Genomic DNA, 55,098 nt, shown 5'->3' with positions numbered 1-55,098 from the left:
ATATTCAACATTTAAAGATGATGTAGACCAGATTACAACAAAATTAGCAAGATTTTAATGCACAAATCTTTTAGCCTATTAGAATTGTTAATTGTAATTGCAACAATTTCAATAATATTAACATTTGCAATTCCAAAATTTGATATGATAACAAGTACTTCAAAAATCACAGAACTTAAGTCAAATATTGCACTTATTAGAAATGGAATTAATAAGTTTAAAACTAATCAAATATTATTAGCACAGTCTTCTGATATCACTAGTTTAGATTCAGCAATAGTTGAGAAAAATAATGAATCTTTATTTAACAATGTAATAGAATTTTCAATAGTTTCAACAACTTCAAGTATAAATGAAATTGGTAAATGGATAAAAACTTCACAATCTTCTTATGAATATTTATTAAGTTCAAGTAAAAAAGTATTATTTTCTTTGGAAGATAACAATTTTATATGTAAAAGCAGTTTTGAAATATGTAAGGAAATTGAATAATGTTTTATTATGAAGTAGCACTATTAAAATCTCCTTTAAATAATCTTACATACCAAAGCGAAGAAGAAATAAAAATAGGTTCAAAAGTATTAGTAAAATTGCAAAGACGAAAAGTTTTAAATGATGCAGTTGTTATACAAAAAGTTGAAAAGCCAGAATTTAAGTGTGTTAGGATAGAAGAGATTACTGAAGAATACTATGATAAGCAAATGCTTGAAACAGCAAAGTTTGTATCTCAGTACTATGTTTGCTCACTTGGTGAAGCTTTAAGTGTCTATATCCCTTTTAATAAAGAATTTAAAGATAAAGATGACAAATATTCTTTTGATTGTAATATTGAACTTTCAAGTGAACAAACAAAAGCTTATGCCTTTTTAAATAAGAAAAAACAAGCACTACTTTTTGCAAATACAGGTTCAGGAAAAACAGAGATTTATATAAAGATTATAGAAAATCATCTAAACGAAAATAAACAAGCAATTTTATTAATGCCTGAAATCTCTCTAACTCCTCAAATGCAAAAAAGATTAGAAAAAGTTTTTGATAAAAGTGTTGCTATTTGGCATTCAAAAATCACAAAAAAGAAAAAACTAGAAATACTTCAAGGTTTGCAAGAAGGAAGTATAAAACTAATAGCAGGGGCAAGATCTGCACTTTTCTTACCATATAAAAACCTTGGTGTAATTGTTGTAGATGAAGAGCATGATGAATCATATAAAAGTGATTCAAAACCTAGATTTAATACTAAAGATTTAGCTATTTATATTGCAAAGAAATTTGATATTCAACTAGTACTTGGAAGTGCGACAGTTTCGACGTCTTCTTTTCATAAAGTACCATTTATAAGACTTACTCAAACTTATCATGATACTAGTAAAAAGTATAAGTTTGATGATAGTGATTCAAGTTTGTCTATTCCTATTTTAAATCAAATTTCAAAAACTTTGGAGTCAAAGAATCAAGTGATTGTATTTTTGCCAACAAGGGCAAACTTTAAGTATCAAATATGTACATCTTGTGGAAAGTCAGTTGAGTGTCCTTATTGCTCGGTTTCTATGAGTTTACATAAAAATGACTTAGCATTAAAGTGTCATTATTGTGGTTATACAGAAAAAATCCCTGAGTTTTGTCCAACTTGTAAAACTGGAGTTATTCATAACTTAAGAGTTGGAACTGCACAAATTGAAGAAGAGCTAAATGAAATCTTTAAAGATAAAGTAATCAAAAGATTTGATAGAGATAAGGTAAAAACAAATACACAATTAAAAACAATATTAAATGAGTTTAATAAAGGTGAAATTGATATTTTAGTTGGAACACAAATGCTTTCAAAAGGTCATGATTATCACAATGTTAAATTAGCAGTTGTTTTAGGAATTGATTCTTTACTTAATATGAACTCGTATAAAGCAAGAGAAAGAGCTTTATCACTGCTTATTCAAATTTCAGGACGAAGTGGAAGAAAAGGTGAGGGGGAAGTTATAATTCAGACAAAAAATGAAGAATTTTTCAACTACTATTTAAATGAATCAAATTATGAAGAATTTCTAGAAACAGAACTAGAATTTAGAGAAGATTTATATCCACCATATTTAAAAATGGCAAAAGTAATATTTGCACATACAAATGGTTTAAAAGTAAAAGATGAACTTGATTTTTATGTAAAAAAATTAAAACAAAACAAAGACATAGAAGTAGTTGGTTTTGGGCAATCTCCTATTTTTAAAATGGCAAATAAATACAGATATGAAATAATCTTGCGATCTTCAAATGTAAAAGCCTTACTTACTTCACTTCATTCTATAACTTCAACTATGGCTTCTATTGATATGGATACAATTTACTAAGGTAACAAGATTATGTTGATATTTGAAAATAGGGTCAGGTCATGAATTGGCACTTTTAAACAAGACCAGCTGTTTTTAATAAAATAATATATAATATTATCAAGAATCCAAAAGGATTTATAATGTCAAGACGAACGAGAATTGAATTAGCAGGTTTTCATCACGTATATAATCGAGCAGTAGAAATAAAATATATATTGCAGAACATATCTGTTTTATGCTTTTATTGATGGATATAAGCAAAGTGAAATAGCAAGATATTTAAAGATTTCTTCTTCGAGTATATCTAAGATTATTAAAAGTGGCAGTTCATGACCTGCCCCCTTATTTTATTATATGAATTCATTTTATTATCACTTCTCATCTTTTATCAAAGTATCACCTTGAAATGCAACACATTTAAATTTAATAAAAGTATTTTGTTTTAAGAATATCTCTGCCGATTTTGTTAATATATTATCATGAGATACAATAAAATGATAAGACACTTTTATCTCCTCTAAGTTAATATTCTGTAGATATAAAAAACAATCTCCTACAAATGCTCTAATGTCTTTCTGATTTATTTTATAACTATTTGACATTGTCCAGTTTTTACATTGAACTAAAATAAGTTTATTATCTTTTCTTGCAATAATATCTAAGCCACCATCATTAAAAGAGTTTTTTATTCCTCTATCTTCTACGTCATAGCCATTATATTTATATTTATCAGCAATAAATCTTTCATAATCATTACCATAAGTTTGTCTTTTATTATGATCTTCTATATTACAACTAATTCTATCAGCTGCGAATTGATGTTCTATTCCACCTTTTATTATATAAACATGATTAAACATAAAAAATTTGGGTAAAAAATCTGGATTTATATCAGATAGTGTATAAAATGAAAGATATTTATTTTTTAAATGAGGAGTAGAATATACAACTTTTACTGGTCTAACTAATTCAAATCTATGTTCATACACATTAAATTTTTTATTACCTAAACTTTCAGTTAAATCTTCTCGTTGTCCATTCTCTTCATTATATAAATATACTTCTATGCTACCTATCATAAAGGATATCAATGTTTTTAAATGTTGTATATTTGTAGGACAATAAATCTTATTTATTTTTACATCTAAATGAGGAAATGATTGCTTTATTAAATAGTATTCTTCTTTAATATTTTATACCTTGTATCTAACTTTATATTTATAATAAAATAATAGCATAATAAATTATTATTTAATATATAGAAGTTTTAGTTTATAAACTTCAAAAACAAAACAAAATATTTGTAGTAAGAAATGAACCTTTTATATCCATCAAAAAGAATAGTAGAATAGGAGAATAGGGGTTAGAATAGGGGTCAGGTCATGAATTGCCACTTTTAAACAAGATCAGCTGTTTTCAATAAAATAAGATATAATATTATTAAAAATCCAAAAGGATTTATAATGTCAAGACGAATGAGAATTAAATTAGCAGGATTTCATCATGTATATAATAGAGCAGTAGAAAAAAAATATATATTGTAGAACACATCTGTTTTATGTTTTTAGTGGTGGATATAAGCAAAGTGAAATAGCAAGATATTTAAAGATTTCTTCTTCGAGTATATCTAAGATTATTAAAAGTGGCAGTTCATGACCTGACCCCTTATTTATTCAATTAATTTATTCCAATCAATATACTGTCCAATATTTCTAAAATTATTTATATCAATAAATCTTTTTTTTAATTCAAATTTACAATTTTCCAAATAATCTAAAATTATGATATATATTTCAGAATTAGTTTTATTATGAATACTTATTTCAGGACTAAGTTTATGTGTTTTGAAAATAAATGATTTAGTTCTAGTTTTTCTAATTCTAGTTGATTTATGTTGGTAGTATTCTCCTCTAACTTGAGTTCCTAATGTGTATAGTTTTATATAACCTATAGTTTCGTTATAATCCCAGATATCATAATATTTTATTGATTTCTCGTAATAGCTTTCAAAAGTAATTAATTTATTTCTTTTTATTCCATCTTTGTTCATAAAAAAATTATTATAATTTCTTCTTATATTCTTGTTAATCTCACTTTTATAATCTTCACGAGATAATCTATAAACAGGTATATCAAAAAAATATATTTTTTCATTTTATATTTAAAGTAATTTTATATTTTTCATACTTGATGAAATATTTATCAATAGTATATTTATATTTAAAATAATCAATTTCTATCAGTTGATTAATTAAATTTTTATATACATCCATACAATCTTTCAAGTATTGAATAGCTTCTTTTGAAGTTAAAACTTCATTTAGATATAATATATCAATATCTTTAAATTTATCAAAACCTTTAAAATAAGTTTGATTAATTGAAATATTAATATCATTTTTTGATATAAGATTCTCAATAAACCTTTTTACTAACTGAATTTGGAATAGTTTCGATAGTTTTGGTCTCAAAGAATCCATAAATTGAATTAAATCTACAATATAATTTTTAAAATGTGGATTATTTAAACTTTCAAAAATCAATGTTCTTACATCCTCTTTGTAAATATATTTTACTTTATATAAATACTCTTGTATTGTTTTAATTTCATATAAAACTTTGTTCAACTTATCATTATCAATTTCATATTTAATAAAATTTATAAAATAATCAGATACTGGATTAAATAAATCTTCTGTTAAAACTATAGATAAATTATTATCTATAATATATTTTCTTACGAAAGTATTTGATGTTGTTGTGTGTGAATTCAAAGAATCTAAATATACATATATTAAATCGCGCATAGATAGTTTAACAAAATATGGCCTTATAACTTTATGTTTAAGACTTGAATTAAACCAATAAAGTTCAAAAAGTTCTTTTTCCAAAATATTTTTAGGTATTGGAATTTCAATATATCTATTTTCATAATCATTTTTTCAATAATTTTATTAATCTTATTATAAAGTATTTTTGTATCTTCATTATTAAAATTAAAATCAACAAGATAATATATTCTTTCAATAAACATATCATATACATACATGGCAGAAATTTTCTTTTTATTGGGTGATATACTTTGAATATCTTTTAATGTTCTAGAAAGCATTTTAGGTATTTTTTTAGAAATTTTATAACTTTTGTAATATTTAAACATTCTATCTAAAATAGTTCTAAATAGTATTTTACATATGACCTGTTTGAAATAGGGGTCAGGTCATGAATTGCCACTTTTAAACAAGAAATAGGGGTCAGGTCATGAATTGCCACTTTTAAACAAGACCAGCTGTTTTTAATAAAATAAGATTTAATATTATTAAAAATCCAAAAGTATTTATTATGCTAACTAAAATAAGAATAGATTTAGTCGTGTATCACCATGGGATATATTTAAAAACAATACCAAATTAAGACTAAATTTAATACAATATATTATCTTAAATTTAAAGGTGGATAAAATGCATTTGAGTGAAGATATAAAACCAATTAGTTATTTAAAAACAAAAACAGCTGATATTATAAATAGTGTAAATGAAAATCAAAGAACTATAATCATAACACAAAATGGTGAGGCTAAAGCAGTTGTTCAAGATATTAAAACTTATGAAAACTTACAAAACTCTTTAAATTTATTAAAATTAATTGTTCAAAGTGAAAATGATATCGAGAACAATAATACCATAAAACAAGAAAAAATGTTTGATAATTTAGAACATAAACTATTTGGATAAAATCATATGAAACAATTTGAAGTGATATGGACAAATAGTGCCCAATTTGATTTAGAATCAATTATTGAATACATTAAAATTGATAGTTTAAGTATTGCAAAGAAAATATTTTTTGAAATTAAAGAAGAATGTAATAGTTTATATACTTTTCCAAAAAGAAAAAGAATTGTACCAGAATTACAGCAAATAGGTATTTTAAAATATAGAGAAATTATATATAAAAGATGGCGAATAATATATAAAGTTGATGATAAAAAAGTATATATTTTATTAGTAGTAGATTCAAGTAGAAATTTAGAAGATGTACTATTTCAAAGATTACTTAAAACAAAATGATAACAAGCCAGAGAAATGGAATAGGAAAATAGTTGGAAATAGGTCTCAGGTCATGAGAATTGCCACTTTTCAAACAAGAACAGTTACTTTCAAAAAAACAATACAGAAGTACCTAAAATAAAGAAATTAATATAATCATCCACTAATAATTTCTAAATTCATAATAAAATCAATAACTTTTTTATCAGTCATTTCACAAGGTTTTAAAAGTCCGTCTTTTATCGTTAAGAAATAGTTACCAGAAACAATATCATTATTAGAAAGATTAAGTGCATATAGTTTTATTATTGAATTATTTACAATCGTATCTTTAGTTACTAGATACTTATTATTTTTATATAAAGTATAAAAACTTTTATTTGGTAAGTTTATAAGTTTTGTTCTAAATTGATTTATCATATTTAATTATATCATATACATTAAATATAGGATTCATGAGATTCAAATTCGATTTACAACTAGCTATTATCGTATTTTCAAAGTGTGTTGTAAAAAATCCGAAAAATCCGGGGACAGTTGCCACCTTATTTCTTATTTCCATTTCCTTATTTTTACAAATAAAAAAGTAGGAAGACCAAAGAAAAATCATTGAAAAATTAATTGGTATACTGTCCCTAGATTAGATTGTTAATTGTGAATATGATATCAATTATATGTAATTAAGTATATTATTATTTAATTGATATGATTGTGTCAATTACAATTAATTTTTAAGGATATGTGTTTTGAACAATGATAATATTAAAAGAATTATGAAATCTGCTAGTCAAAGGATACGTGCTGAACGTATTGCATTAAAACTAACTCAAGAAGAATTTTCTGAATTTATTGGAATTAAATATTCAACATACAAACAATTTGAGCAAATAGGAAAAATATCATTTGAGAACTATATTAAGATTTTAATAAAAATCAATAAAGAAGAGCAATTTCTTAAATTTTTAGATAGTTTTGAATTTAATGAACAAAAAAAAAGAGCTGTCAATAAAAACAAAGATGATTTTTATGATGCTTTAAAACCAATTATTGAAGTTAGTCAAAAACATATAATCTTAGATAAAATAGAAGATTAATGCTTCTTATCAAGTATTTTGGGGAAGAAAGATTGAAATTGCATATCGTTAAATTAAAAGATGTAAAAGTACTAAAATCATTTAATAAACACATAAAATATATGTTAGAAAAAACACAGAAAGTATTAGAGCTTATATCAAATGATGATATATTTAAAAATAGATATTTAGAAAACAATATACAATACAACATCGATGACCTTTATAGAAAAATTCAATCTGTTAGAGAGTTTTATGAAAAGCTTGATGATGAAGGAATCAATACTTTAGTACAAAATCCTAAAACATATGAATGGTATAGATTAAAAATAGAAAACTTTATTCATGAAGAAGTATTAACAAAAGTTTACCAGGATAATTAAAAGCAAGCTCTAAGAGTTAAACTTAGTTTATTTTACTTTATTGTACAATGCCAAAAAATTAATGGAGTTATTATGGCTAATACAAAAGAAGAATTTAAACAATTAATAGAAAATATTCAAGCTCAAAGCTGGTACAAAAACCCAATCGGATTTGGTATTGCAAAAGTAGATAGAGGTCAATTAGACTCATCAAAAATCTTACAAGCAACTTTTCCAATTATTAACTGGAATGAAAATAACGGTAGTGCGGCTGTATTTCTAGATGCTTTAAAAAAATCTGGTCAAGATGTAGATACAAGTAAATCAGAATTAGTATGTAGTATTAATGATGAGTTTTTAACAGCTTGTGTTGAAGCATTTACTCCTTATATTCCAGAAGCTAAAGGTGAAGACCATAAAAATGTTCAAGTTATTTCAACACTTGCTTCTTTACCAATTGATTCAGGTTTAACAGCTGATGATTATAAAGTTGTATTTATTTTTGAAGATACAGATGTTGCTTCTACTGAAGCTGCATACTTAAAATTATATGCATTATCAACTGGAAAAGCAGCTTTAAGATCATTAAACTTAAATGGTGTATTCGGAAAATTACATAATTGTGCATGGGTTGGTAATCAACCAATTGAATTAGACTGGTTAAGAGCTAATGAAATTTCATTAAAATTATCAGGTAAATATCCTGCTATTGATATGGTAGATAAATTCCCAAGATTATTATCACATGTAATCTTAGCAGATAACACAAGAATTTTAGAAACTTCAAAAGTTAGAATGGGTGCACAACTTGCAGCTGGTACTACTGTAATGCCTGGTGCTGCATACATTAACTTTAATGCTGGAACTGAAGGTGCTGTAATGGTTGAAGGAAGAATCTCTTCATCTGCTGTAGTTGGTGCTGGTTCTGATGTTGGTGGTGGAGCTTCTATTTTAGGTGTTCTTTCTGGTACTGATGGTGTTCCTGTTTCTATTGGTGAAAATACTTTACTTGGTGCAAATTCTTGTACTGGTACTGCTATTGGTGATGGTTGTATCTTAGATGCTGGTGTTACTATTTTACCAGGAACTAAAATCACTTTATCTGAAAAAGCTGTTGATGCAATTGCTAAAGCTAATCCAGAAAAAGAAATTAAATCTCTTATGAGAGGTATGGATTTCCTAGGTGTAAATGGAGTTCACTTTAGACAAAACTCAGTAAATGGTCAAATTGTTGCTATGAGATCAACTAGAGAAGTTAAATTAAACGCTGACTTACACTAATAAATACTAAAAATTAATATCCTAATATAATTATATTAGGATATTAATATGCTAACTCATTTCCTTATTTATTAAAAAAATATAAAAAAGTTATATAATAATAGAAAAGGAATTTTTTATGTTAAAAGTTGATTTAAATAAAGAAAAGTCTCTAGTTATTCTTAAACCAAATGGTAAATTAAATAAAGTTGATTTTATTAAGGCTAGTAAAATAATTGACCCCTTTATTCTTGAAAATAAAAAATTAAATGGTCTGATCATTTATGTTGAATCTTTTCCTTCTTGGGATTCCTTCTCTTCTTTATTAGAGCATTTAAAGTTTGTAAATAACCATCATAAAAAAATATCTCATGTTGCATTTGTAACAAATTCTTTACTTGGTAGTTTTGCACAAAATTTTATGGATTATTTTATAAGTGCGAAAATAAAAACTTTTCCATATAAAAAACTAGAAGAAGCAAAAGAGTGGATAAATACTACAAATATCAAAAGACATGGATTATCACTTGGAATGGAAAGAGTTGATAATGAATTTATTTTAACACTTAAAATTTATGGGAAATTAACTCATGAAGATTATGAAAGAATTATGCCACTTGTTGATTCTTCACTTGAAGGAATCATTAACCCTAAACTTAATGTATTAGCTGATATATCTGAACTTGAAGGTTGGGAATTACAAGCTGCTTGGGATGATTTAAAACTTGGATTAAAGTATGGTTCTAATTTTAATAAAATTGCAGTTTATGGCACATCAGCTTGGATTGAATATGGCACTAAAATTTCTTCATGGTTTATAAATGGTGAAATAAAACATTTTGATGATATTAATGAAGCAATTATTTGGATAAATGAAAAATAGGTTTTGTTTTAATTGAGCTATAACTCCTTATTGCGTATAATCCAATTTATAAATAAATAAAAAAGAGTAATATGATCGAACTTATAAATATATCAAAATCTTATGCACAAAAAGAACTATTTTCTAATTTAAATTTTAGATTAAATAAAGGGAACAAGGTTGGTCTTGTTGGACGAAATGGTAGTGGAAAATCTACAATATTCAAGTTAATTCTTGGAGAAGAATTTAGTGATGATGGAATTGTTAGTATTCCAAAAAACTATAAAATTGGTGCCTTAAAACAGCACCTAGTTTTCACTGAAAAAACTGTACGAGAAGAAGCTGCTTTATCTTTAAGTGAAGAAGATATGTATAATGTTTATAAAGTTGAAAAGATTTTATTTGGTTTAGGTTTTACAGATGAAGATTTAGATAAAGATCCCTTATCTTTTTCTGGGGGTTATCAAATTAGAATTAACCTTGCTAAATTACTGGTTACTGAACCAAATTTATTATTACTAGATGAGCCTACAAACTACCTTGATATTTTATCATTAAGATGGCTAAAAGCATTTTTAAAAAGCTTTGAAGGTGAGGTTATAATTATTACCCATGATAGAGATTTTATGGACCATGTTACTACTCATACTATGGGGTTAGTAAGAAGAAACCTAGAAGTAATTCCTGGAGATACACATAAGTTCTATGCACAAATTGCATCAAATGATGAGCATCATGAAAAGCAAAAAGCAACACAAGATAAAAAAAGAAAAGAGCTTTTAGAGTTTATTGCTAAAAACAAAGCAAGAGCTTCAACAGCAGCGCAAGCTCAATCAAAACAAAAAGAGCTTGATAAAATGGATGATTTAAGCTCAATTGTTCATGATAATACTTTAGATTTTGATTTTAACTTCAAAGAGACTCCTGCAAAAGTTTTACTTGATGTAAAAGATGTAAGTTTTGGATACACAAGTGATAATATTCTTTTTAAAGATATATCTTTTACACTTAAAAAAGGTGAAACTTTAGGAATTATTGGAAAAAATGGTAAAGGTAAATCTACACTTTTAAATGTAATTGCTGGTGAGTTAAAGCAATTAAGTGGAAAAGTTGATTATCATGGAACTAGTACTTTTGGACACTTTGGGCAAACAAATATTGACCACTTAAATCCAGCAAATTCTGTTATGGATGAAATTCAAACAGGAAATGTAAAATTAGCAGAATCAAGTGTTAGATCTATTGCTGGTTCTATGATGTTTAGCGGAGATGATAGTAAAAAGAAAGTATCACTACTTTCAGGTGGTGAAAAATCTAGAGTAATGCTTGGAAAAATACTTGCAAAAGATGTAAATATCTTATTTCTAGATGAGCCTACAAATCACCTTGATATGGAATCAATTGATTCTTTAACAACTGCTATTGAAAACTTTGATGGTTCTTGTATTGTTGTAACACATAGTGAAGAATTACTAAGACGTGTATGTGATAGGTTGATTATATTCTCAAAAGGTGGTGCTGATTATTTTGATGGAAGATATGATGATTTCTTAGAAAAAATTGGTTGGGAAGAAGAAGAGGGTGAAGTAAAAGTAAAAGCTAAACCAAAAGTTAATAAAAAAGAGAATAAAAAGAAAAGAACAGCACTTCTTACAGAGCGAAATAAATTAACTTCTTCATTAAAGAAAAAAGTTGAAAAATATGAAAATGAAATCATTGAAATAGAAGACTTAATAGAAACAGAACAACATGAATTAGTTCAAGCTTCAAACTCAGGAGATAATACAAGAGTTATGGAACTTTCAAAAAATGTAAAAGCTAATCAAAGTAAAATTGATAAAATTTTTGCAGCTTTGGAAGTTGAACAATTAAAAATGGATGAGATTTTAGATGAGTATAATGCTAAAATAGAGAAACTACAATAAAAGGGAATAAAATGGTTATAAGAAAACAAGTAAATGAAAGAATGAGTAGAGTAGTTGTACATAATAACACAGTATATTTAGCAGGAATAGTATCAGATGATAAAACACTTGATATTAAAGGTCAAGCGGCAAGAGTTCTAGCAATTGCTGAAGAAAAATTAGAACTTGCAGAAGTTACAAAACATGATATATTAAGAGTTGAAATATTTGTAAAAGATATTGCAAGAGACTTTGCAGGTTTTAATAGCGTTTGGGATGAATGGGTTTCAAAAGAAAATCCACCAGTACGTGCTTGCGTTGAAGCAAATATGGCAAGTGTAGAAACTTTAGTTGAAATTATAGTTACTGCTGCTAAAAACTAGTTTTATTTATGAAGAAGTGAAATTTTCACTTCTTTTATTTAATTTACTTTTTATAATAAATAAGGAAAATTATAATGAGTTATATAAAAATAACAATACTTTTACTTATAATATTTACATCTTCATTGGCTAATGATATAGATTTAGAAAAGATTTTTAAAGAATCTAAAATTAATGGAACATTAGTTGTCTCAGAATTAACTTCTAATAAAAGATACATTTACAATAAAACAAGAACTGAAAAACGTTTTTTACCTGCATCAACATTTAAAATACCTAACACTCTTATTTCACTAGAAAAAGAAGTAATTAAAGATGAATATGAAATAATTAAATGGGATGGCAAGGTTAGAGCTTATGAACCTTGGAATAAGGACCAAAATTTACAAAGTGCAATATCAATATCTTGTGTATGGTGTTATCAAATATTTGCTAAGAAAATAGGAAATGAGAGCTATCTAGAATATCTAAAAAAAATGAATTATGGGAATAAATTAACAGGTTCTGATATTTCTACATTTTGGTTAGAAGGTAATCTTAAAATATCAGCTAATGAACAAATAGATTTTTTAAAAAAGTTATATCAAAATGACCTGCCTTTTTCTCAAAGAAATATTGATATTACAAAAAAGATATTAATTACTGATTCAACTACTGAATATATAATAAGAGCTAAAAGTGGATGGACAGGAAAACTTGGCTGGTATGTAGGATATGTAGAAATTAAAGATAAAGTGTGGTTTTTCGCCTTAAATGCTGATATTCAAAAAGAGCAGTTAAAATATAGAAAAGAAATTGTAATGGATGCTTTAAAGATTAAGAATATATTATAAATTGATTTTATATAAAAGAAGTGAATATATCACTTCTTTTTAGCCATAAATATTGTAATAGGATATGAAAAAAATATCTTCTTATCTTTATAATGACTATTTATTCCTAAGGTATTTTCTTTGATATCATTTTTAAATATTTTACGTAGTACATCATCATCACCTTTATTTGGAAAAGAAGCTTTTAGTTGATCTTCTAATTCTAAATCAACTTTATATGAACTTTTACTATGGTTTGATAAAAACTTAGAAGAAAAAAGATCCTCAAATTCTTTAAATGTTAAAGCTTTTGTATGCGAAGGATCACGTAATTTTTCCATATGATTATATGCTTTTTCATATTTATCTTCAAGTGCTACATCTACAACAATAACTTTACCCTTTGATTTACAAACTCTTATCATTTCTTCAAATACTTGCTTTTTATCTAGAAAATGATGAAAACTATATCTAGTAAAAACAATGTCAAAAGTATTATCTTTATAAGGTAGCTTGTGAACATTTCCTAATTCAAATTTTATATTTGTTAAATTATTTTCATTTTGAACTTCTATTGCTTGATTTATCATTGCTTCTGTTAAATCTAAGCCAACTACATTTTCTGCATATTTAGCAAATTCGCAAGTAACAATTCCTGTTCCACATGCTAAATCTAGTACTTTATCATATTTAGATACTTCACTCATTGATATAATAGTATCAACTGAATTATAGTGTCCTTTTATCTTTTTAAATGGAATTGCCTGTTTTGAAAATTGCTCAATTACTTTTCTATTGTGTTCTTCTTGTATCTCGTTTCTCATAAAAACTCCTAAATTAAACTTAGTGAATTATATGAAATAAAAAAAATTAATTCTTGTACAAAATTAACATTTATAAAAATATGTTTTTTTGATATTCTTTTGGTGTTAGTTGAAAAACTCTTTTAAAAGATTTATTTAGATGACTTTGATCAAAAAAACCAGCTGTTTGAGCTACTTGAGAAATAGGAATATTTTGTGATATTAATTTTCTTGCTAGATGAACTTTTTTATTTAGGATATACGAATGGATTGGTAAGCCAAACTCTTTTTTAAATATTCTTAGGATATGTACGATTGATAAATTCATATCATTTGATATATCTTCTAATAAAATATCTTCATTGATATTATCTTTTAAATACTCTTTTATTTTTAAAGCTAATATTGTATTTTTAGTATTTTCATTTTCATTTGCATTTTTATTACAAAATTGTAAAAAAAGATTGTTCATAAAATCTATTAATTTTTCTTCTTTTTCAATTAATAAAATATCATTAGTTAATAATTGCTCACATAAATCAATAAAATTATTGTAATGTTCTTGGTTTTGAATAAGACTATTATTTATGTTTAAAAATTTTATATTATTAAATAATGATTGCTGAATACATCTACACCAACTCTCATCAATATATAGAACATAACAGCCAAAGCTCTTTATTTTAGTTAATGTAGCACAATGAACCTCTTTGGGATTTACAACTGATATTTCATTTGGATTTAACGAATCACTCTTATTATTAAATAGTATATTTATATTTCCAGTTTTAATAGCAGTTATAGTAAGTTCTTTATGTTGATGCTTTTTATCACAACTTATTATTTCATCAATATATCTTAATTCAAGATAAGGTAGTTTATTTGTTTTAAATATTTTGTTTTTAATAATCTACCTTTGGAATAAAATACATAACAGTTTCATATATACCTTCCATATAATGGCGTATATATACTTTATAATCATTTCTAATACCTAGTACTAATTCTGGCACTTTATACCAATCTTGCGCTTTATGATAGATGCAAATAGCTAATATTGGATGATGATTTAAAATAGTTTGTTTCGAGCCTATAATGGTGTCTTGTTCTGCACCTTCAATATCAAGTTTTATAAAATCTACTTTTTCTTTTATTAAGTTATCTATTGTATCAATATTCTCTGCTTGGTAGTCATGTGCACAATTATCTTGTAATTCTTGTGTTTTACTAGTTTCTTGTTTTTTATTTCCTAGACCACAGTTTATAAACTCAATGTCTCTTTGAGTAGAGAAGTCTCTTTTTGCAATCTTTAAATGTAAATTATTTGGTTCAATACAATATATTTTTTTATAATCAGGAAAGTTTTTTATTATATTTGGAAGAGTATCGCCAACATAAGCACCACCATCTAAAAAGCTTATATCTTTAATTTCTGGGATTAAGTCTTTATCAAAGTACTGTTCATCAAAGTTGTTTGTAAAGCCTTTCATAAACTCTAAATCAAAAGTCATTTTAAAGTTTAATACTTTTTTAAAAACTTCTTTTGATTTTTTATCAGCTAAAAGATTATATGTTTTTTGGTAGTTACTTTCATTTTGTAAAAAATCATCTTTAAAATCCATAATAAAAGGAGGGTGAACTAAGTCAAGTTTTGAGTATTTTATAAAGGCTAAATAGTTAAAGTGTGTATATCCTAGCTCATCTAGTTTAATATTTACTTCAAGAGGACTTCCTGTAGCAACTGTAAGAATAATAGAATCTTTAGGAACTTCTTCTATTTGTAATACTGTTTTTTTTCTTGATTTTTGAACTCTTGTGAAATCATCGATAATACCATCAACTTCAAGATGTTTTAATACACTTTTCCCAAGTTTGTTTATTCCTAAGATATATTTTTTTATGCTCTTTGATTCAATAAAGAGTTTTGTTAACTCTTTATCTTTTTCATTCACATAATCAAGTCCTACTAAATTCATATTTTATTTATCAAGTAATATTTTAAAACTTTTTGCAGTATACAATCTTAGTGATTCATTTTTTAAAGTTTTAAGCTCATTTGTAAAGCCTTTTTTAGTAAATAATACATAAATATCAGCTTCAAATCCTACTTCTTTACAAGTATTTTTTAAGTTGTTTAATTCACTTTTTTTAATCTTTGAATCTACATATTTACAAGATGCTGCTATTGTTTTTCCTGATTTTGTTTTAGCTACTAAATCAATACTGTTTTTATCATCCCAATATTTACCAATATTTTTAATCTCATCATCTTTATAGGCATCTCTTAGAAATTCCATTGCTAACTCTTCAAATACAAAACCTGTAAACTCAGCTTTTCTATTTTCATAGTTTTTATAAAATTCATTATAGTTACCATCTTTAATACCTTTATAAATAGGTGAAACAAAGGCAAACCAAAATCTTAAAAAAGGTGTAGTAAATAAAAGCTTTTTAGATATTTTACTATCGCCTCTTTGATTAAGTAAGAAGTGTTGCGATGATTCCATCTCAATAATTCCTCTCTCAACTAGTCCTTCAACACATTTCATACCCTCTTCAAAGCTTACAAATGCTCTTTTAAAAGATGAGTTAGTTCTTCTATCTCCTAAAGCAATACCACTTAATACTGCTTGATCTACACTATATCCCCCAGTAATTGTATTTATTTGGTTTTTAAAATATCTATACTTATCTAGAATCTCAGTTTCTATTAGTTCTTTTAATGGAATAGTGATGTCAATATCGATATTAAGCCCACCAAATACTGTAAAGTATTCAATTGCAGTTTCTAAATCTTTTGGATTGTTTTTCTTACAAAATGAGTTAAATTGTTTTTTTGTTGCTTGGTCTATTAAAATGATGATAAATCCTTTGTATTATTTTAAATTATTTTATATTCTGCAAAAACTTGTTTAATGAATTTGCAAACTCTTGTGAATCTTTTGAAGAAAAGGCAGCTGGACCTTTTGTCATCTCTCCACTATCTCTTATTTCTTGCATTAGGTTTCTATATGCAAGATATTGTTTTATATTATCTTCTGTATACATAGCACCTCTATGATCTATAGCATGTGCTTTTTTAGATATCACTCTATCTGCAAGTGGAATATCTGCTGTTATTACTAAATCATTTTCTTCTAATAATTCAACAATTTTATTATCAGCTTCATCTGCACCAGCATCTACTATCATGTATGTAATATGACTTGACTTTCCTATATTTATTTTCTTATTTGCAATTACTATTGTTTCAAGTTCTAATCTTTCAATTGCTCTTAAAACAATAGGTTTTAATAAATTTGGGAAAGCATCTCCATCTATATATAATATCATATTTTTTCTCTTTTTATTTTTTGTAAATTACGTAATCTCTTCCATCTTTCTTTATTAAATAGTTTATAAAAAAATAAGCATCCAACATCAAAACCAAAGTAGAAAACACTAATACCACTAGGGGGATTTGCACTTGGTATAAAAGATATTTTATCAAACCAAATTTTGGGCCAATACCAGTTTTCATAATGTGTTCCAATTAGTTCTAAATAAACAATCATAAAAAACATTATTAGAAAAAATAGTTTTATATGCGGTTTTTTTCTAAATAAAAGAACTATAAGTAACATACAAATAAATCCAAATACATCATTTCCAAAAATAAGCCAAGCTGTTGAATATATTAGCATTAAAATAAAAAGTATATTTATTGTTAATTCTTTATTTCTTTTTAAAATAGGTTCTTTTGCCATATAAAAAACTGCTGCATAAATCATACTATGACCCAAGGGCACATATAATGGCAGATTATTTAATCTATATGAATACATACCTAAAATAAGTGCAAATAATGCTTCACCTAAGACTGCTAAAATTAATCCATAAATCATTAGCTTCTTTATTTTTACAGACACATTAATGTAAGTCCAAATAAAAACAAAAGAAACTAAAATATTTGTAATATATTGATTGTTAACAAAATAACTTGATATAAGTTTACTATCTATAAAAAGTCCAAGCCATAGTATAAAAAATACTGGAAGATAGATATGTAGATATTTGTATTTATTCATCAAATTTTAAATAAATCTTTTGGATTAATATGTGAAGAGTTTTTAGTAGCTTGGAAAGTTAGATTATTATTAACTCTACCAACAACATAACCTTTTTTTATCCATTTCCCAACTTTTAAAGTTGGAGCTATCTCATCTAAATGAGAATAGATTGTATGGAGTCCATTTTCATGTTGAATAATTACAACATTTTCAAGCATACCTGAGTTCTTTTTTGCATATACAACTTTTCCATTTAACACAGAAACAACTTTTGCTTTAGGTCTTTTTGTTTTTAATACTATGGATTCATTAAATAGTTTAATTTTATAAATTGGGTCATAATAAGAACCAAATTTCTTTACTACATTAAAAGATTTAAGAGGGGCAATTGTCTTTTTCCCTCTATATCTAACTACTTTTACTCCAGAAGTTGCTGAACCAATTTTTTTAACATCTAAATTTAAATTTTTTGCATATTTTTGATTTCTAACTTCTGCTGTTTGTATAGATTCTTCTTCTTTTACTGTTTTCGAACTACTTTTCTTCTTTTTTTTCTTTTTCGCTTCAGCTTTCTTTTTCTTTAAAGCTAATATTCTTTGGAGTTTAGCTGTTCTAATTCTCTCTTTTCTTAATTCTTCTTCTTTTAAAATATTTAAATTAGATAAAAGTTTTTTAAGAGATTCTTGTTGTTGTGCAACTTTTTTTAGCTCTTGTTGATATGATTTATGTTGATCTTCTAAACTATTTAAGGATTTAGAGTGTTTGTTTTTAAGTGTACTTAGAGTTTTTTTAGTTTTTTTTCTTTCTTCAATATATGAAGAAATAGTTTTGATTTTTTTTTGATTCTCTTTTGTATTATTTGTTAATAAATCATAGTTATTATCTAATTTAAGTATTTGGTCTTTTGAGTTTTCTGAAAGAATAGTATATATTTCACTATCTATTAATTCTCCTAAAGTGTTTTTTGAAGCTAATTTAAGTGCTATCGAAGTAGAAAAGTCTTCAATAATTGTATCAACTATTTGTACTTCATTACCTTTCTTTTCTTTTATTAAATTAGTAGATCTTTTTCTTAACTGTTCAAGTTTTGCTTTTGATTCTTCTAAAAGCTTTTCATGTTCATTAATATCTGAATTTACTTTTTTAATATTTTTTTCTAGTTTTATTATATTTTTATTTTGTTCATTAATTTTATTTGCTAAAGATTTTACTTTTAAAGATGTTTGTTTCTTTTTGGATACATTCTTATTTAAGCTATTTTTATTACTTTTGATTTTATTATCAATAGCTTTAGTTGATGAAAAAGCTGTATTACTAAAAATTAGTAATAGTATAAATAATATTTTATTCATCATTTATTTTGTACTTTAATAATACACCAAGTATTGTAAAAATTGAAATAGTAAAAGATAATATAAATAGTTTAATTAGTTCATAATTTAAGTCTATTTCTACGTTAATTATTTCATGTAGTTCTAGTGGAAATAATATACTCATATTATTAGAAATATAATATAAAAGTGCACCTACAATTAAAAAAGCTAGAAAAGAACTAATAATTGCATAGTTTAAAACTGTTGATGCACTATATAAAACAGATGCACCATGAAGTCTTAATATCGCAATTCTAGTACTATGTTCATGAAACCATAGCTTAATTTGTTTTGCAATAATAATAATTGCAAAAATTGTAATGATAAAAAATAGTATAAATGAAATACTACTTAATAGCACTAAAAGCAAATATGTTTGATTATGGTTTTTATAAAATACTTCCACTTTTCTAACATTTTTATTTTGAAGTAAAGTTTCTTTTATTGTTTCTAATTCACTAGTTGTTGGAAAAACTTCTAAATATATTTGATAAAAATAAGGAAGCTTTTTTTTAAGTAACTCAACTGAACTAGTTGATAAGTTTGATTTAATATCATTTATAATTTTTTCTTTTGGTAAAGTTTGAATTCTCTCAACGTTTATACCTGCTAGTTCATCAATATTCTCTTTTATAAGTGGTGTATTTGTAACTATAACAATGGAATAATCTCTTGAGATTTTCTTTTTATAGTTTTCTACTACATTATCGATTAATAAATATAATGTAAATGTAAGTAGCATTGCACAAAGAGGAATTAAGAAAGCAAATATATTTTTAAGAAACTTCATAAATCATACCATCCTCTAACGATAACTGTCTAAATTTTATTCCTAAATTTTTAGGAACTCTATGTGTCACAACTACAATTGTAATTCCTAACTGTTCATTTGCACCTTTTAATAAGTTCCAAACAACTTCTGCTGAATAATCATCTAGGTTACCAGTAGGTTCATCTGCTATTATAATCTTTGGATTATGCGCAAGTGCTCGTGCAACGGCAACTCTTTGTTGTTCTCCACCACTTAATTCATTTGGATAATATCCTGCACGATGAGATAATTTTACATGTGATAGTAACTTATTTGCTTGATCTTTTGATATTTCGTTTGAGTAACCATTGATTTTTAAAGGAATCATAATATTTTCTTCAATAGTATATTCATTTACAAGTTTATAATCTTGGAATATAACTCCAATATCTTTTCTAAGAACTCTTAGTTTTTTCCCTTTAATTCCAAAAACTTCAACCCCATCAATTTTTAAACTGCCATGTTTTAATGGAATCTCTCCGTAAAAAGATTTTAATAAAGTAGACTTCCCACTTCCAGAGTTTCCACCTATAAAGATGAATTCTTTGGGTTTAATTCGAAAGTTTCCTTTTTTAATAATATATTTATTATCATCATATGATAAGTATATATTCTTGGCTTCCAGCATTAGTTAAGAATCTCTTTTAGCTTGTTGTGAGCTTTTATATTTGAACTTGTTGGAATTGGTGTTCCTTGATAATATTTTATCTTTCCATTTTGAATAAGTAAATACTTACTAACAGGTCTATCAAAATTACCCATTGTTAGTTGAATTAATCCAGAATTATCTTCATCTTCGATAGTGAATAAATCTTCAATATGTACAAAGAAATCTTTTTCAACAATAGATTTTGTAGTTATGCTTTTTATTTTTTCTTCATAGTTTATTTCAAAATCAAATGAAAAGTCTTTTTCTATTTTTAAAGGTTTATCAATACTATGTGATAATAAAACTACATCATAGATATTTTTCCCTTGTTTTCTCCATCTATCTTCATACTTACTTGTTATTTCTAAATCTTTATTAATATCAATTGTAATCTTTCCTGTAGGAAGATTTGTAAGAAGTTCTGTACAGTAATCAAAGTATTTTCTACTGTCAGTTCTAAGTTCTAGCGTTCCACCAACTTTTAATACTCTTAAAGCTTCATTTATAAATTCATTAGAATAAATTCTTCTATGAGGTTTTTTATCCCATGGAACAGGGAAGTGTACGAAAATTTTACCAACTTTATTTGAGTCTATAAACTCCATAAATAGTCTTGCATCATAATTTACTATAAGAACATTTGTAATATCTTGAAGTTTCATTTGTTTTAATGCTTGTTCAATTGATGGTGTATGAATTTCTAAACCAATAAATTGAACATCTGGATTATTTTTAGCTTGATATAATAAATGTCTACCACTACCAAATCCAACTTCTATTTGAATCTCTTTATCTGTTTGAAATTCATCAACAAAATAATTTATATCTTTTAAGAACTCTTTGTTTTGCTCAGCTTTTTGATTAATTGTATTAGTATTTGAAAATACAATATTAGCATCAATAGAGTTAGTATAAGCATTTAAAGCATCTTTTACTAAAGTAATTGGAGCAATTCTTGTAACTTTATCAATTTTAACCATTTGGTCATTATCTTTATTTTTTAAAGTTAATAAAAATTCTTTATTTTCATTTTCGACTGCAATTTTATATTCTGTATTTCTTTGATGTTCTGTAAAATTATACGATTTTGCAATAAATTTAAAATCTACACCATCTTTTTTTGATGGTGTATTTATTAGTTCTGTTTTATTAAATACTATATGCGGCATTTCTAAAACTACTTTTTAAGAGGTATTTTTGGTAAAATTAATGACGCTTCATCTGTTTTTTCAGACATTAATCCGTATGTATCATTTGCTTGAATTGAATACTTATATTCAACTCCTGAGATAATATTATTATCTACAAATCTTAAATCACGAATATTTGTAAACTTCTCCGTTTTTGATTCAAAGAAACTAATCATAGTTTTTTTATAAATATTATATGATATTGCTCTATTATCAGGAGAAGTCCAATTTAAAATTGCTTGTGAATTTTGAATTTGAGCTAAGGTAATAGTTGGTTTTGCTGGTTGATTTAAACTTATTCCTTTTATTGGATCTGTTTTTGATGAACTTTTTAAGTTATCTTTATCAACAGCTACAACTTTATAATAATATTCTTTTCCATCTTCATCTATTTGGTCTACAAAAGCGAATGTACTATTATTAACTTCTTTTATTCTTTTAAAGCCAAAAGTTTTAATAGCACTTCTGTGAATTTCATATTTTATAATATCATTAGTAACAGATGGTTCCCAAGATAATATAATCTTTTTAGGTTCATTATTTGTTGCACTTAAATTTTGTACACCATTTGGTAATGCTTTTGTTTTAGCAGTAACTGCTTCACTTGGTTTTGTAGATACATCTTCAAATGTATAAGCTGTAACTCTATATTTAAAAGTTTCATTATTATCTAAACCATCATCAATGTATTCAGATTCTAATCTACCTTTTATTTTCTTTTCAGTATTCCACTCGTTAAGTGTAGTATTGAATTTTTCGATTTTATAGTATGCAACTCTTAAATCAGGATGTGGTCTCCAAATAATTTTGATTCTATTTGGTAAGTCTGATAATGCTTGAACGAAACTAACTGGAACAATTCTTGGAAGAGTTTGTGTTATATAAGCATCAGTTGTATTTGACTCAGTATCATCAGCTGTTTTTGAAGAGATTTGATATACATATTTTGTATCTGGTTCAAGTTCTTTATCAACAAAATGAGTAGTATATTTATTATTTACAGATTCTATTAGTTTTAGTCTTCTACCGTCTTTATGCATATTTGCTCTATAAAAGTTATATCCAGTAACTCTTACATCATCTACTTTCTTCCATTCAAAAGCAATAGATGTCATATCAGAAATAGATTTTAATGAACTATTATCTATAACTTCAATTGTTTCATCTATTTTTGGTTTAACAGGTGCGTTTAAATTATTGTTTAAATTATTACAACCACTAAGTAAAAGAAGTAAAGCTGTCAATGATGTTGTTTGCATCAATTTTGTCATGTATATTCTCCATTTGAAAATGTTTAATTAAAAATTCATTCATGTCATTTGGTAAATCTGCTTTAAAAGTCATTAAAACACCAGTATTAGGATGGATTAAATACAGATTGTATGCATGTAAATAAAATCTATTTATTTTATTTAAATCGCCCTTAAAACCATATAAATTATCTCCTAGAATATGCCTATTTATCGAACTTAGATGAACTCTTATCTGATGTGTTCTTCCTGTAAATAATTTAGCTGCAATTAGTTCATATTTTTCGTTTGTACTTATATCAATTTTTTTAAAAGCAGATTTTGCATTTCTTCCATTTTCTTCAATAGACATTTTTAATCTATTATTTGGATTTCTTCCTATTGGTTTATCAATAATCACATCTTCTTTTAGTGCTAAATCCGTAATAGCAAGATAATATCTCCCCATAGTTTTATCTTGTAATTGCTCTGAGAGTGAAGTATGAGCTTCATTTGTTTTTGCAACTACCATTACCCCTGTTGTCCCTTTATCCAATCTATGAACAATTCCATGTCTTTCTTCTCCTGAAATTGTTGATAAAGATATGTTATTTAGTTTTAACCAATCAACTAAGGTTGCATCTTTTACACTTGGAGCATCATGAATTGTAAGATTTGCAGGTTTATTTATAACTAGAATATGTTCATCTTCATAAATTATTTTTACATCTTTTCCTTCTAAAGATTCTTTTACAAAAACTTCATCTTTTACATCTTCTATTTGTGCTTTTGGAAAATAAACTTCAATTTCTTGATTTTCTTTTAATTTTAAACCTGTTTTACTTACAGTTTTACCATCAACTTTTACGAACTCTTTTTTTATAAGTTGCTCTATTTGGTTTCTTGAAGCATCAATTTGTGATGCTAAGAACTTATCTAACCTATTTGTTTCTTGAACAATAAAATTTTTATACATTTTTAGATACTCTTTCACTATGCGTTTATTTGATAAGAGAATAATTTCCCATTTTGACTATTTGTTAATACTATTTGTTTTACCGTTGATATATTTATCATATCATCTAATAAGTGAAACTAATGAAATATTAGCAAATAAACAATTAATATACTTTACACTTTCATTTTTTACATTTATTATAGTTTTTATTTTACCTATTAGAAAGAAGTTGAGATTAGTTCCTTCTCTTTATTGGTTAGGTATTTTACTTTTACTTGCAGTTGAATTTTGGGGTGTCACAAAACTAGGTGCTAAAAGATGGCTTCCATTGCCTATTTTAAATACAACAATACAGCCTTCTGAGCTTATAAAACCTATATATATTTTAATGCTTGGGTATTTAATTCATAATAAACCACCTCCCAAAAAGGGCTATAATTTTGCAGATTTTGCATATTTTTCATTTTATATTTTATTGCCATTTATATTAATTGCAAAAGAACCTGATTTAGGAACTGCACTTGTATTATTACTTGTAGGTTATGGAATTTTGTTTATTGTTGGAGTAAATTGGAAAATTTGGACATCAATTATTTTAGTAATGGGAATATCATCACCTTTTATTTACACATATTTGATAAAAGATTATCAAAAGAAAAGAATAAAGGATTTTATTTCAGAGAAACCTAGTTATCATGTTCAACAATCGATTATAGCAATTGGTTCGGGAGGATTAACTGGAAAATTAAGCGAAGATGCCACGCAAACACATTTAAAATTCTTACCTATTGCAACAAGTGATTTTATTTTTGCTTATTTTGTTGAAAGATATGGTTTTTTAGGGGCTATTGGCCTTATATTTTTATATGGATTATTAATTGCACATTTATTAACTTTAAATTATTACTTTAAAGATGATTACGTCATACGGGTATTTGCCTCAGGGTTGGGGCTACTACTATTTTTTAATATGAGTGTAAATATCTTAATGGTTATAGGATTTGCACCCGTTGTTGGACTTCCCTTACCACTTTTTTCTTATGGTGGAAGTTCCTTTATTAATTTTGTTGTAATTTTTGCAATTTTAGAAAACTTGTTAGCATTTAGATATATGGATTTATATAATTATGAGAGGAAGTTATAAAGTATAAAAGTACAAAATAATTGTTTTATAGGATGTGAAGAGAGTTTTGATGGTACAACTTCTTTTAAAACAGGTGTTAGATTTACACTTAACAGAGTTGATTCTTGCTACGATTAAATAAAAGTTTTATACTTTTATTTAACGTGATATCTAATCTAGAACTTCTATCATTCTTTCGATTCTTTGTATATTTGCTTCATAAGTATAATTATCACTATCTTCTTTATATGCATTTGTATTTATTAAAAGTAGCTCTTCTAATTTTTTCTTTAAAAGAACTTCTTTTTCATTTATGTTTTTTGTTTCAAAAGGTTTTTCTAATTCATAGCTTAGATTTGAATTTACTTCAAGTAAAAAGCTCAAGTCATATTGAACTTCTTCACCTTCATAGTAAGATCTATTTATTATAAAGTGCCCTGATGTGAAGCTTACATCTTCCATTTCTCTTGAAACATAAGCCATTTTAATCAAACCTTTTATATTGTTAATCAAGTCTTCTTTTACATATTTTTCATTTAACTTCTCTAAAATATTCATAACCTTTTCAAAATTAAAGTCTGATATTAAACTCTCTTGTATTTGTTCTAAATTCATTTATTAATTACCTTGTCTTATTAGTTCTTTTAATATATCTAAATCATAGATACCTTTGCCACAATTTGTTTTTTTAGTTTCAATATCTATTAATTTTTCCGCATTTTTATCTATGTATGTATAGTTTAAAATATAATCTTTTTTTAGTAATCTTACTGTGTTCTCTTCTTCACATAAAGAGTCTTGAACTTGAGATTTAAATCTTTTTAAATTATAGTTTTGAGCACTACTTATATCCATATTATCTAATCTATAAGTATAATAGATATTTTTTTTATTAATATTAATATCTATTAAATGACTAAACTCGTTTACTTTTAAAGGTAAATTATTTTTAAAACTATTTATTTCACTTTTAATTGCATAATCTTCAAAGATAGTTACTTTAATTAAATCATAGGCAGAAAATAATGAGAAGAAAAGATTTATAGAAATAATTACTCTTGCTAAAAAAGGCCATAATTTATTTCCTATATAATTTTGAGCACTTTTATAAACAGCAATAAATATTAAAATTGAATATATAAAAGATAATAAATAAATTATAAAACTAAAAAGAACTCCATTATTGTTTTGATGATAATCAGTTTGAATAAAACTATTATCTATGAATATATTAATAGCCAGTGTAACAAATACAAACCATACCCAAAAAGTTATATTTAGATTGATTTGTCCTTTTAGTAATCTTTTAAAATATGATGGGGTTTTCTTTTCTAACATCTATTTCCTTCTTTAATATAATCGATATTGAACATTGAATTTTAACTTTGTTTTAGTTTTAGGTCTTGGATAATCTTTATAGGCAATTTCAATTAATTTAATAGTATATTTATCAAATACATCGTAGCCAGATGAATTTGTTATTCTTAAATTTGAAATGTCACCATTTGGATGAAATAAAAACTCTACAACATTGCGACCTGATAATCTCATCTCAATTGCAAGTTTAGGATATCCTAATCTTGTTAATACTCTTTGCGTTATTATTTGAAAACTATTAAAATTTTTTTCAATAAAAACTTTTTGTACTTTAGTAAAGGATTCAAACTCTTTTCCATATAATTTTTGTATTTCGTTTAATACTTTTTGTTCTACGGGGTCTTCTTGTGATAAAAAGTCTTCTAATGTTTTATTTTCAAGAGCTTTCATCTTTTTTTGTGTGGGTACTTTTGTAACTCTTTTTTTCTTATAATTTATTTCTTTAGGAGCTTTAATAAGTTTCTTGGACACTTTTTTTGTAATAGATCTTTTTTTAGCAACTTTCTTAATTGTTTTCTTTATTGTTTTCTTTTTTACTACTTCAGTTTTTTTTACTGTTACTTTTTTTTCTGCCTTCTTTTCTTTCTTGATTTTTACAAAAGTTACATTAGCTTTTTTCTCTTTTTCTAAAGCTTTTTTATTTACATTTGGTTTTTGAGCAAGTTTATAATTATTGAATAATAATAAATGTAAAGATATTGATATAATAAAGGCTAATATAATAAGTTTCATAACGTGATTATAGTAGAATATCGCTAATAGAAAATTAATAGGAAATTAAATGTTTGATAATTCAGTAAAAGCATATGCAAAAGCTTGTGAAGTAATCCCAGGTGGTGTTGATTCACCAGTTCGTGCGTTTAAAAGTGTTGGAGGAACTCCACCTTTTATAGCAAGAGGTGAGGGTGCTTATTTGTTTGATGTTGATGGTAATAAATACTTAGACTTTATACAATCATGGGGGCCATTAATTTTTGGTCATTGTGATAAAGATATAGAAGAAGCAGTTATAAAAACTGTAAAAAACGGTCTGTCTTTTGGAGCACCAACTGAATTAGAAACACAATTAGCTGAAGAAATTGTTGAAATGTATGAAAATATTGATAAGGTTAGATTTGTAAGTTCTGGTACAGAAGCTACTATGTCTGCAATTAGACTTGCACGTGGTGTTACGGGTAAAGATGATATCTTAAAATTTGAAGGATGTTATCATGGACATTCTGACTCTTTATTAGTTCAAGCAGGTTCAGGATTAGCAACTTTTGGAACGCCAAGTTCACCTGGAGTTCCAGCTGCTTTAACAAATCATACCTTACTTTGTGAATATAACAATATTGAGAATCTTAAGAAATGCTTTGAAGATTCAGATGATATTTCTTGTATTATTATTGAACCAATTGCAGGTAATATGGGATTTATTCCTGCAACTCAAGAGTTTTTAAGAACGTGTAGAGAGTTATGTGATAAACATGGTGCTTTACTAATTTTTGATGAAGTTATGACAGGGTTTAGAGCTTCTTTAACAGGTGCATCTGGAACTGTAGATACGAAAGCAGATATTATAACTTTTGGTAAAGTAATAGGTGCAGGTATGCCAGTTGGTGCATTTGCAAGTTCAAAAGAAATCATGGGACATCTTTCACCTGATGGTGCAGTTTATCAAGCAGGAACTTTAAGTGGAAATCCAGTTGCTATGAGTGCTGGATTAACAAGTCTTAGAAAATTAAAAGCGAATCCCTCTATCTATGATGAATTAAATGCTAAAGCATTAAGATTAATAAATGGATTTAAAAAAGTTGCGAATGAAAATAATATTCCTCTACAAGTTAATACAAGAGGTTCTATGTTTGGTTTCTTTTTTTGTGAAAAAGAACCTTTTAATATAAAAGAAGTAGCAAAATGTGATTTTGATAGATTTGCAAAGTTTCATCATGAAATGTTGAAAAAAGGTTTCTATTTTGCTTGTTCTCAATATGAAGCTGGGTTTATTTCAACAGTTATGACAAATGAAGATATTGATGCTTGTATTGATGCAGCATCTGAAGTTATGAAAAGCCTTTAGGAGATTAAAATGGAAGTATTAAAAAACGTAGATTTAGTAAAAAAAGCAAATATTTATTTTGATGGAAATGTTACAAGTAGAAGTTTCATTAACAACGATGGTTCTAAAATGTCATTAGGAATTATGATGCCAGGAGAGTATAACTTTGGTACAAATGAAGCAGAATTAATGGAAATTCTTGATGGAACAGTTGAAGTTAAACTAGCTGGTTCTGATACTTGGAATACTTATACCGCTGATACTTCTTTTAATGTTGATGCAAACTCTAGTTTTGATATTAAGGTGAAAACAATAACTGATTATTGTTGTTCATATATTAAATAATAGGAATTTTAATGGAAGAAAATAAAAAAGTAGAGAAAACTAGACCTAAGCATAGAGATAAGTTTGAAGCATTAGATAACTTATCTTTGGGTATCTCAATGGTAGCTGCTGTTGGTATTGGTTTTGGTATTGGTTATGGATTAAAAACAGTTTTTGAAATTGATTGGTTATTATGGTTAGGTTTATTTTGGGGAATAAGTGCAGCTATTCTTAATGTTTATAAAGCATACAAGAGAGCTCAGAAATCTTATGAAGGTATGGAGAATGATCCTCGATATGCGCATAGAGCTAAATATGGTGATAAAGAATATAATGACGATGAAGATTAATCAATCTTTAAAAAACTTTGCATTAGTCTTTATTATTTTAGACCTTTGTTTAGTAATATACACACTAGTATTTAATACACAAATCTGGCTATTAAATACTCAAGTTGCTTTTGTTTCTTCATTATTTATAACTATCGCATCTTTTCTTTCATATAAAAAGAATATACAAAATAGATTATCAAATCTCGATTTATCTAAACAAGTAAATGCTGAACAAAGAGATAAAGTTGATGAAATTGATGATCCTTATGATTTATATACTGAATATGAAGAGATACCAGAAGATGAATTAACACCTGAAAAAATAAAAGAGATTATCAGTGATGAAAAAACAAAAGTAAAAAAGAATTCTTTTAAAAATACTATCTTTTCTGCAACAGGTTTCTTATCTGTATATAGAGTTTTAGGTTATGCAACATTGATTTTTGGATTTTTTGCCCTAAATAATAATAAATTATTTCTTCCTATAGCTTTTATAGTAGGTTTAGCAATTGTTCCTATTGGCGTATTATTATCAAAGCTTTTAGATAGAAAATAAAAGCTTTGATATACTATATTCTAAGTAATTAAAGGTAAATCAATAGTAATTTCATTTTTATCACAAGACAAAATAAATGAACTACCTTCTTTATATTGAAGTAACTCTTTTACAGCATCTTTATCAGATGTAATTTTAACTGTGATTAAAGAGTATTTCTTTCCTCCAATTTTTATATATTCACCGATTTTAAGTAGAATAGAGCAGTTTATATCTATAGAGCCGTTAAATGCTTCAAAAGCTTGGTTCAGTGTTTTAATAAATAAACTAGCATCTAACTTAAATTCAGGAATAGATGGATCATAATTCTTTCTATAAGTAGTATCAGTCTTAATTTTATTTGTAGATATTGCTAAGTCAACAAGAGTGAAAATATTTGTACTATTTATATTCTTAATATTAAGGGTTGCTTCTTTTTTTGCCATAGTACTTTTATAAAGTTTCATATGAATTTCATCTTCATTATCATACTTTACAGTAATTGCATAAAATGTGTAGTTTTGTATAGTTAAATCTATATATGAAGTTTCTGCTCCAAAAGACTTTGGAGCATACTTTAAAGCTAATTCATAAAGCTCTTTTTGTTTTATTCTATTTAATAGAAACTGAGCTTCAGAATTAGAATATAAAATCTTCGAAGTAGAAGAAAAAGAAATAACAGGATTAAGATCTAACTCTACCCAATCTTCAAAAAAATCCATCTTCTAACTTTCTACGTAGTTCTTAAGGTTTTTACCTACTTTTGGATGTTTTAGCTTCTTAATTGCACTTGATTCGATTTGTCTAACTCTTTCTCTTGTAACAGAAAGCTCTTTACCAATCTCTTCTAGTGTTCTATCAGATGCATCATGCATAAGTCCAAATCTCATTCTAACTACGGCTTGTTCTCTTTCATTCAATTGTGCTAAGATTTGATCAATTTGACCTTGTAAATCTTCTTTCATAATATTATCAACTGGTGTTGGAGCTTTTTCATCTGGAACAAAGTCACCAAATTTACCATCATCATCAGATCCAATAGGAGCTTCAAGAGATACAGGTTCTTTAGTAATTTTAATTACTTGTTTAACTTTATCAACAGGTAATCCTACTTCTTTAGAAATTTCATCAACATCTGGCTCTTTACCATTTTCTTGAATACCTTTTCTAATAATCTTATTGATTCTATTAATAGTTTCAATCATATGAATTGGAATTCTAATAGTTCTTGCCTGATCTGCAATTGCTCTTGAAATCGCTTGTCTAATCCACCATGTTGCATAAGTAGAGAATTTATATCCCTTTTTATACTCAAATTTATCAACAGCTTTCATAAGCCCAATATTACCTTCTTGAATTAGATCTAAGAATGGTAAACCTCTATTTGTATATCTTTTTGCAATAGATACAACAAGTCTAAGGTTTGACTTAGCCATTCTTGTTTTAGATTTATCAGTAATATCTTTACCACGTTTAATTTGCTCTAAAACATTTTTAAGTTCTTCTGGATCTAAATCAAACCCATCTTTAGAAGCTTCTGCTGTTTGGAAAAGTTTTTTAATTTCCATATAAGTAGAAACCATAGTAGCTTCAGGAACCATAGTCGTAATTTGTACTTTAGTTAAGTTAACAATATTATCTAAAATCTTTTGGTGATTTTGTAATAAAGTATCATTAAATAAAGGTAATTTATACTCAAGTCTTTTAAGTTCATGATCAAAACCAGTATCAGATTTAAGTGCAGTTTCCATTGCCTTTACAATTTCTGTAATAAGTTTAGAAGTAGGTCCAAGATCTAATAATGCTTCTTTTAAAATTCTTTTCTTAAAAGCAATTGCAAGATTATGTTGCATTTGATCAGCTTCTGCATCAGATTTAGCAAATTCTTTGCTTAAGAATTTTAACCAGTCTTTTTTTGCTTTTTCTAATATTTTAAATGCTTCAACAATAGTTTGTGCTCTTTTATCAAGCTTCTTTTGTTTTTTACCATCTTCTTTTTCTTTATCAACTTCAACTTCTGCATTATCGTCAGATGAATCATCTGATTCTTCATCATCAAAGTTTCTGAAAAGTTCTTTTACTTTTCTTTCTCTATTTACTAAAGGTTCTTTGTACTCTAAGATAAAATCTATTAAGTAAGGTACATAACAAATTGCATCAAGAATAACATCTTCACCCATTTCAATTTTTTTTGAAATTTCAATCTCTTCTTCTTTTGTAAGTAAAGGGATTTGTCCCATTTCTCTTAAGTACATTCTTACAGGAGAGTCAGATCTAGACCATTCTAATAATTCTTTGTTTTTCAGAAGATCATAAACTTCATCTTCGTTCATTATTAGTTTTTCTCTTTGTTCTTTTCTTTTCTTTGCCTCTTCTGCATTCATTCTTTTTGCTTGTTCTTGCGAACTAATTATCGTAACATTGTACAATTGGATAAAAGCTAAAAGTTTTTTTACATTGGCACCTGATGGTGCTTTAGGAAAGATCTTAATAATTTTTTCATAAGTTAGTATAGAGTCTTTATACTCTTTTACTGTTTTTTCTATTGCTTTATTTAAATCTTTTGCGCTCATATAATGAAGATTCCTCTCTTTTAAATAGATGGATATTATACCCAAATTACCTAAAATTATGATTAGTTTTTTAGATTTAATCAGAAATTACTAAATTATTGGATAAAATGCAACTTTAAAAAAAATAATTCTTAGAAAATATCAAGAAATTTATTGAAACAAGGATAAAAAATATGAATAAGATTGAAGGCAAAGTATGGAATTTTGGAGCTAATATCGATACAGATGTTATAATTGCTGCAAGATATTTAAATAGTTCAGATCCAGAACATTTAGCAAAGTATGTAATGGAAGATGCAGATCCAGAATTTCCAAACAAATTACAAAGAGGTGACATTATAGTAGCAGGTGAAAACTTTGGATGTGGAAGTTCAAGAGAACATGCACCAATTGCTTTAAAAGCTGCAGGTGTTGCTGCTGTTGTTGCACCATCTTTTGCAAGAATTTTTTATAGAAATGCATTCAATATGGGGTTACCAATCTTTGAACTTCCAGAATCTTTAGAAATTAAAGAGGGTGAGAAAATTAGTATTAATCTAGATAATGGAATTATCACAAATGAAACAACTAAAAAAGATTATACATTTACTCCAATTCCTCCTTTTATGCAAGAGTTAATTGCATCTGGTGGATTAATTAATTATGCAAAAGAAGAAATGGTAGAAGGGAAATAAATGAAGAACTATAATATATCAATAATCAAAGGTGATGGAATAGGACCAGAGATTGTAGAAGAAGCGATCAAAGTATTAGATGCAGTATCAGGAGCTTGTGATTTTACATTAGATTATAAAGAGTATTTAATGGGAGGAATAGCAATAGATGAAACAGGTGTACCATTACCACCTGAGACAGTACCAGGAGTATTAGCATCAGATGCTTGTTTATTCGGTTCAATAGGTGGAGAGAAATGGGATAACTTGCCACGAGAATTAAGACCAGAGACAGGATTATTAAAATTAAGAGAAGAATTAGGAGTATACGCAAACCTAAGACCAGCAATAGTATATGATGAATTAGTAAACGCCTCAACACTAAAACCAGAAGTAATTCAAGGATGTGATATTATGGTAGTGCGAGAGCTAATAGGTGGAATATACTTTGGACAGCCACGTGCGAATGATGGACAAAAAGCTTATAATACAATGGTATATACAAAAGATGAAATCATCAGAATTGGTAAAAAAGCATTTGAATTTGCGATGAAAAGAGATAAAAGAGTTTGTTCAGTAGATAAAGCGAATGTGTTAGAAGTATCACAATTGTGGAGAGATACAATGATAGAACTGTCAAAAGATTACCCAGAAGTAGAATTAACACATATGTATGTAGATAACGCAGCAATGCAACTAGTAAGAAACCCAAAACAATTTGATGTAATAGTAACAGGGAATATCTTTGGAGATATATTATCAGATACAGCATCAATGGTAGTAGGATCAATAGGATTATTGCCATCAGCATCAACAGGAGATAAAACAGCAGTATATGAACCAATACATGGAAGTGCACCAGATATAGCAGGACAAGGGATAGCAAACCCAATAGCAACAATAGAAAGTGCAGCAATGATGCTTAGATATTCACTAGGTGAAGATAAAGCAGCAGATATGATAGAAAAAGCGATACGAAATGTATTAAAAGATGGATATAGAACAAAAGATTTAGCTGATTATGATGCTAAAGAAGTTTTATCTACTACTGAAATGGGCGATGTTATCGCTAATTATATAAACAAATAATAAAGAGGGAACATGTCCTTCTTTATGACTCCTCCCTATATCTACACTAAAAATAATCAATTCTCTTGTAATTAATAACTTTTTATGTTAAAATTATAAAAATCCTAAATAGGAAGATTAAATAATGAATGAAAAAAAATATAGATTAGTAACACGTAGTGATATGGATGGGCTTGTATGTGGAACTTTATTAAAATATATTGGTGTAATAGATGAAATAAAGTTTGTACATCCAAAAGATATGCAAGATGGAAAAATCAAACTTACATCAAGTGATATTACAACAAACCTTCCTTATGTAGATGGTGTATACTTAGCTTTCGATCATCATTATTCTGAAACTTTAAGAAATGAAAAAAAAGAGAATCATATAATAGATCCAGATGCAGCAAGTGCAGCACAAGTTGTTTTTGAATATTATGGTGGAAATGATAAATTTCCTGGATATTTTACTGGAATGATGAATGGCGCAAATAAAGCAGATTCAGCAGATTTTATTGAAGAAGAGATTTTAAATCCAAGAGGATGGCCATTATTAAGCTTCTTAATGGATAGCCGAACTGGTTTAGGAAGATTTAGAGACTTTAGAATTTCTAATTATCAATTAATGATGGATTTGATTGATTATTGTGTAAAACACAACATTGATGAAATAATAGAATTACCAGATGTAAAAGAAAGAATCGATTTATACTTTAAATATGAAGAAGATTTTAAAGAACAATTAAGAAGATGTACAACAGTTAAAGGTAATCTTTTAATTATAGATTATAGAAATGAAGAAATAATCTATCCAGGTAATCGATTTATGGTTTATGCAATGTATCCAGATGCAAATATCTCTATACATGTTATTTGGGGTAAAGATAAACAAAATGTAGTTTTTAGTACTGGAAAATCAATTATAAATAAAACATCAAAAACAAATATAGGTGAGTTAATGCTTTCATATAATGGTGGAGGTCATAAAGCTGCTGGTGGATGTCAGATTGAAATTGAGGATGCAGAAAAAGTATTAAAAGAATTAGTTGAAAAGATTAACGAAGATGGCTAATCTTTTCGAGTTTATTTTATAACTTATTTTTTATAATCTCAAAAAAGTTTTCAAAAGAGGGTAAATCAAGTTTTGCTTCTCTTTGAATTTTCCCCCATATAGGTTCAGGGAAATATGAATCTTCTTCAAATCTTGCCATAATATGAAAATGTACATGAGGAACATAATTCCCAAATGATGCAATATTTATTTTAGCAGGTTTAAAATACTCTAACATCTCTTTTTCAATTACATCTAAACATCTAAGTATTTCAAGTTTTGTTTCATTGTCACATTGTGAAAACTCTTTTATTTTTTTATTCGTAAATATTTTAAGCCATGGAATTTCACTATTTTCTATTTCAATTTTGATTAATGAGTTTTTATAAACTTCTGACATTTTTAGCCTTTTTCATTTTATTTATTATTTTAACTTGACATATTTTACTACAAGAACTATTAAATACGTATATTAAATACTGATTAACCAAGCTTTAAGTAAATCTTAAATATAATCCCTTTCCATTTCTACAACCATAAAAGAAGTTTTTATAAAATGTTTTGTGTTTTATAAAGAGTTGGATGAATGATCAAGGTATGTCCTTATCGTTCATACCTGTTGTATGATATTGGCAAATACACAAAAAAGAGGATGACTTATGAAAGTTAGAGCTTCAGTAAAGAAGATGTGTGACAAATGTAAAATTGTCAAAAGAAGAGGTGTCGTAAGAGTGATTTGCGAAACTAAAAAACACAAACAAAGACAAGGATAAGACACATGGCAAGAATCGCAGGTGTTGATTTACCAAATAAAAAAAGAATGGAATATGCATTAACGTATATTTTTGGAATTGGGTTATACAACTCAAGATTAATTTTAGATGCTGTTGGAATTGATTACAACAAAAGAGCTCATGAATTAACTGAAGATGAAGCTGCAGCAATTAGACAAGAGATCCAAAAAAGCTATGTAGTTGAAGGTGATCTTAGAAAAAATGTTGCTATGGATATTAAATCATTAATGGACATTGGTTCATATAGAGGTTTAAGACATAGAAGAGGTTTACCATGTAGAGGGCAAAAGACTAAGACTAATGCTCGAACAAGAAAAGGTAAAAAGAAAACTGTTGGCGCAGCAGCGAAGTAAGGATAACTAATGGCAAAAAGAAAAGTTACTAGAAAAAAAGTTGTAAAAAAGAATATTGCTGACGGTATCGTTCACATTGCGGCTACTTTCAATAATACTATGGTTACAGTTACAGACAGCGTAGGTAATGCTATTGCTTGGTCAAGTGCTGGAAACTTAGGATTTAAAGGTTCTAAAAAGTCTACTCCATTTGCTGCACAAGCTGCTGTAGAAGATGCAATGGCAAAAGCTATGGAACATGGAATTAAAAACATTGGTATCAAAATTCAAGGACCTGGTTCAGGTAGAGACACTGCAGTTAAAGCTGTTGGTGCAATTGAAGGTATCAGAGTTACATGGTTAAAGGATGTTACACCATTACCACATAATGGTTGTAGACCTCCTAAAAGAAGAAGAGTGTAAGGGGTAGTTATGGCAAGATATAGAGGACCAGTAGAAAAAATCGAGAGAAGACTTGATGCAGACCTTGGATTAAAAGGTGAGAGAAGACTTAACGGAAAATCTGCTTTAGAAAAAAGACCATTTGCTCCAGGACAACACGGACAAAGAAGAACTAAAATTTCTGAGTACGGTTTACAATTAAGAGAAAAGCAAAAAGCTAAATTTATGTATGGTGTTTCTGAAAAACAATTCAGAAAGTACTTTAAAAAAGCTGCAACAACTGAAGGTAATACAGGATCTAACTTAATTACATCAATTGAGCAAAGATTAGACAACGTTGTTTATAGAATGGGATTTGCTACAACTAGAGCAAATGCTAGACAATTTACAACACACGGACATGTTTTAGTTGACGGAAAGAAAGTAGATATTCCTTCTTACGTTGTTAAACCAGGTCAAAAAATAGAAATAAAAGAAAAATCTAAAACTAATCCTCAAATTGTTAGAGCGTTAGAATTAACTAATCAAACAGGTATTGTTGATTGGGTAGATGTAGATACAGCTAAAGCATTTGGTATTTTTACTAGAATTCCTACAAGAGAAGAAGTAGTTATTCCAGTTGAAGAAAGATTAATCGTAGAGTTATATTCTAAGTAATAAGTAAAGGTAGCCAATGAAAAAGTTTGCGGACGCACCGTTTTTACCAACAGAAGTTGAAATCGAAACTATCAATGATAATGAAGCTAAGATTTCTGCATATCCATTTGAAAGTGGTTTTGCAATAACTTTGGCACACCCTTTAAGAAGACTTCTTTTAAGTTCTTCAGTTGGTTACGCACCAATTGCAGTAAAAATAGAAGGAGCTTCTCACGAGTTCGACTCGTTAAGAGGGATGCTCGAAGATATAGCTATTTTTATAATTAATCTTAAAAATATTAAATTTAAAATTAATAGTGATGTAGAACAAGTGGTTGTTGAATATTCTTTTGATGGACCAAAAGAAATTAAAGGTGAAGACTTAATCAACTCTGATGTTGAAGTAGTTTCTCCTGATGTTCACGTAGCTACAATAAATGCGGATTGTAATTTAACATTCTCTGTAATTATTCAAAAAGGTATTGGTTATATGCCTTCTGAAGATATTAGAGAAATTGTTGGACCAGATTATATTCCAGTAGATGCTTTCTTTACTCCAGTAAAAAAAGTTGTTTACGATATTGAAAAAATGTTAGTTGAAGATAATCCTAACTTTGAAAAAGCTGTATTTAATGTACAAACAAATGGACAAATTTCTCCAATAACTGCTTTTAAAGAAGCAGTTTCTGTTATGTATTCTCAAATGTCAGTATTTAATAAAGTTTTTGATTTATCAGAAGTAACAGTTAGTGATGCAGGTGAAGAACCAGTAGAACTAAAAGATTTAGTTGTCAAAATTGATGACTTAAATTTAAGTGCTAGATCATTCAACTCTTTAGATAGAGCGGGATTAAAATTCTTAGGTGAATTAGTACTTATGAGTGAAGTTGAAGTTAAAAATATCAAAAACCTAGGGAAAAAATCTTATGATGAAATTGCTGAAAAGCTTGAATCACTTGGTTTCCCAGTTGAAGATACACTTCCAGAAAATGTTGCTTCTGCATTAAGAAGAAAATTAGAGCAACTTAAAGCATAATTAAGGGTTTAGAATATGAGACATAAGCACGGATATAGAAAGTTAAGTAGAACTTCTTCTCATAGAAAAGCATTGTTAAAAAATATGGCAATCGCTTTAATCGAAAGAGAAAAGATTGAAACAACTGTTCCAAAAGCAAAAGAATTACAAAGATATATTGAAAGATTAGTAACTACTTCTAGAAATGCTGATTTAAATACTCATAGACAAGTATTTGCATCATTACAATCTAAAGAAGCTACTAAGAAAATAATAAACGAAATTGCACCAAAGTATACTGAAAGAAATGGTGGATATACTTCAATTATTAAAACAAGAATCAGAAGAGGTGATGCTACTCAAATGGCATTCATTTCATTCGTATAATTAATAGTTTTATTGATTAGAAAGGTAGGAGTTTTCTCCTACCTTTTTTTTTACATAAAAATATTTTTCTCTCATTAAATTCTCTTCAAAACTTAAATTTACCTTTTCTTTTTTAATTAATATTTGCTTTACCATATTTTAATCATTTTTTAGCTAAAATCGGGTGTAATATTATAATTAGAAATTACAGGAGACATGTTTGATAACTCTAAAAGAAGCACTAAGCTTAGCTAGTGACGATATTAAAAAATTAAGAGAAGATTTAACTACAAAAATAAAAGAAAACAAAACTGGTGCATATGTTGAGCAACTAACTTCAACAGATATTTCTACTTCAGGTACTGGAATTCCAATTGCTATAAAAGATAATATAAATGTTAAAAATTGGGAAATTACTTGTTCAAGTAATATCTTAAAAGGTTATATTTCACCATATAATGCAACAGTAATTAATAATTTAGAAAAAGCAGGATTAAGTCCATTTGGTAGAGCTAATATGGATGAGTTTGCAATGGGAAGTTCAACTGAAACTTCTTGTTATGGTAAAACTTTAAATCCAATTGATAATAATAAAACACCAGGAGGAAGCTCAGGTGGTTCTGCTGCTGCGGTTGCTGGTGGTATTGCAATTGCTGCTTTAGGAACAGATACGGGTGGAAGTATTAGACAACCTGCTGCATATTGTGGTGTTGTTGGAATGAAACCTACTTATGGAAGAGTTTCAAGATATGGAATTACTGCTTATTCTTCTTCTTTAGATCAATGTGGACCTATTACTCAAAATGTAGAAGATGCTGCAATTTTATACGATATTATTTCAGGACATGATCCAATGGATTCTACTTCTGCAAATGTTGATTATGATGCTGTTACACCAAAACTTGATGCAGATAAAAAACTAACTATTGCAGTTATCGATAATTTTATTGATCAAGCAAGTCCTGCTATTAAAAATGCCTTTACAAAATCTATAAAAGCTTTAGAAGAAGCAGGACATAAAATTATTCATAAAAATATGTTAGATACTGGAAAAATTCTTTCTTCTTACTATATTGTTGCAACTGCTGAAGCATCTGCGAATCTTTCAAGATTTGATGGTGTTAGATATGGAAATAGAAAAGGTGAAGCTGGGTTAAAAGATATGTATGTTCAAACTAAATCTCAAGGATTTGGAGATGAAGTACAAAAAAGAATTTTATTAGGTTCTTTTGTATTAAGTTCAGGATACTACGATGCTTATTATATTAAAGCACAAAAAGTTAGACACTTAATCAAAGATGAGTATGAAGCTATATTTGCAGAAGCAGATTTAATACTTTCTCCAGTAGCACCTACAACTGCTCCAGAGTTTGGAAGCTTTAAAACTTCATTAGAGATGTATCTAAGTGATATTTATACAATTTCAGTAAATTTAGCAGGATTACCTGCAATTTCATTGCCAGTTGATAATGATGAAAATGGAATGCCAGTTGGTCTTCAGTTCATCGCAAAGGCTTATGATGAACAAACTATGTTTGACGGTGCTTTATCACTAGAAAAAGCAATTAATTATAAAAAATAAGAAAGAGATATTATGAGAATTAGAAAAAGAGCATTAACATTTGAAGACGTATTATTAGTACCAGCAAAGTCAGAAGTTTTACCAAAAGAGGTTTCATTAGAAACTAAATTAACTAAAAAAATTTCATTAAAAATTCCTTTTATATCAGCTGCAATGGATACTGTAACTGAGTTTGAATCTGCTATTGCAATGGCAAGACTTGGTGGAATTGGAATTATTCATAAAAATATGGATATTGAAACTCAAGCACTTCAAATCAAAAAAGTAAAAAAATCAGAATCTGGAATGATTATTGATCCAATTACAATTAAAATGAATCAAACACTTCAAGATGCTGAAGATATTATGGCAGAGTATAAAATCTCTGGAGTTCCTGTAGTTGATGATAATAAAACTTTATTAGGAATTGTAACAAATAGAGATATGCGATTTACAAAAGATTTTACTAAAGAAGTAAGTGTTAAGATGACTATGATGCCTCTTATTACTGCAAAAGAAGGTACAACTTTAGAAGAAGCTGCTGATATCATGCATTCAAATAAAATTGAAAAACTACCTATTGTTGATGAAGTAAATAAATTAATTGGTTTAATTACAATTAAAGATATCAATAAAAAAAGAGAATATCCAAATGCAAGTAAAGATGAATTTGGAAGATTAATTGTTGGTGCTGCTATTGGTGTTGGACAACTTGATCGTGCTACTGCATTAGTTGAAGCTGGTGTTGATGTTTTAGTTATGGATTCTGCTCATGGTCATTCTAAAGGTATTTTAGATTCAGTAAAAGATATTAAATCTAAATTAGATGTTGAAATTATAGCTGGAAATGTTGCAACAAGTGAAGGTACTAAAGCTCTTATTGATGCAGGAGCTGATGCTGTTAAAGTTGGTATTGGTCCTGGTTCTATTTGTACTACAAGAATTGTTGCAGGTGTTGGTGTTCCTCAAATTTCTGCAATTGATGAATGTGCTGCTGAAGGTGCTAAATATGGAGTTCCAATTATCGCTGATGGTGGAATCAAATATTCTGGGGATGTTGCAAAAGCATTAGCTGTTGGTGCATCTTCTGTTATGATGGGTTCTGCATTAGCAGGAACGGATGAAAGTCCTGGTGAATTAATTTTATTCCAAGGAAGAAAGTTTAAAACATATAGAGGAATGGGTTCTATTGGAGCAATGACTAAAGGAAGTACAGATAGATATTTCCAAGAAGGAACAGCTGCTGATAAACTAGTACCTGAAGGTATTGAAGGAAGAGTTGCATATAGAGGTTCAATCGCTGATATTATTCACCAAATGACAGGTGGGTTAAGATCATCAATGGGTTACTTAGGATCTGCTACTATTCCAATTTTTCAAGAAACTGCTGAGTTTGTTGAAATTACAAGTGCTGGACTTAAAGAGTCTCATGTTCACGACGTAACTATTACAAACGAAGCTCCAAACTACCACGTATAAAAAAAGAGGTTTATAACAACCTCTTTCTCAAATTTCTGCGTTTATCGCAGAAATTTTCTCACTCATATACTTGATGTACATTCCTTTTTAAAATTTTACTTTTGCCTTAAACTTAAAAAAAGAGGCTGTTATAAACCCTTTTTTGATAATATAATTTATTATAAAAAGGATTAAATAATGTGGATTTGTAAAGAGTGTAAACTAAAAAAGATGATTCAATTAATAAATATTTTACATTTCCTAAATAATTAGATACTATAATAAATACTAATATCCAAAAGGAAATAGATATGTTTATTAAAAAAATAAAAGATTTTTATAGATTATTGAAAGAAAAAAAAGTTGATGATATTTTAATTTCAGTTGGTATTTTGGGTATTCTAGTTGGATTTGTATTTAGCCCTAGTATAAGAGAAATAGCTGTTTGGCCTGTATTACTTGGTGTTTGTATTAAATTATATGATTTTACTGAAGATATTGAACGAAATATAATTCCTTACAATTTTAATAACTTATTACCGCCACCAAAAAAGAAAGACTAAATTTATAAAAATAGGGCTTATATCATTAATCCCCACTTTTAAAGTCTAGTTATTTTAAACTTGTTAAAGTTTAACTAAAAGCGAGGTGTATTTCACCTCTTTCCTAATTTAGTTTTTTGGATTTTGTGTAAAATCATGAGTAACTGCATGATTATTTAGATGTTCTTCTAATGCTAATTTATATTCTTTTGTAAAGTACTCTATAATTTCATCTTTATCTGCAAGCATATCTTCTGCTGTATCATATGAAGTACACGCCATATAAGTACTAAATCGTACTGAACCATACATATATGAAGCACTCACTTCACCTAATGTTAGTCCTTGTTGTAGTTGTTCATTAGCAATTGCAATTTGAGCATCAGCTCGTTGTAAAAATTCGTTTGATTTTTCGCTCATTACGTATATCCTATTTTTATTTGAATTATAGTCAATAAACTGTTATAAACTAGAATAATAGTAAAATATTTTTTACTTGAAATTATTCCAAGTAACTTTTATACTCTTTCTTATGAGTTTATTTTTCTATTCAAAGTTTTTTCTACTTTTTCTACTTTTGTTTTTAGTCTATTTTCACAATTCTTTCGTATATCAAATTTCAGTGAACTATATACTCTATCACAATCTTCTAATTGTTCATAAGCTAACTCTATGATACTTAAAGCTTCTTTCATACTCTGTGCTTCTATGATAGTTCCCATTGCTGTTAATTGGTAGGGTATCCCACTTTTATCAATGGCATCGATTATTTTACTTACTTCTTTTGAAACTGAAGAGCCTTCTCTTCCATCATTTGATGTTGGAAACATGGCAAATTCTAAAAGTACTGATAACATTGTTTTTTCCTTTATATTTTTAAATCAATAAAATCTTTTACATTAAAAGTTTTAAATATTTCTAATCGTTTATAAATAAGTTCTTTTTCTTCATCTGTTGTAGTTTTCTCATATTCTTTTTCAATTTCAAGTATTTTTTCTAATTTTACTTTGATTTTTAGAACTTCTTCTGTACTCATATATTCATTGTACTTTCCATGTCCTACATAAAAAGCTAGTTTTCTTATGTTATCAAGTATTTGTTCTATTTCTTCATTTTTCTGCATTATTTACTCCATTAGATGTAAAAGAAGTGTATCTAAAAGCTTTTTAAAGCATCTTTTATGTTGATTTTTAAGCTGTTAGATTAGCAAAATTTTAATCTAAGAATATAGATGTTAAACTTTTTGTTAAAAAATAAATATATAGGATAGTAATGATAAAGTTAGGCCATAAAATAATTGGAACTGGTAAAAAAAATATAATAGTTTTACATGAACTAATGGGAAACTATAAAAACTATGAGCCTACTTTTCCTTACTTAAATACAGATGATTTTACTTTTATATTTGTAGATTTACGTGGTTATGGATTATCAAAAGATATTGAAGGTGATTATTCTTGTGTTGAAGCATCTAATGATATTAAAAATCTTATAACACAACTAGAGCTAGAAGATGTTATTTTGATTGCACACTCTATGTCAACTCTAATTGCACAAAAAGTTGCACTTATTGATTCAAGAATCTCCAAACTTATACTTATTACTCCAATTCCTCCAACCGGAATAAAATTACCACAAATAGCACAAGATAAACTTATAAATGAGATGAATGAAAATAAAAATAAAATTGAAGAAATAGTTTATAGTGCAAGTAAACGACATAATAAAATATGGGCTAAATCTAGAATTAAAATGGCATATAAGGCTTCAACACTAAATGCACGAGTAGGGTATATGAAAATGTATTTAGAAACAGATTTTTCTGATGATGTTGAAAATATAAAAATACCTATCAAAATTATTGTAGGGAAATATGATTTTCCAATTTTTGGAATTAAATTAGTTACAAAACTATTCTCTAATTATTATAAAGACTTAGAAATTATTGAATGTCAAGAAGCTGGGCATTACCCAATGTTAGAATGTCCTGTATATTTTGCTTCTAAAATAGAAGAGTTTGCTAAAGAGTAAAATTTAGTATGTAATTTTTATCTCTTAGGTATTATTAACTACTTTTTTTATACAATCACGTAAAAGAAAATCAAGGAAGTTGAACATGAATTTAATGGTATTTGGAGCACCTGGTGCTGGAAAAGGTACACAAGCAAAGTTTTTAATAGAAAAGTATGATATCCCTCAAATCTCTACTGGTGATATTCTAAGAGCTGCAATTGCAGATAAAACTGATATGGGTATGGAAGCAAAGAATTTTATGGATGCAGGTAAGTTAGTTCCTGATTCAACTATTATTGGTATTATTAAAGATAGACTTGCAGAAGATGACTGTAAAAAAGGATTTATTCTTGATGGTTTCCCAAGAACTCTTGGACAAGCTGAAGCTTTAAAAGAATTAATGGCTAAGATGAATATTTCTTTAGATAAAGTAATCTCTTTAAATGTTCCTGATGAATTAATAGTTGAAAGAATTACAGGAAGAAGAACATCTAAAGTAACTGGTAAAATTTACCATATGAAATTTAACCCACCAACAGATGAAAAAGAAGAAGATTTAATCCAAAGAGCTGATGATACAGAAGAAACTGTGAAACAAAGATTATCAGCTTATCATGAACAAACTGCTCCATTAATTGATTTCTATACAAATATGGGCGTTATAGTAGAGCTTGATGGTACAAAAGAAGTATCAGAAGTAACTGCTGATATGTTTGCAGCACTTAAATAATAACTTTCAATAAATAAAAATAAAGAATTGAATTTTTCAATTCTTTATTTTTTAACTTCTTTAAAACAACTCTTTAAATAAAATATTTATACTCTTGCTATATTCATATGTTAGACTTTTAACATAACTAGATATTAGTTAAATTTAAAATAGGAAAATATAATGATAAAAGTAAGTGTACTATATCCAAATTCAGAATATGTAGTATTTGATAAAGAATATTACCTTGATAAACATGTTCCTTTAGTTACAAAACTATTAGGTGATGCATTAAAAAATGCACAAGTAGATTTTGGTCTTGCAGGTGGTTTACCTGGCAGTCCTGCATTATACGTTGTGATGACTCATATGACATTTGATTCAGTTGAGGCTTTTGAAGCTATATTTGGAGTTCATTCGGAAGAATTACTTTCAGACATTCCAAACTTTACAAATTCACAACCTCAAATTCAAATTAGTGAAGTTTTAATTTAATTTTTATATTCATTTGATTATAAAATCTATTTATAATCAAGTGAAAAACTATTTTTATTAATTGTAATTTTTATACAATTTATAATAACTCTAAGTCTTTTTCCTTCTTTTATATTTATTTCTTCTATATTTGCATTTCCTAAAATATTATAAGTATTATTGTTTTCAAAATCTATAAAGAACATATTTATATAGGGATTAGTGTAAATATTTCCTAAGGTATTATATAAATTGTTTCCAGGCAAATCATCAAAGCTTAATTGTGTAGAAGAGTTTACTTTTACAAAACCTTTTTCTCCACCTTTATATGATACATCAAGACCTTTTCCTTTATGTCCTGAGGCTAAAAAGAATGTGTCAGAATTTGTTATTACATTTATCAAATTTTGATTCAGTTCAAGCTCATTTTCTATAATAGGGGTATCTAAAGGCTTCATTTGTTTTTGAAGAAATCTTTTTTTTATGTATTTGGGACAATTTGAATATATTTCATCTATTAAAACTATAATTTCACTATTTATAATCTTGGCTTTCCCATTAATTCTTATACGTTTTGCACTAGAAAATTCTAATCCAATTATTCCAATATTTACTAATCTTTGTTTGAAAAATATATCTGGAATATGACTCTTGTTTTTTAAATTTATGGAAAAACTATTTTGACTAATGATTTTAATAAATGATTTATTATCATATACAACAGATGTAAAGATATTATCATTTTTAGTACCAAGTGTTAATACGCAAAAATTTAAGTCTTCTAAAAAATATGAGGCAATTTTTGGTATGGTATCTTTTATCATTGAAGATAGAGCATCGGCTGATTTTGTGACGCTCATCACTTCTTGAATATGATATTCACCTTCATGAAAGATAGTATTCATTTTATTCTAAAAGAAACCACAAGATGAATGGTCATGATTACTTGGATTACATTCCTCAATTCCTTCTGCAATACAAACTTCAAGTCTAACTCCATTTGGATCTAAGAAAAATACACCCCCAGATGATGCTCCTTCACAGTGTGTTACTATTCCATTATAAATCTTTGTAATTTTATGTTCTTCAAGTTTTTTCTCAAAAGCTTTTAATTCATCTACACTATCTACTATAAAAGCTAAGTGGTGAAGTCCTGCTGTTGATGTTGAGAAGTTTTTATTTGCTTGTTCCCACAATGTCACAATAATTTCTCCATCTTTTCCTAAAAACATATATCTCTTATCTTCTAATGTCTCTTCAAATAATATATCAAATCCAAAAAGTTTTAAATAAAATTCTTTTGACTCTTCCATATTTATTACATTAATTCCTACGTGTCCTACTTTCATTTTCTATCCTTTTTATTTCTAACCATTAAAGATAAATTAGATGGTTAGTAAAATGATATCTCTTTTTAACTAACCTGTCAAGTTTATTTAGAAAGTTAGTAGAAATTTTATATTAATTAATTTCATGCTATTATAAAAACAAAAAGGAATAGTCATAAAATCTTTTTTATTTATAGGTTCCAATCACATAACAGATTTTATAAATACTATATATACTCCACATAGTGAGATTATTGAACTTTTAAAAAGTTATTCAGATATAGAGAATTGGTTTTTAGAAGTAGGTTTAGTTGAAAAACTTGAAGAGTTAAATGTTGCTAAAAAGAAAGAATATTTTGAAGAAATTATAGAGTATAGAAAGTTAATAAGAGATAGTTTTAAACAATATCTTGAATCTAATATTTCTTTAGATAATTTAATAAACATTACAAATAATATTTTATTAAAAAACTCCGTTCATCCTCAAATGGTAAAAAAAGATGATTCTTATGTATTAGAATATCTTTGTGATACTTTAAATAACAATGTATTGCTATCAATATTAGCAATAGAATTTATGAAACTTCTAAACTCTACAGAATTTAAATATCTTAAGAAATGTGATAATCATAAGTGTAGTTTATATTTTATAGATACATCAAAGAACCATTCTAGACGTTGGTGTAGTATGGATATTTGTGGAAATAGGGCTAAAGTTAATAAATTTAGTAAACGACAAAAAGATATAAAATGAAAGTATTTAATAAAGAGAAAATAAAAGAAAAAGTAATTGAAAAATTAAAAACAATTTTAGATTTAGAATTGCCAATTAGTATTTATGATTTGGGACTTATTTATAAAATCGAAGTGCAAAAGATAGATGATAAAGTAAATGTAAATATTGAAAATACAGTAATAAACTCTACTTGTAATAGTACAAAATCTTTTACTGATAAGATCATTGATACTGTAAAAAGTGTTGATGAAGTTGATACATGTAAAGTGAAATTTGTATTTTCTCCTAAATGGGAAGTTACAATGATAACTCAAGAAGGTTTAGAAATATTAAGAAAAGCAAACTCAAAATAAAATGAAGAATATATTAAAAAAACAAAAAATTGTCATAATAGATGGAGCTACTGGTACTGAATTAGAACGTAAAGGCTATGATATAAATGATTCTTTATGGTCAGCTAAATTTCTTATGGAAAACCCAACTGCAATTGCAGAGGTTCACAAAGATTATTTAAATGCAGGTTCTGATTGTATTACTACTTTGAGTTATCAAGCTACTTTTGAAGGTTTTAAAAACCGAGGTTTAAGTGATAGTGAATCAAAAAACTTATTACAATCCTCAGTAACTCTTGCACAAAAGGTACGAGATGACTTCTGGAAGAAAAATGCAAGTAACAATAGAATTAAACCTTTAGTTGCAGCTTCAATTGGTCCTTATGGTGCATATTTAGCTGATGGATCAGAGTTTAGAGGTAACTATGGATTAAGTGAAGATGAACTTATTTCTTTTCATGAAAGAAGAATGAGAACTCTTCTTGAGGCTAAACCAGATTTATTAGCATTTGAAACTGTTCCTTGCTTAATTGAAGCACAAGCTTATGTTCAACTTTTAAAACAGTTCCCTTTAGAGCAAGCTTGGATTAGTTTTAGTGCAAAGGATGGTAAACACATTAATAGTGGTGAGAGTATTAAAGAGTGTGCAAAATTTTTAGATAATAAAGAACAAATTGTTGCTATTGGTATTAATTGTACAGCACCTGAATATATCGAATCTTTAATAAAAGAGATTAAAGAAGTTTCTTCAAAACCTATTATTATTTACCCAAATGGTGGAGCAGCATATGATGGAATTACAAAAACGTGGAGTACTCAAGTTAATACTAAAGAGTATGGAAAAATGGCTTTAATGTGGTATCAAAAAGGCGCTAGTATTATTGGTAGATGTTGCCAAACTACACCTGATGATATAAAACAAATTTCGTCGTGGGTTAGAAATGAAAAGTAAAATAAAAATTTATTTATAAAATTATTATTTGAAGTATAAACTAAACCTTATCTAGATAAAATTAAAAATAAAATTTCAAAATATAAGGAAACAAATGCGAGATTATAAAACAATGAAACTAGCTGTGTTAATTGATGCAGATAATGCTCAGGCTTCAGTTGTTGAAGAACTACTTGCAGAAGTAGCAAAGTTTGGAGTTGCGAGTATTAAAAGAGCGTATGGAGATTGGACTACTACAAATTTAAAACAGTGGAAAGAACATTTAAATTCACATGCTATTCAGCCTATACAACAGTTTAGTTATACACAAGGGAAAAATGCAACAGATGCTTCTTTAATCATTGATGCTATGGATATTTTACATGAAAATAGCTTAGATGGTTTTTGTTTGATTTCTTCAGATAGTGACTTTACAAGACTTGCTACACGAATTAGAGAATCTGGTTTGATTGTATATGGTTTTGGTGAAAAGAAGACTCCTGAAGCATTTATCGCAGCTTGTGATAAGTTTGTATTTACAGAAATTTTACGAGAGAAAAAAGATACAGAAATTATAGAAGAGTCTAATACTACAGAATTAAGACCTGTAGTTATCTCAGCTATAAATGCAGTATCAAAAGATGATGGTTGGGCAAGATTATCAAATGTAGGTGCTTATATAAATAAAAAGCATCCTTCTTTTGATCCTAGAAATTATGGTTATGATAAGCTAGGAAAACTAATTAGAGATTTAAATTATATTCTTATAGATGAAAGAAAATTTAACGATGATTCTGATAATGTCCATATTTATATAAAAATAAGAGACTAGTTTTAACTGTCCTATTCTTCTTTATGCCTTTTTCCATTGAAGGTAAGAACAAAATCTAGTCTTATTTTCTCTTGAGAATCTAAGACTAGGTATTCTATTCCATCTATTACTTCCATTGTTTTTACAATACCTTTTGCAGTTTCTTTTGTCTGTTCTTTATTTTCTTCTTTTTTTATGTAAACAACAGTTGAAGGGATTTTTCTTTGCATTGCAACATTTAATTGATCAAAAAACTCACATGATATAGGGTTGTACATTTGTTTCTTTCCTTATTTTTAGTTCTTAAAGTTTTCCATTATATCTCTATATGAGTCTCTTTTATAAATACCTAATTGTTTCATATCTTTTGCAAAAAACTTTAATTCTTCTATAGCAAGTTGCAATCTTCTTTCACTTATATGTCCATCAATATCTATATGGAATTGACTAGCATTCATACTTCCTGGAACTGAATAACTTTCAAGTTTTATAAGATTTACTCCATTTGTTGCAAACCCACCTAAAGCTTTATATAAAGAAGAAGGGATATCTCTTACTTCAAAAACTAATGATGTAATAAACTTTTCATCTTCAATATACTCAGGTATTTCATTGCTTTTTCCAAGAATTAAAAATCTTGTTGTATTTCCATGATGATCACCAAAGTTATCATCTAAAATATTTAAATCATAAAGTTCAGCAGATAAGCTTGATGCAATTGCTGCATGCGCTTTATCTTTCATATGAGCTAGCTCTTTTGCTGCACCTGCTGTGTCAAATTTTGCTATTGCTTGGATATTTCTTTTTGTAATATTTCCAAGGCACTGTGCTAGTGCTTGAGGATGAGATGATACATATTTTATATCTTTTAAAGTTGAGTCTTTAAGACCTAATAAACAATGTTTTATAGGTTCAAAATGCTCATCAATAATAGTTAGTTCCATTTTAGGAATAAGTCTATAAATCTCTTCAACTCTTCCTGCTGTTGAATTCTCAACAGGAATCATAGCAACATCAGCAACATCAGTTTCAACTAAATACATAGCTTCTTGAAATGATTCACAAGCAATGGTTTTTGCATCGGGGAATACGTTTTTGCATGAAAGATGAGAATAAGCACCCTCAACACCTTGATAAGCGATAGTTTTTTTGTTCATTTTAATACCTATTTAAATTTTGTGTATTTTACTATATGATACTTAAAAATAGAGAACCACCTCTATCTAATGTAAACTTAAGTTAATATTTAATATTTTTTGATATTATTTTTGTTCAAAAAATATCATTTTAGATGATAAAATAAAGGATATATATGTCATATGTAGAAGAAGTGTTTAATTATTTAAAGAGATCAAGTCCCTCTCAAACAGAGTTCTATCAAGCAGCAGAAGAAGTATTAGAATCGCTTCGACCTCTAATGGCAAAACATCCTGAATATAAAAAATATAAGATTATAGAAAGAATTGTAGAACCCGAAAGACAAATATTTTTTAGAGTTAACTGGATTGATGATAATGGTGAAATTCAAGTAAATAAATGCTTTAGAATTGAGTTCAATTCAGCTTTAGGACCATATAAAGGTGGTTTAAGATTTCATCCAAGTGTAAATGCAGGTGTTATTAAATTTTTAGGATTTGAACAAATTTTTAAAAATTCACTTACAGGTCTTCAAATTGGTGGAGGAAAAGGTGGAAGTGATTTCGATCCTAAAGGTAAATCTGATAATGAAATCATGAGATTCTGTCAAGCATTTATGACTGAGTTATTTAGACATATTGGGCCAAATACAGATGTTCCAGCTGGAGATATTGGAGTAGGGGCAAGAGAAATTGGATATATGTTTGGTATGTATAAAAAACTAGTAAATAGATATGAAGGTGTATTCACTGGAAAATCTTTAAACTGGGGTGGTTCTTTAGGAAGAACACAAGCAACAGGATATGGTTCTGTTTATTTTGCCAAATGTATGTTAGAAGCAGAAAATGAATCTTTAGAAGGTAAAAGATGTGTAGTTTCGGGAAGTGGAAATGTTGCTACTTATACAATTGAAAAACTTCTACATTTAGGTGCATTACCAATTACATGTAGTGATTCAAAAGGAATGATTATAGATGAAGAAGGTATTGATTTAGCACTTTTAAAAGATATAAAAGAAGTAAGAAGAGAAAGACTTACTGAATATGTAAAAGCTAGACCAAGTGCAAAATATATTCCAATAGAAGATTATGAAGAAGGTACAAATGGAATTTATTCAGTTCCTTGTTATGCTGCATTCCCAAGTGCTACACAAAATGAACTTAATTTAAAAGATGCACAAAATTTATTAGCAAATGGCTGTAAATGTGTTAGTGAAGGTGCAAATATGCCTTCAACACCAGAAGCTGTAAATCTATTTGTAGAAAAACAAATCTCTTACGGACCTGGAAAAGCTGCAAATGCAGGTGGAGTTGCTACTAGTCAATTAGAAATGGCACAAAATGCTTCAATGGTAAACTGGTCATTTGAAGAAGTTGATGCTAAGCTTGAGCAAATTATGAAAAATATTTTTAATACTGCAACTGATGCTGCTACTGAGTTTGGAGAACCGAAAAACTTGGTACTTGGAGCAAATATTGCAGGATTTAAAAAAGTTGCAGATGCAATGATTGAACAAGGTCTTGTTTAAAGGAATCATATGAAAATTAAATTACTAGTATTTGTATCTTTATTCTTTTTCAATAGTATACTTTTTGCCTTTGAAGATTTAACTCAAGAAAACTTTGAAGAAAAAACAATTGGCAAAAAAGTAATACTAGACTTTTATTCACAAACTTGATCAGCTTGTAAGGCTTTAGGTGAAAGCTTAACAATTTATAATAAAAACAAGCAAGATGATATTGTAATTTATAAAGTGGATATTGATAAACAAAAAAGTTTAGCAAAAGAATTTAGTGTTAGAGTGATTCCTACTTTGATTTATTTTAAAGATGATGAAATCATTGAAAGGGAAGTTGGCGTTAAAACACCTGCTTTAATAAAGCAAAGTGCTAAAACTTATTTATTAGATAATTGATTTTATAATAACTTTAAATTCTAACTCACAACCTGCTAAGGGGTGATTGTAATCTACAGTAACATGTTCTTTTGTTACATCAGTTACAGTTGCTCTAATAGGTTCTTTTCTGTCATTTTCAGCTTCTAAAACCATTCCAATTTGTAAGTCAATTCCTTCAAATTCAGAAATATCAACAATCTCAGAAAGTTTTTCATCATATTCGCCATAGGCATCTTTAGGACTTACTTTTATGATTTTAGTTTCACCTTCTTTCATATCTTTTATTCCTAATTCTAAACCATTTATTATCTGTCCTGAACCATAAAGAAATGATATTGGATCTTTATCTATATTTGTATCTATTATTTCGTCATTAAGTTTTAATTCATAGTTTAAAGTTACATTTTGATTTTCTTTTATTGACATATTCATCCTTCTATTTTTTGCTTAGTACTATATCGAAATAAGCTATGATAAATATATATTTAATTAAAATAAAGTATGTTTAAAAGAATAATATTTCCAATCTTGATTTTAACAACTCTATCACATGCCTCTTTTGAGAAAATAAAAATTGGTAAAATAGATAATTACTATAAAAATAAAATCAGCTATCAAGAAGTTCGTAATCTCTTAGATGAAATAGAATATATCTTTGAATCACAACTTAACATGAATATTTTTGATTATTCCAATGATGGGAAAGTTATTGATATTCTTTATGTTCCACCTTCAAAACTTGAAAAAAGAATTGATAGAAAATTAGAAAAGTTAAAATTCAAGAAACAAAAGATTAATGAAATTAAAAGTTCTTTACCTAGAAAGTTAAAAAGTATTAATACCCAAAAAGGTTTTTTAAAACAAGAAAGTCTTATATTAAATGAAAGAATATCAAGATTAAATGATTATATAAAAGATGTAAATAAACAGAAAAACTTTTCAAAAGGTGAATATGAAAGAATTAAAACTTATATAAAGAGTGAACAAAAAAGAATTAAATCTTACACAAGTACACTACAACGAAATCAAAGAAAATTGCAATCCAAAGTAACTTCATATAACCAAAAAGTAAATTTACAAAATTCTTTACTAAGAGATTTTACTAGACTAAACAATGAACTTGAAAGAATGAATAGAAGTTTTAGAAAAGTAAAAGGCAATACAATAGGACAAAAACAGATTACTTCAAAAATTTTCTATAAAGATGGAAAAAGAGTAAAAGAAAAAAGTGTTAAAAATATAATGAATAAAATAGAGATTTATGGTTTTGAAAGTAAAGATGAATTAAAAGTGATACTTGCACATGAAATTGCGCATTTAGTGGGAGTGCCACATATAGATGAAAAAGATGCGTTAATGAATCCGATATTACAACAAAACCAGATAAATCAACTATCTTTAACACAAAGTGATATTTTAAACTTTAAGAATAATTTTTAAAATGTTTAATTACTCTAATTAGATAATAATCTCACCATTTGGAATTTTTCTTAAGTCATCAATTTGGAAACATGAATTTGCAATATTTCTAGGACTTGTACTTTTATGATCACTTACAATTTTATGAATTGTTTTCATTTCATCTTCATCAAAAAGTGATTCATCAAACTCTTCTTCCATTTTAATAAACTTTAATTCAGCAAATTTCTTTCTCTCAACAACTTCAATATCCAAGTAATCTAAAAGCTCTTGAATAAAATAAAGTCTTTCATCCTCTTCGTCTAAATCTTCATTGTTTGCAATTACATCAAAAAGTTCACTTAAAAGTACTGGCTCAGGGTTTCTTGAGTTTTTAATATACTCTTCATTGAATATCTTCTTCTCGCAAAACTTAAGATGATTATATTCCATTAAGAAAAGCATTATTGATACTTTTTTATCATTTAGGTGGTCAACTTTTTTATGTAACATATATAAAATCACATTAGCTATTTTTGTAATATCTACGTTCAAATAAAATCCTTTTAATTAGTAATCGCAGTATATAATATAATGCATAAATATTTGTTTTATTGGCATTTAAGTTTATTAATATAAAGTTACGTTTTAAAAGGAATTTAATGAATTGGTTAGCACATGCTTTTTTATCAGAAGATCATATTGATTTCCAAATTGGAAATATTCTAGCCGATCCTTTAAAAGCTAGAACATGGGATGATGCTAGTATTCATATGGAAAATGGAATGCAAACACATATTAGGATTGATAAGTTTACTGATTCTCATGATATTGTAAGATTAAGTAAAAAAAGACTTAGAGAAAAAGGTTTATTAAAACCGGTAATTATTGACTTGACTTATGATTATTTACTTACAAAAAACTGGGATTTATTTTCTACTATACCAATTGATAAGTTCACAGAAAATTTTTATAAAAAGGCAAGTAATAGCTTAGAATATTTACCAAAAAAAGCTTCATATATTGTAACAAATCTAATAAATAAAGATTTATTAAAT

72 protein-coding genes and 2 pseudogenes (2 of these 74 cut by a window edge) are annotated in these 55,098 nt (G+C 27.1%); 42 read left to right on the top strand and 32 right to left on the bottom strand.

The features are described 5' to 3' along the window. The 3 genes in view from KO488_RS10210 to KO488_RS10200 are tightly spaced (each overlapping or abutting the next) and all read left to right on the top strand, a layout consistent with a single transcriptional unit that may run on beyond the window. On the top strand, positions 1-58 hold the end of the coding sequence (locus tag KO488_RS10210; RefSeq protein WP_216058775.1) for a hypothetical protein. The gene continues 152 nt to the left of window position 1, outside the view; only the last 58 of its 210 coding nucleotides appear in the window; the start codon falls outside the window, past its left edge; it ends in the stop codon at positions 56-58. Next, entirely contained in the window at positions 58-492 is a 435-nt protein-coding gene (locus tag KO488_RS10205) for a type II secretion system protein (protein WP_216058695.1), read from the top strand. Before KO488_RS10210 ends, KO488_RS10205 begins: the two co-directional genes overlap by 1 nt. Beyond that, entirely contained in the window at positions 492-2,339 is a 1,848-nt protein-coding gene (locus KO488_RS10200) for a primosomal protein N' (RefSeq protein ID WP_216058694.1), read from the top strand. Before KO488_RS10205 ends, KO488_RS10200 begins: the two co-directional genes overlap by 1 nt. Positions 2,340-2,692: 353 nt before the next feature. Here the strand turns inward: KO488_RS10200 and KO488_RS10195 are convergent, their stop codons facing one another. From KO488_RS10195 to KO488_RS10185, 3 genes are all read right to left on the bottom strand, one after another. Beyond that, positions 2,693-3,400 (bottom strand): restriction endonuclease, encoded by a 708-nt coding sequence (locus KO488_RS10195; RefSeq protein ID WP_216058693.1) that lies wholly within the window; start codon positions 3,398-3,400, stop codon positions 2,693-2,695. A gap of 590 nt (positions 3,401-3,990) precedes the next feature. Then, positions 3,991-4,371 (bottom strand): hypothetical protein, encoded by a 381-nt coding sequence (locus tag KO488_RS10190; RefSeq protein ID WP_216058692.1) that lies wholly within the window; start codon positions 4,369-4,371, stop codon positions 3,991-3,993. Between the two features lie 100 nt (positions 4,372-4,471). Further along, positions 4,472-5,128, bottom strand: coding sequence for a hypothetical protein (locus KO488_RS10185; RefSeq protein WP_216058691.1), 657 nt, complete (start codon positions 5,126-5,128; stop codon positions 4,472-4,474). A gap of 654 nt (positions 5,129-5,782) precedes the next feature. Between KO488_RS10185 and KO488_RS10180 the strand changes: the two genes are divergently transcribed. Together KO488_RS10180 and KO488_RS10175 are read left to right on the top strand one after the other, a co-directional pair. Beyond that, positions 5,783-6,055, top strand: a complete 273-nt coding sequence (locus tag KO488_RS10180) for a type II toxin-antitoxin system Phd/YefM family antitoxin (RefSeq protein WP_216058690.1) — start codon at positions 5,783-5,785, stop codon at positions 6,053-6,055. A gap of 6 nt (positions 6,056-6,061) precedes the next feature. Continuing rightward, positions 6,062-6,391 carry a type II toxin-antitoxin system RelE/ParE family toxin gene (locus KO488_RS10175; protein WP_216058689.1) on the top strand — a complete coding sequence of 110 codons (330 nt, stop codon included), beginning with the start codon at positions 6,062-6,064 and terminating at the stop codon, positions 6,389-6,391. 135 nt (positions 6,392-6,526) lie between these two features. Here the strand turns inward: KO488_RS10175 and KO488_RS10170 are convergent, their stop codons facing one another. After that, positions 6,527-6,790: a hypothetical protein gene (locus KO488_RS10170; RefSeq protein ID WP_216058688.1), complete on the bottom strand. Its 264-nt coding sequence runs from the start codon at positions 6,788-6,790 to the stop codon at positions 6,527-6,529. A 326-nt stretch (positions 6,791-7,116) separates the two neighbouring features. Between KO488_RS10170 and KO488_RS10165 the strand changes: the two genes are divergently transcribed. From KO488_RS10165 to blaOXA, 7 genes are all read left to right on the top strand, one after another. Next, positions 7,117-7,464: a helix-turn-helix domain-containing protein gene (locus KO488_RS10165; protein WP_216058687.1), complete on the top strand. Its 348-nt coding sequence runs from the start codon at positions 7,117-7,119 to the stop codon at positions 7,462-7,464. A gap of 38 nt (positions 7,465-7,502) precedes the next feature. Then, positions 7,503-7,826, top strand: a complete 324-nt coding sequence (locus KO488_RS10160; protein ID WP_216058686.1) for a hypothetical protein — start codon at positions 7,503-7,505, stop codon at positions 7,824-7,826. Positions 7,827-7,898: 72 nt separating this feature from the next. Continuing rightward, entirely contained in the window at positions 7,899-9,086 is a 1,188-nt protein-coding gene (locus tag KO488_RS10155; protein WP_216058685.1) for a tetrahydrodipicolinate N-succinyltransferase N-terminal domain-containing protein, read from the top strand. A 118-nt stretch (positions 9,087-9,204) separates the two neighbouring features. Next, positions 9,205-9,948 carry an STAS/SEC14 domain-containing protein gene (locus KO488_RS15240; protein ID WP_228319102.1) on the top strand — a complete coding sequence of 248 codons (744 nt, stop codon included), beginning with the start codon at positions 9,205-9,207 and terminating at the stop codon, positions 9,946-9,948. A gap of 71 nt (positions 9,949-10,019) precedes the next feature. Next, positions 10,020-11,852: an ABC-F family ATP-binding cassette domain-containing protein gene (locus KO488_RS10145; RefSeq protein WP_216058684.1), complete on the top strand. Its 1,833-nt coding sequence runs from the start codon at positions 10,020-10,022 to the stop codon at positions 11,850-11,852. 11 nt (positions 11,853-11,863) lie between these two features. Further along, a complete protein-coding gene (locus tag KO488_RS10140) occupies positions 11,864-12,214 on the top strand; it encodes a RidA family protein (RefSeq protein WP_216058683.1) in 351 nt (116 codons plus the stop codon). 74 nt (positions 12,215-12,288) lie between these two features. After that, positions 12,289-13,047 (top strand): class D beta-lactamase, encoded by a 759-nt coding sequence (blaOXA, locus tag KO488_RS10135; RefSeq protein ID WP_216058682.1) that lies wholly within the window; start codon positions 12,289-12,291, stop codon positions 13,045-13,047. Between the two features lie 29 nt (positions 13,048-13,076). Here blaOXA and KO488_RS10130 read toward each other — a convergent pair whose 3' ends face one another. From KO488_RS10130 to KO488_RS15235, 5 genes and pseudogenes are all read right to left on the bottom strand, one after another. After that, positions 13,077-13,850, bottom strand: coding sequence for a class I SAM-dependent methyltransferase (locus tag KO488_RS10130; protein ID WP_216058681.1), 774 nt, complete (start codon positions 13,848-13,850; stop codon positions 13,077-13,079). Between the two features lie 70 nt (positions 13,851-13,920). Then, positions 13,921-14,301 carry a helix-turn-helix domain-containing protein gene (locus KO488_RS10125; protein ID WP_216058680.1) on the bottom strand — a complete coding sequence of 127 codons (381 nt, stop codon included), beginning with the start codon at positions 14,299-14,301 and terminating at the stop codon, positions 13,921-13,923. A 63-nt stretch (positions 14,302-14,364) separates the two neighbouring features. Further along, positions 14,365-14,670: pseudogene (locus KO488_RS15515) on the bottom strand (hypothetical protein); the annotation flags it as partial. A 61-nt stretch (positions 14,671-14,731) separates the two neighbouring features. Further along, entirely contained in the window at positions 14,732-15,781 is a 1,050-nt protein-coding gene (locus tag KO488_RS10120; protein WP_303572396.1) for an FkbM family methyltransferase, read from the bottom strand. 27 nt (positions 15,782-15,808) lie between these two features. Next, a complete protein-coding gene (locus KO488_RS15235) occupies positions 15,809-16,378 on the bottom strand; it encodes a DUF234 domain-containing protein (protein WP_228319100.1) in 570 nt (189 codons plus the stop codon). 184 nt (positions 16,379-16,562) lie between these two features. Between KO488_RS15235 and KO488_RS15230 the strand changes: the two genes are divergently transcribed. Next, positions 16,563-16,745, top strand: a complete 183-nt coding sequence (locus KO488_RS15230) for a hypothetical protein (protein ID WP_228319098.1) — start codon at positions 16,563-16,565, stop codon at positions 16,743-16,745. On the opposite strand, the gene KO488_RS10110 is transcribed toward KO488_RS15230, so the two are convergent. From KO488_RS10110 to KO488_RS10075, 8 genes are all read right to left on the bottom strand, one after another. Beyond that, positions 16,716-17,162 carry a YaiI/YqxD family protein gene (locus KO488_RS10110; protein ID WP_216058678.1) on the bottom strand — a complete coding sequence of 149 codons (447 nt, stop codon included), beginning with the start codon at positions 17,160-17,162 and terminating at the stop codon, positions 16,716-16,718. The genes KO488_RS15230 and KO488_RS10110 overlap by 30 nt on opposite strands. Beyond that, positions 17,159-17,713 (bottom strand): hypothetical protein, encoded by a 555-nt coding sequence (locus KO488_RS10105; protein WP_216058677.1) that lies wholly within the window; start codon positions 17,711-17,713, stop codon positions 17,159-17,161. Before KO488_RS10105 ends, KO488_RS10110 begins: the two co-directional genes overlap by 4 nt. A gap of 182 nt (positions 17,714-17,895) precedes the next feature. Further along, positions 17,896-19,233 carry a murein hydrolase activator EnvC family protein gene (locus KO488_RS10100; protein WP_228319096.1) on the bottom strand — a complete coding sequence of 446 codons (1,338 nt, stop codon included), beginning with the start codon at positions 19,231-19,233 and terminating at the stop codon, positions 17,896-17,898. Then, positions 19,223-20,041 (bottom strand): cell division protein FtsX, encoded by an 819-nt coding sequence (locus KO488_RS10095; protein WP_216058676.1) that lies wholly within the window; start codon positions 20,039-20,041, stop codon positions 19,223-19,225. The genes KO488_RS10100 and KO488_RS10095 overlap by 11 nt, the downstream gene beginning before the upstream one ends. Next, positions 20,028-20,690: a cell division ATP-binding protein FtsE gene (locus KO488_RS10090; RefSeq protein WP_216058675.1), complete on the bottom strand. Its 663-nt coding sequence runs from the start codon at positions 20,688-20,690 to the stop codon at positions 20,028-20,030. Before KO488_RS10090 ends, KO488_RS10095 begins: the two co-directional genes overlap by 14 nt. Further along, the gene (gene trmB / locus KO488_RS10085) at positions 20,690-21,880 is read right to left on the bottom strand and encodes a tRNA (guanosine(46)-N7)-methyltransferase TrmB (protein WP_216058674.1); all 1,191 of its coding nucleotides are present in this window, start codon (positions 21,878-21,880) and stop codon (positions 20,690-20,692) included. Before trmB ends, KO488_RS10090 begins: the two co-directional genes overlap by 1 nt. An 8-nt stretch (positions 21,881-21,888) precedes the next feature. Then, on the bottom strand, positions 21,889-23,172 hold the full coding sequence (locus tag KO488_RS10080; protein WP_228319094.1) for a fibronectin type III domain-containing protein: 1,284 nt from the start codon (positions 23,170-23,172) through the stop codon (positions 21,889-21,891). Continuing rightward, positions 23,120-24,106, bottom strand: coding sequence for an RluA family pseudouridine synthase (locus KO488_RS10075; protein WP_216058673.1), 987 nt, complete (start codon positions 24,104-24,106; stop codon positions 23,120-23,122). Before KO488_RS10075 ends, KO488_RS10080 begins: the two co-directional genes overlap by 53 nt. 19 nt (positions 24,107-24,125) lie before the next feature. Between KO488_RS10075 and KO488_RS10070 the strand changes: the two genes are divergently transcribed. Next, complete coding sequence (locus KO488_RS10070) at positions 24,126-25,232, top strand: FtsW/RodA/SpoVE family cell cycle protein (protein WP_216058672.1); 1,107 nt, start codon at positions 24,126-24,128, stop codon at positions 25,230-25,232. 150 nt (positions 25,233-25,382) lie between these two features. Here KO488_RS10070 and KO488_RS10065 read toward each other — a convergent pair whose 3' ends face one another. The 3 genes from KO488_RS10065 to KO488_RS10055 are packed head-to-tail and all read right to left on the bottom strand — an operon-like array spanning position 25,383 to position 27,320. Then, positions 25,383-25,826: a hypothetical protein gene (locus KO488_RS10065; protein WP_216058671.1), complete on the bottom strand. Its 444-nt coding sequence runs from the start codon at positions 25,824-25,826 to the stop codon at positions 25,383-25,385. Positions 25,827-25,829: 3 nt separating this feature from the next. Next, positions 25,830-26,549: a hypothetical protein gene (locus KO488_RS10060; RefSeq protein ID WP_216058670.1), complete on the bottom strand. Its 720-nt coding sequence runs from the start codon at positions 26,547-26,549 to the stop codon at positions 25,830-25,832. Between the two features lie 12 nt (positions 26,550-26,561). Continuing rightward, positions 26,562-27,320, bottom strand: coding sequence for an energy transducer TonB (locus KO488_RS10055; protein WP_216058669.1), 759 nt, complete (start codon positions 27,318-27,320; stop codon positions 26,562-26,564). A 49-nt stretch (positions 27,321-27,369) separates the two neighbouring features. On the opposite strand from KO488_RS10055, the gene hemL reads away from it, so the two are divergent. The 4 genes from hemL to KO488_RS10035 are packed head-to-tail and all read left to right on the top strand — an operon-like array spanning position 27,370 to position 29,841. Further along, positions 27,370-28,650, top strand: a complete 1,281-nt coding sequence (gene hemL / locus KO488_RS10050) for a glutamate-1-semialdehyde 2,1-aminomutase (RefSeq protein ID WP_216058668.1) — start codon at positions 27,370-27,372, stop codon at positions 28,648-28,650. Between the two features lie 9 nt (positions 28,651-28,659). Further along, complete coding sequence (locus KO488_RS10045; RefSeq protein WP_216058667.1) at positions 28,660-28,974, top strand: pyrimidine/purine nucleoside phosphorylase; 315 nt, start codon at positions 28,660-28,662, stop codon at positions 28,972-28,974. A gap of 11 nt (positions 28,975-28,985) precedes the next feature. Then, positions 28,986-29,303 carry an AtpZ/AtpI family protein gene (locus KO488_RS10040; RefSeq protein ID WP_216058666.1) on the top strand — a complete coding sequence of 106 codons (318 nt, stop codon included), beginning with the start codon at positions 28,986-28,988 and terminating at the stop codon, positions 29,301-29,303. After that, positions 29,287-29,841: a hypothetical protein gene (locus KO488_RS10035; protein ID WP_228319092.1), complete on the top strand. Its 555-nt coding sequence runs from the start codon at positions 29,287-29,289 to the stop codon at positions 29,839-29,841. Before KO488_RS10040 ends, KO488_RS10035 begins: the two co-directional genes overlap by 17 nt. A gap of 20 nt (positions 29,842-29,861) precedes the next feature. Here KO488_RS10035 and KO488_RS10030 read toward each other — a convergent pair whose 3' ends face one another. Next, a complete protein-coding gene (locus KO488_RS10030) occupies positions 29,862-30,542 on the bottom strand; it encodes a hypothetical protein (RefSeq protein ID WP_216058665.1) in 681 nt (226 codons plus the stop codon). A 3-nt stretch (positions 30,543-30,545) separates the two neighbouring features. Further along, positions 30,546-32,393, bottom strand: coding sequence for an RNA polymerase sigma factor RpoD (gene rpoD / locus KO488_RS10025; RefSeq protein WP_216058664.1), 1,848 nt, complete (start codon positions 32,391-32,393; stop codon positions 30,546-30,548). 173 nt (positions 32,394-32,566) lie between these two features. On the opposite strand from rpoD, the gene KO488_RS10020 reads away from it, so the two are divergent. From KO488_RS10020 to KO488_RS10010, 3 genes are all read left to right on the top strand, one after another. Beyond that, positions 32,567-33,067, top strand: coding sequence for a 3-isopropylmalate dehydratase small subunit (locus tag KO488_RS10020; RefSeq protein WP_216058663.1), 501 nt, complete (start codon positions 32,567-32,569; stop codon positions 33,065-33,067). Then, entirely contained in the window at positions 33,068-34,135 is a 1,068-nt protein-coding gene (gene leuB / locus KO488_RS10015) for a 3-isopropylmalate dehydrogenase (protein WP_216058662.1), read from the top strand. It begins immediately after the preceding gene. 124 nt (positions 34,136-34,259) lie between these two features. Further along, positions 34,260-35,189: an exopolyphosphatase gene (locus KO488_RS10010; protein WP_216058661.1), complete on the top strand. Its 930-nt coding sequence runs from the start codon at positions 34,260-34,262 to the stop codon at positions 35,187-35,189. Between the two features lie 16 nt (positions 35,190-35,205). On the opposite strand, the gene KO488_RS10005 is transcribed toward KO488_RS10010, so the two are convergent. Then, entirely contained in the window at positions 35,206-35,568 is a 363-nt protein-coding gene (locus KO488_RS10005) for an HIT family protein (protein WP_216058660.1), read from the bottom strand. 259 nt (positions 35,569-35,827) lie between these two features. Here KO488_RS10005 and rpmJ point away from each other — a divergent pair, with 259 nt between their 5' ends. From rpmJ to KO488_RS09960, 9 genes are all read left to right on the top strand, one after another. Continuing rightward, on the top strand, positions 35,828-35,941 hold the full coding sequence (rpmJ, locus tag KO488_RS10000; protein ID WP_072682678.1) for a 50S ribosomal protein L36: 114 nt from the start codon (positions 35,828-35,830) through the stop codon (positions 35,939-35,941). Positions 35,942-35,946: 5 nt separating this feature from the next. Next, positions 35,947-36,315, top strand: a complete 369-nt coding sequence (rpsM, locus tag KO488_RS09995; protein ID WP_216058659.1) for a 30S ribosomal protein S13 — start codon at positions 35,947-35,949, stop codon at positions 36,313-36,315. 9 nt (positions 36,316-36,324) lie between these two features. Next, positions 36,325-36,717 (top strand): 30S ribosomal protein S11, encoded by a 393-nt coding sequence (gene rpsK, locus KO488_RS09990; RefSeq protein ID WP_152190119.1) that lies wholly within the window; start codon positions 36,325-36,327, stop codon positions 36,715-36,717. Positions 36,718-36,726: 9 nt separating this feature from the next. Further along, positions 36,727-37,353: a 30S ribosomal protein S4 gene (gene rpsD, locus KO488_RS09985; protein WP_216058658.1), complete on the top strand. Its 627-nt coding sequence runs from the start codon at positions 36,727-36,729 to the stop codon at positions 37,351-37,353. 16 nt (positions 37,354-37,369) lie between these two features. Beyond that, on the top strand, positions 37,370-38,368 hold the full coding sequence (locus tag KO488_RS09980) for a DNA-directed RNA polymerase subunit alpha (protein ID WP_216058657.1): 999 nt from the start codon (positions 37,370-37,372) through the stop codon (positions 38,366-38,368). A 15-nt stretch (positions 38,369-38,383) separates the two neighbouring features. After that, entirely contained in the window at positions 38,384-38,734 is a 351-nt protein-coding gene (gene rplQ / locus KO488_RS09975; protein ID WP_216058656.1) for a 50S ribosomal protein L17, read from the top strand. A gap of 199 nt (positions 38,735-38,933) precedes the next feature. Then, the gene (gene gatA / locus KO488_RS09970) at positions 38,934-40,295 is read left to right on the top strand and encodes an Asp-tRNA(Asn)/Glu-tRNA(Gln) amidotransferase subunit GatA (protein WP_216058655.1); all 1,362 of its coding nucleotides are present in this window, start codon (positions 38,934-38,936) and stop codon (positions 40,293-40,295) included. A gap of 12 nt (positions 40,296-40,307) precedes the next feature. Then, positions 40,308-41,753 carry an IMP dehydrogenase gene (gene guaB / locus KO488_RS09965; protein WP_216058654.1) on the top strand — a complete coding sequence of 482 codons (1,446 nt, stop codon included), beginning with the start codon at positions 40,308-40,310 and terminating at the stop codon, positions 41,751-41,753. 290 nt (positions 41,754-42,043) lie between these two features. Beyond that, positions 42,044-42,295, top strand: coding sequence for a hypothetical protein (locus tag KO488_RS09960; protein WP_216058653.1), 252 nt, complete (start codon positions 42,044-42,046; stop codon positions 42,293-42,295). A gap of 108 nt (positions 42,296-42,403) precedes the next feature. Here KO488_RS09960 and KO488_RS09955 read toward each other — a convergent pair whose 3' ends face one another. From KO488_RS09955 to KO488_RS09945, 3 genes are all read right to left on the bottom strand, one after another. Further along, complete coding sequence (locus KO488_RS09955) at positions 42,404-42,694, bottom strand: DUF3144 domain-containing protein (RefSeq protein WP_216058652.1); 291 nt, start codon at positions 42,692-42,694, stop codon at positions 42,404-42,406. Between the two features lie 110 nt (positions 42,695-42,804). Then, positions 42,805-43,131 carry an MTH1187 family thiamine-binding protein gene (locus KO488_RS09950; RefSeq protein WP_216058651.1) on the bottom strand — a complete coding sequence of 109 codons (327 nt, stop codon included), beginning with the start codon at positions 43,129-43,131 and terminating at the stop codon, positions 42,805-42,807. A gap of 11 nt (positions 43,132-43,142) precedes the next feature. Beyond that, positions 43,143-43,397: a hypothetical protein gene (locus KO488_RS09945; protein WP_216058650.1), complete on the bottom strand. Its 255-nt coding sequence runs from the start codon at positions 43,395-43,397 to the stop codon at positions 43,143-43,145. Positions 43,398-43,546: 149 nt separating this feature from the next. On the opposite strand from KO488_RS09945, the gene KO488_RS09940 reads away from it, so the two are divergent. From KO488_RS09940 to KO488_RS09930, 3 genes are all read left to right on the top strand, one after another. Next, on the top strand, positions 43,547-44,305 hold the full coding sequence (locus KO488_RS09940; protein WP_216058649.1) for an alpha/beta fold hydrolase: 759 nt from the start codon (positions 43,547-43,549) through the stop codon (positions 44,303-44,305). Positions 44,306-44,390: 85 nt separating this feature from the next. Next, positions 44,391-45,017, top strand: a complete 627-nt coding sequence (locus tag KO488_RS09935) for an adenylate kinase (RefSeq protein ID WP_216058648.1) — start codon at positions 44,391-44,393, stop codon at positions 45,015-45,017. 162 nt (positions 45,018-45,179) lie between these two features. Then, entirely contained in the window at positions 45,180-45,491 is a 312-nt protein-coding gene (locus KO488_RS09930) for an EthD family reductase (protein ID WP_216058647.1), read from the top strand. A 26-nt stretch (positions 45,492-45,517) separates the two neighbouring features. On the opposite strand, the gene KO488_RS09925 is transcribed toward KO488_RS09930, so the two are convergent. Together KO488_RS09925 and KO488_RS09920 are read right to left on the bottom strand one after the other, a co-directional pair. Then, complete coding sequence (locus KO488_RS09925) at positions 45,518-46,375, bottom strand: pyridoxamine 5'-phosphate oxidase family protein (protein ID WP_216058646.1); 858 nt, start codon at positions 46,373-46,375, stop codon at positions 45,518-45,520. A 6-nt stretch (positions 46,376-46,381) separates the two neighbouring features. Beyond that, positions 46,382-46,819 (bottom strand): VOC family protein, encoded by a 438-nt coding sequence (locus KO488_RS09920; RefSeq protein ID WP_216058645.1) that lies wholly within the window; start codon positions 46,817-46,819, stop codon positions 46,382-46,384. A 466-nt stretch (positions 46,820-47,285) separates the two neighbouring features. Here KO488_RS09920 and KO488_RS09915 point away from each other — a divergent pair, with 466 nt between their 5' ends. The 4 genes from KO488_RS09915 (at position 47,286) to KO488_RS09900 (ending at position 49,629) form a co-directional block, all read left to right on the top strand. Continuing rightward, on the top strand, positions 47,286-47,552 hold the full coding sequence (locus KO488_RS09915; protein WP_216058644.1) for a CGNR zinc finger domain-containing protein: 267 nt from the start codon (positions 47,286-47,288) through the stop codon (positions 47,550-47,552). Then, complete coding sequence (locus KO488_RS09910; protein WP_216058643.1) at positions 47,549-47,887, top strand: metal-sulfur cluster assembly factor; 339 nt, start codon at positions 47,549-47,551, stop codon at positions 47,885-47,887. The genes KO488_RS09915 and KO488_RS09910 overlap by 4 nt, the downstream gene beginning before the upstream one ends. Position 47,888: 1 nt before the next feature. Next, complete coding sequence (gene mmuM, locus KO488_RS09905; RefSeq protein ID WP_216058642.1) at positions 47,889-48,818, top strand: homocysteine S-methyltransferase; 930 nt, start codon at positions 47,889-47,891, stop codon at positions 48,816-48,818. A 94-nt stretch (positions 48,819-48,912) separates the two neighbouring features. Further along, entirely contained in the window at positions 48,913-49,629 is a 717-nt protein-coding gene (locus tag KO488_RS09900) for an NYN domain-containing protein (protein WP_216058641.1), read from the top strand. Positions 49,630-49,640: 11 nt separating this feature from the next. On the opposite strand, the gene KO488_RS09895 is transcribed toward KO488_RS09900, so the two are convergent. Together KO488_RS09895 and KO488_RS09890 are read right to left on the bottom strand one after the other, a co-directional pair. Then, positions 49,641-49,886, bottom strand: a complete 246-nt coding sequence (locus KO488_RS09895) for a transcriptional antiterminator Rof (RefSeq protein ID WP_216058640.1) — start codon at positions 49,884-49,886, stop codon at positions 49,641-49,643. 18 nt (positions 49,887-49,904) lie between these two features. Beyond that, positions 49,905-50,765: a prephenate dehydratase gene (locus KO488_RS09890; RefSeq protein ID WP_216058639.1), complete on the bottom strand. Its 861-nt coding sequence runs from the start codon at positions 50,763-50,765 to the stop codon at positions 49,905-49,907. A 155-nt stretch (positions 50,766-50,920) separates the two neighbouring features. Here KO488_RS09890 and gdhA point away from each other — a divergent pair, with 155 nt between their 5' ends. The 3 genes and pseudogenes from gdhA to KO488_RS09875 form a co-directional block, all read left to right on the top strand. Next, the gene (gene gdhA, locus KO488_RS09885) at positions 50,921-52,273 is read left to right on the top strand and encodes an NADP-specific glutamate dehydrogenase (protein WP_216058638.1); all 1,353 of its coding nucleotides are present in this window, start codon (positions 50,921-50,923) and stop codon (positions 52,271-52,273) included. A gap of 9 nt (positions 52,274-52,282) precedes the next feature. Next, positions 52,283-52,423: a hypothetical protein gene (locus tag KO488_RS09880; RefSeq protein WP_216058637.1), complete on the top strand. Its 141-nt coding sequence runs from the start codon at positions 52,283-52,285 to the stop codon at positions 52,421-52,423. A gap of 15 nt (positions 52,424-52,438) precedes the next feature. Next, a pseudogene (locus tag KO488_RS09875) lies at positions 52,439-52,660 on the top strand (thioredoxin family protein); the annotation flags it as partial. Here KO488_RS09875 and KO488_RS09870 read toward each other — a convergent pair. Then, positions 52,649-53,068, bottom strand: coding sequence for an FKBP-type peptidyl-prolyl cis-trans isomerase (locus KO488_RS09870; protein WP_216058636.1), 420 nt, complete (start codon positions 53,066-53,068; stop codon positions 52,649-52,651). The pseudogene KO488_RS09875 and the gene KO488_RS09870 sit on opposite strands and share 12 nt — an antisense overlap. A gap of 75 nt (positions 53,069-53,143) precedes the next feature. On the opposite strand from KO488_RS09870, the gene KO488_RS09865 reads away from it, so the two are divergent. Beyond that, complete coding sequence (locus tag KO488_RS09865) at positions 53,144-54,082, top strand: matrixin family metalloprotease (protein WP_216058635.1); 939 nt, start codon at positions 53,144-53,146, stop codon at positions 54,080-54,082. A gap of 18 nt (positions 54,083-54,100) precedes the next feature. On the opposite strand, the gene KO488_RS09860 is transcribed toward KO488_RS09865, so the two are convergent. Beyond that, complete coding sequence (locus KO488_RS09860; protein ID WP_216058634.1) at positions 54,101-54,595, bottom strand: type II toxin-antitoxin system antitoxin SocA domain-containing protein; 495 nt, start codon at positions 54,593-54,595, stop codon at positions 54,101-54,103. A gap of 107 nt (positions 54,596-54,702) precedes the next feature. On the opposite strand from KO488_RS09860, the gene KO488_RS09855 reads away from it, so the two are divergent. Beyond that, a protein-coding gene (locus tag KO488_RS09855) for an ACP phosphodiesterase (protein WP_216058633.1) crosses the window boundary here: on the top strand, positions 54,703-55,098 show its 5' portion. The gene runs 219 nt beyond the window's last position; 396 of the gene's 615 nt are visible here — the first part of the coding sequence; the start codon lies at positions 54,703-54,705; the stop codon falls past the right edge of the window.

It is taken from the genome of Poseidonibacter lekithochrous (assembly GCF_018861145.1).
GTDB classification, from domain to species: Bacteria; Campylobacterota; Campylobacteria; order Campylobacterales; family Arcobacteraceae; genus Poseidonibacter; species Poseidonibacter lekithochrous_A.
This window is presented reverse-complemented; position numbering and strand designations above follow the sequence as displayed.

Excerpts from the sequence above, each read along its gene's own strand:
- KO488_RS10195 (WP_216058693.1), bottom strand. The coding sequence starts at position 3,400 with ATGATAGGTAGCATAGAAGTATATTTATATAATGAAGAGAATGGACAA.
- KO488_RS10045 (WP_216058667.1), top strand. The coding sequence starts at position 28,660 with ATGGAAGTATTAAAAAACGTAGATTTAGTAAAAAAAGCAAATATTTAT.
- KO488_RS09935 (WP_216058648.1), top strand. The coding sequence starts at position 44,391 with ATGAATTTAATGGTATTTGGAGCACCTGGTGCTGGAAAAGGTACACAA.
- KO488_RS10155 (WP_216058685.1), top strand. The coding sequence starts at position 7,899 with ATGGCTAATACAAAAGAAGAATTTAAACAATTAATAGAAAATATTCAA.
- mmuM (WP_216058642.1), top strand. The coding sequence starts at position 47,889 with ATGAAGAATATATTAAAAAAACAAAAAATTGTCATAATAGATGGAGCT.
- KO488_RS10035 (WP_228319092.1), top strand. The coding sequence starts at position 29,287 with ATGACGATGAAGATTAATCAATCTTTAAAAAACTTTGCATTAGTCTTT.
- KO488_RS09980 (WP_216058657.1), top strand. The coding sequence starts at position 37,370 with ATGAAAAAGTTTGCGGACGCACCGTTTTTACCAACAGAAGTTGAAATC.
- KO488_RS10005 (WP_216058660.1), bottom strand. The coding sequence starts at position 35,568 with ATGTCAGAAGTTTATAAAAACTCATTAATCAAAATTGAAATAGAAAAT.
- KO488_RS09895 (WP_216058640.1), bottom strand. The coding sequence starts at position 49,886 with ATGTACAACCCTATATCATGTGAGTTTTTTGATCAATTAAATGTTGCA.
- KO488_RS10180 (WP_216058690.1), top strand. The coding sequence starts at position 5,783 with ATGCATTTGAGTGAAGATATAAAACCAATTAGTTATTTAAAAACAAAA.
- KO488_RS10205 (WP_216058695.1), top strand. The coding sequence starts at position 58 with ATGCACAAATCTTTTAGCCTATTAGAATTGTTAATTGTAATTGCAACA.
- KO488_RS09920 (WP_216058645.1), bottom strand. The coding sequence starts at position 46,819 with ATGAAAGTAGGACACGTAGGAATTAATGTAATAAATATGGAAGAGTCA.
- rpsD (WP_216058658.1), top strand. The coding sequence starts at position 36,727 with ATGGCAAGATATAGAGGACCAGTAGAAAAAATCGAGAGAAGACTTGAT.
- KO488_RS09955 (WP_216058652.1), bottom strand. The coding sequence starts at position 42,694 with ATGAGCGAAAAATCAAACGAATTTTTACAACGAGCTGATGCTCAAATT.
- leuB (WP_216058662.1), top strand. The coding sequence starts at position 33,068 with ATGAAGAACTATAATATATCAATAATCAAAGGTGATGGAATAGGACCA.
- KO488_RS10125 (WP_216058680.1), bottom strand. The coding sequence starts at position 14,301 with ATGAACAATCTTTTTTTACAATTTTGTAATAAAAATGCAAATGAAAAT.
- KO488_RS09960 (WP_216058653.1), top strand. The coding sequence starts at position 42,044 with ATGTTTATTAAAAAAATAAAAGATTTTTATAGATTATTGAAAGAAAAA.
- rpoD (WP_216058664.1), bottom strand. The coding sequence starts at position 32,393 with ATGAGCGCAAAAGATTTAAATAAAGCAATAGAAAAAACAGTAAAAGAG.
- KO488_RS10060 (WP_216058670.1), bottom strand. The coding sequence starts at position 26,549 with ATGTTAGAAAAGAAAACCCCATCATATTTTAAAAGATTACTAAAAGGA.
- KO488_RS10130 (WP_216058681.1), bottom strand. The coding sequence starts at position 13,850 with ATGAGAAACGAGATACAAGAAGAACACAATAGAAAAGTAATTGAGCAA.
- KO488_RS10075 (WP_216058673.1), bottom strand. The coding sequence starts at position 24,106 with ATGTATAAAAATTTTATTGTTCAAGAAACAAATAGGTTAGATAAGTTC.
- KO488_RS10080 (WP_228319094.1), bottom strand. The coding sequence starts at position 23,172 with ATGACAAAATTGATGCAAACAACATCATTGACAGCTTTACTTCTTTTA.
- KO488_RS09865 (WP_216058635.1), top strand. The coding sequence starts at position 53,144 with ATGTTTAAAAGAATAATATTTCCAATCTTGATTTTAACAACTCTATCA.
- KO488_RS09915 (WP_216058644.1), top strand. The coding sequence starts at position 47,286 with ATGGTAAAAAAAGATGATTCTTATGTATTAGAATATCTTTGTGATACT.
- KO488_RS09890 (WP_216058639.1), bottom strand. The coding sequence starts at position 50,765 with ATGAACAAAAAAACTATCGCTTATCAAGGTGTTGAGGGTGCTTATTCT.
- KO488_RS10095 (WP_216058676.1), bottom strand. The coding sequence starts at position 20,041 with ATGAAGTTTCTTAAAAATATATTTGCTTTCTTAATTCCTCTTTGTGCA.
- KO488_RS10145 (WP_216058684.1), top strand. The coding sequence starts at position 10,020 with ATGATCGAACTTATAAATATATCAAAATCTTATGCACAAAAAGAACTA.
- KO488_RS10055 (WP_216058669.1), bottom strand. The coding sequence starts at position 27,320 with ATGAAACTTATTATATTAGCCTTTATTATATCAATATCTTTACATTTA.
- rpmJ (WP_072682678.1), top strand. The coding sequence starts at position 35,828 with ATGAAAGTTAGAGCTTCAGTAAAGAAGATGTGTGACAAATGTAAAATT.
- KO488_RS10190 (WP_216058692.1), bottom strand. The coding sequence starts at position 4,371 with ATGAACAAAGATGGAATAAAAAGAAATAAATTAATTACTTTTGAAAGC.
- guaB (WP_216058654.1), top strand. The coding sequence starts at position 40,308 with ATGAGAATTAGAAAAAGAGCATTAACATTTGAAGACGTATTATTAGTA.
- KO488_RS10065 (WP_216058671.1), bottom strand. The coding sequence starts at position 25,826 with ATGAATTTAGAACAAATACAAGAGAGTTTAATATCAGACTTTAATTTT.
- KO488_RS10105 (WP_216058677.1), bottom strand. The coding sequence starts at position 17,713 with ATGATTTATGGATTAATTTTAGCAGTCTTAGGTGAAGCATTATTTGCA.
- KO488_RS09900 (WP_216058641.1), top strand. The coding sequence starts at position 48,913 with ATGCGAGATTATAAAACAATGAAACTAGCTGTGTTAATTGATGCAGAT.
- rplQ (WP_216058656.1), top strand. The coding sequence starts at position 38,384 with ATGAGACATAAGCACGGATATAGAAAGTTAAGTAGAACTTCTTCTCAT.
- rpsK (WP_152190119.1), top strand. The coding sequence starts at position 36,325 with ATGGCAAAAAGAAAAGTTACTAGAAAAAAAGTTGTAAAAAAGAATATT.
- KO488_RS10110 (WP_216058678.1), bottom strand. The coding sequence starts at position 17,162 with ATGATATTATATATAGATGGAGATGCTTTCCCAAATTTATTAAAACCT.
- KO488_RS10020 (WP_216058663.1), top strand. The coding sequence starts at position 32,567 with ATGAATAAGATTGAAGGCAAAGTATGGAATTTTGGAGCTAATATCGAT.
- KO488_RS10170 (WP_216058688.1), bottom strand. The coding sequence starts at position 6,790 with ATGATAAATCAATTTAGAACAAAACTTATAAACTTACCAAATAAAAGT.
- KO488_RS09940 (WP_216058649.1), top strand. The coding sequence starts at position 43,547 with ATGATAAAGTTAGGCCATAAAATAATTGGAACTGGTAAAAAAAATATA.
- KO488_RS09910 (WP_216058643.1), top strand. The coding sequence starts at position 47,549 with ATGAAAGTATTTAATAAAGAGAAAATAAAAGAAAAAGTAATTGAAAAA.
- gdhA (WP_216058638.1), top strand. The coding sequence starts at position 50,921 with ATGTCATATGTAGAAGAAGTGTTTAATTATTTAAAGAGATCAAGTCCC.
- KO488_RS10010 (WP_216058661.1), top strand. The coding sequence starts at position 34,260 with ATGAATGAAAAAAAATATAGATTAGTAACACGTAGTGATATGGATGGG.
- KO488_RS10040 (WP_216058666.1), top strand. The coding sequence starts at position 28,986 with ATGGAAGAAAATAAAAAAGTAGAGAAAACTAGACCTAAGCATAGAGAT.
- KO488_RS09945 (WP_216058650.1), bottom strand. The coding sequence starts at position 43,397 with ATGCAGAAAAATGAAGAAATAGAACAAATACTTGATAACATAAGAAAA.
- KO488_RS09870 (WP_216058636.1), bottom strand. The coding sequence starts at position 53,068 with ATGTCAATAAAAGAAAATCAAAATGTAACTTTAAACTATGAATTAAAA.
- KO488_RS15235 (WP_228319100.1), bottom strand. The coding sequence starts at position 16,378 with ATGAAATGTGTTGAAGGACTAGTTGAGAGAGGAATTATTGAGATGGAA.
- blaOXA (WP_216058682.1), top strand. The coding sequence starts at position 12,289 with ATGAGTTATATAAAAATAACAATACTTTTACTTATAATATTTACATCT.
- rpsM (WP_216058659.1), top strand. The coding sequence starts at position 35,947 with ATGGCAAGAATCGCAGGTGTTGATTTACCAAATAAAAAAAGAATGGAA.
- trmB (WP_216058674.1), bottom strand. The coding sequence starts at position 21,880 with ATGCCGCATATAGTATTTAATAAAACAGAACTAATAAATACACCATCA.
- KO488_RS10070 (WP_216058672.1), top strand. The coding sequence starts at position 24,126 with ATGCGTTTATTTGATAAGAGAATAATTTCCCATTTTGACTATTTGTTA.
- KO488_RS10185 (WP_216058691.1), bottom strand. The coding sequence starts at position 5,128 with ATGCGCGATTTAATATATGTATATTTAGATTCTTTGAATTCACACACA.
- KO488_RS09950 (WP_216058651.1), bottom strand. The coding sequence starts at position 43,131 with ATGTTATCAGTACTTTTAGAATTTGCCATGTTTCCAACATCAAATGAT.
- KO488_RS10090 (WP_216058675.1), bottom strand. The coding sequence starts at position 20,690 with ATGCTGGAAGCCAAGAATATATACTTATCATATGATGATAATAAATAT.
- KO488_RS10100 (WP_228319096.1), bottom strand. The coding sequence starts at position 19,233 with ATGATGAATAAAATATTATTTATACTATTACTAATTTTTAGTAATACA.
- KO488_RS10200 (WP_216058694.1), top strand. The coding sequence starts at position 492 with ATGTTTTATTATGAAGTAGCACTATTAAAATCTCCTTTAAATAATCTT.
- KO488_RS15230 (WP_228319098.1), top strand. The coding sequence starts at position 16,563 with ATGTCAATATCGATATTAAGCCCACCAAATACTGTAAAGTATTCAATT.
- KO488_RS09880 (WP_216058637.1), top strand. The coding sequence starts at position 52,283 with ATGAAAATTAAATTACTAGTATTTGTATCTTTATTCTTTTTCAATAGT.
- KO488_RS09930 (WP_216058647.1), top strand. The coding sequence starts at position 45,180 with ATGATAAAAGTAAGTGTACTATATCCAAATTCAGAATATGTAGTATTT.
- KO488_RS10140 (WP_216058683.1), top strand. The coding sequence starts at position 11,864 with ATGGTTATAAGAAAACAAGTAAATGAAAGAATGAGTAGAGTAGTTGTA.
- KO488_RS10175 (WP_216058689.1), top strand. The coding sequence starts at position 6,062 with ATGAAACAATTTGAAGTGATATGGACAAATAGTGCCCAATTTGATTTA.
- KO488_RS15240 (WP_228319102.1), top strand. The coding sequence starts at position 9,205 with ATGTTAAAAGTTGATTTAAATAAAGAAAAGTCTCTAGTTATTCTTAAA.
- KO488_RS10030 (WP_216058665.1), bottom strand. The coding sequence starts at position 30,542 with ATGGATTTTTTTGAAGATTGGGTAGAGTTAGATCTTAATCCTGTTATT.
- hemL (WP_216058668.1), top strand. The coding sequence starts at position 27,370 with ATGTTTGATAATTCAGTAAAAGCATATGCAAAAGCTTGTGAAGTAATC.
- KO488_RS09925 (WP_216058646.1), bottom strand. The coding sequence starts at position 46,375 with ATGAATACTATCTTTCATGAAGGTGAATATCATATTCAAGAAGTGATG.